We start from the raw sequence: 57,671 nt of genomic DNA, 5'->3' as shown, positions 1-57,671 counted from the left end.
CGTGTGCGTCGGTCTCCGGGGCGAGCGCGTCGAGACGGACCGCGGCCGCCGCCGCGTACACCGCGTCCGGCACCCCGTCCGGGATCAGCCCGTCCGCCTCGCGTTCCACCAGGCCCGTGTCCAGCGCCCCTGACTCCACCGCCGGATGGGCCAGCAGCCGGCGCAGGAAGCCGGCGTTGGTCGGGACGCCCAGGATCACCGTGTCCGCCAGGGCCGCCCGCAGCCGGCGCAGGGCCGTGGAGCGGTCCGGGCCGTACGCGATGACCTTCGACAGCATCGGGTCGTACAGGCTGCCGACCTCGGCGCCCTCGCTCAGCCCCGAGTCCGTCCGCACCCCGTCGCCCCGCGGCTCGCGCAGCGCGAGGACCGTGCCGCCGGACGGCAGGAAGCCGCGCGCCGGGTCCTCCGCGCAGATCCGGGCCTCGACGGCGTGCCCGGTGAGGGTGATGTCCCGCTGCTCGTACGGGAGTCGTTCCCCGGAGGCGACCCGCAGCTGCCACTCCACCAGGTCCAGTCCGGTGATCAGCTCGGTCACCGGGTGCTCGACCTGGAGGCGGGTGTTCATCTCCATGAAGCAGTACGCGGCGGGGTCGGCGCCCGGCACGATGAACTCCACCGTGCCCGCGCCCACGTACCCGCACGAGCGGGCCGCCTGCACGGCCGCCTCACCCATCGCGGCCCGGGTCGCCCCGTCGAGGAGGACGGACGGCGCCTCCTCGATGATCTTCTGGTGGCGGCGCTGGAGCGAGCACTCGCGCTCGCCGAGGTGCACCACATGGCCGTGGGCGTCCGCCAGGACCTGGATCTCGATGTGGCGCGGCCGGTCGATCCACCGCTCCACCAGCAGGGTGTCGTCGCCGAACGAGGCGGTGGCCTCGCGCCGGGCCGCGGCGATCTCGTCGGCGAGCAGCGTCTCGTCGCGGACCAGCCGCATGCCCTTGCCGCCACCGCCCGCCGACGGCTTCAGCAGCACCGGCATGCCGATCCGCCGTGCCGCGTCGACCAGTTGGGCGTCGGTGAGACCGCTGCCCGAGGAGCCGGGCACCACCGGGACCCCGGCCGCCGCGACCGTCTCCTTGGCGCGGATCTTGTCGCCCATCAGCGAGATCGCCGAGGCCGGGGGGCCGATGAAGACCAGGCCCGCGTCGGCGCACGCCGTCGCGAACCCGGCGTTCTCGGCGAGGAAGCCGTAGCCGGGGTGCACGGCCTGCGCGCCGGAGCGGCGCGCCGCCTCCAGCAGGGCGGGCACGCTCAGATAGCTCATCGAGGCGGGCGCGGGACCGATGCGTACCGCCGTGTCGGCCTCCCGCACATGCCGGGCACCGGCGTCCGCGTCGCTGAACACGGCGACCGAACGCACGCCCAGCTCCCGCAGGGTCCGGATGACCCGGACCGCGATCTCGCCGCGATTGGCGACCAGAACGGTGTCGAACATCGTCAACTTCCCCTCACATCCGGAAGACGCCGAAGCCGGGTTCACCCAGCGGGGCGTTGGCACAGGCGGTCAGGGCCAGACCCAGCACCTGGCGGGTCTCCAGCGGGTCGATCACACCGTCGTCCCAGAGCCGGGCGGTGGCGTAGTACGCGCTGCCCTGCTGCTCGTACTGGGCGCGGATCGGGTCCTTGAACGCCTCCTCGTCCTCGGCGGGCCACTCCTCGCCGCGCCCCTCCAACTGGTCGCGCTTGACCGTGGCCAGCACCGAGGCGGCCTGCTCACCGCCCATCACGGAGATCTTCGCGTTGGGCCACATCCACAGGAAGCGCGGTGAGTACGCCCGGCCGCACATCGAGTAGTTCCCCGCGCCGTACGAACCGCCGACCACCACCGTCAGCTTCGGCACCCGGGCGCAGGCCACCGCCGTCACCATCTTGGCGCCGTGCTTGGCGATGCCGCCCGCCTCGTAGTCCCGGCCGACCATGAAGCCGGAGATGTTCTGGAGGAAGACGAGCGGGATGCCGCGCTGGTCGCACAGCTCGATGAAGTGGGCGCCCTTCTGGGCGGACTCCGAGAACAGGATGCCGTTGTTGGCGACGATGCCCACCGGGTGGCCGTGGACACGGGCGAAGCCGGTGATCAGCGTCGTGCCGTACTCCGCCTTGAACTCGGCGAACCGTGATCCGTCGACGACCCGGGCGATCACCTCCCGCACGTCGTACGGCGTACGGGAGTCGACCGGAACCGCGCCGTACAGACCCGCCGGGTCCACCTTCGGCTCCTCGGCCGGGCGCACGGACCAGGGGAGCGGGCCGCGCTCCGGGAGCGTCGCGACGATGTCCCGGACGATGCGCAGCGCGTGCGCGTCGTCCTCCGCGAGGTGGTCGGTGACGCCCGACGTACGGGAGTGGACCTCGCCGCCGCCCAGCTCCTCCGCGGTGACGACCTCACCGGTCGCCGCCTTCACCAGCGGCGGGCCGCCCAGGAAGATCGTGCCCTGGTTCCGGACGATCACGGCCTCGTCGCTCATCGCCGGGACGTACGCCCCGCCCGCCGTGCACGAGCCGAGCACCGCCGCGATCTGCGCGATGCCCGCGCCGGACATCCGGGCCTGGTTGTAGAAGATCCGCCCGAAGTGCTCACGGTCGGGGAACACCTCGTCCTGCATCGGCAGGAACGCGCCGCCCGAGTCCACCAGGTAGAGGCACGGCAGCCGGTTCTCCAGCGCCACCTCCTGGGCCCGCAGATGCTTCTTCACGGTCATCGGGTAGTACGTGCCGCCCTTGACCGTGGCGTCATTGGCGACGATCACGCACTCCCGGCCGCTGACCCGGCCGATCCCGGCGATCACCCCGGCCGCCGGGGCCGCGCCCCCGTACAGCCCCTCGGCCGCCAGGGGGGCCAGCTCAAGGAACGGCGAGCCGGGGTCGAGAAGCGTGTCCACCCGCTCGCGGGGCAGCAGCTTGCCGCGTGCCACATGCCGGGCGCGGGCCTTCTCACCCCCGCCGAGCCGTGCCGTGGCGAGCCGCGTCCGCAGCTCGTCGGCGAGCGCGTGATGCGCCGCCTCGTTGGCCTGCCAGGCCGCCGAGGCGGGATCGGCCGCGCTCGTCAGCACCGGTGCCTGCTGCATCCTGTCGAGCCCCCTTGCCCGTAACGAGGCCCGTGATGAGCCGCGTGTATGACCTGCGTGTACGGCCTGCCGCACCGCCTGCGGCCCGTGTGCCGCACGGCGTACCGGACCGGTCCCGCACGCGGTGCGTGGCCGGTCCGTCACCGGGTGTTCCCGTCCCCGGTGGAACATCTGTTAATGAGCGTTAACGCCTGGTCCTCAGGTTAACGAGCGCTAACCTCCCTGTCTAGAATGAACTCTCATGAGCCCCCATGCCACCGCCCGTGTCGCGGCCCCCACCCGCCGCGAGCAGATCCTGAAGGAGGCCGCGCGGCTCTTCGCCGAGCGCGGGTTCCACGGTGTCGGCGTCGACGAGATAGGGGCCGCCGTCGGAATCAGCGGTCCCGGCCTGTACCGGCACTTCCCCGGCAAGGACGCGATGCTCGCGGAACTGCTCGTCGGGATCAGCGAGCGGCTGCTCGCGGGCGGCAGGCTGCGCGTCACGGAGGACGCGGCCTCCGGCGACGGTTCTCCGGATGCCCTGCTCGACGCCCTCATCGAGGGCCACATCGACTTCGCGCTCGACGACCGCCCGCTGATCACCCTCCACGACCGTGAGCTGGACCGGCTTCGCGACAGCGACCGCAAGCGGGTCCGCCGGCTCCAGCGGGAGTACGTCGAGCTGTGGGTGGAGGTGGTGCGCGAGCTGTACCCGGACCTCCCGGAGAGCGAGGCCCGCGCGACCGTCCACGCGGTGTTCGGGCTGCTGAACTCCACCCCGCACCTGGGGCGCCCAGGAGCCCTGCCGGGCCGTACGGCGACGGCGGCGCTGCTGCACCGGCTGGCCCGCGGCGCGTTCGCCGCCGCTTCGGCCGTGCCGAGGGGGTGACGCGAGGCGTCCGAGGAAGGTGCGCGCGGGCGCCGGAAGGGCGGGCGCGCCCCGGTGCCGCCTCGCGCCTGTCGCTTCCCCGGCGGATCACGGCCGGTCGGCGGCACAATGGGTCCATGCCGATACCCAGCCGCGCCGCCCTCGTCGACCACCTCGTCCGTACGCGCATCGCGGGAGACGTCGCCACCCCGCGCGACAACAACCTCTCCCACTACCGCAAGCTCGCCAACGGCGACCGCCACTACTGGCTGGGGCTCGAACTCGGCGACCGCTGGACCGACGAGCAGGACGTGCTCGCCGTGATGGCCGAACGCTGCGGGGTCGACGACGACCCCGGGCACCGGCACGGTCAGGACACCATCGACCCCGAGCTGACCGTCGACGCCCTGGAGCGGATGGCGGCCAGGCTGCGCGCGGCGGCGGAGGGGTCGCAGAGCGTGCTGTTCGCGACCGGCCACCCGGGCGGTCTGCTGGACGTGCACCGGTGGACGGCGGACGCGTTGCGGGCGGCCGGCTGCGAGATCGTACGGATTCCCGCGGGGCTCACGGCGGACGAGGGCATGGTCTTCCAGTTCGCGGACGTCGCGGTCCTGGAGCGCGGCGCGACCCTCTGGCACACCCATTCCCCGGCCCCGATGGCGGCGATCCTGGACGGTCTGGAGCGGGACGGCAGACCCATGCCGGACCTGGTCGTCGCGGACCACGGCTGGGCGGGCTGCGCGGGGCAGCGCGGCCTCGACTCGATCGGGTACGCGGACTGCAACGACCCGGCGCTCTTCCTCGGCGAGGCGGAGGGCACCCTCGTGGTCACCGTGCCGCTGGACGACCATGTCGCCGACCCCCGGTTCTACGAGCCGATGACGGCCTATCTGCTGGATGCGGCGGGCCTGCTCTGACGCGCGGGCGGGCCGGGCGTCGTCGTCCTCGGCCGGCCGCGTGGAGGGCCCCGGTCGGACGGCGGGCGAGCCGCCCACCGGGGTCCTCCACGCGGCCGGAAGGACCGCCGCCACGGGTCCCGGTCCGGAATTGGCGGAAAACCGGTCAGGTCCGGGCGGGACCGGCGCGTGGTGCCCGTCGGGCGGGGTGCGCGCCTTCCGGCCGACCGGGCGCACGACCGGGGCCGGTCGGCGTACGCCGGCTCCCGGCCGCGCGGCCGCACCGCTGGTCACACCGGTCCCACTGGCGTCCGGGGCACGTGGGCATGTGCCCATGACACACGTGCGTGCCCAGTGGCACAGTCGGGAGGGACGGCGCCCGGGGCCCGGCACGGGTGGTCGCGTTCCGCGCGGTGGCCGTGGCGGTGTCCGGAATCCGCTGTCGCGGGCACCGCGCGACCCCGTTCATCGGGTCCGCATGTGCCGAAGCCGGTGCAGTCATGTCCGCATATCGGGCGTTCTTCGCCCCACTTTTCCCTCGCGGGACCGGATCGCGCCATTCTCGTACGTCCTGACGACTTCGGCGGCGGCCTCTCCTACCCACCGTGTGCGCCGCGCTACCTGGTGCGATCATATGAATGAGGGGACTTTCACCCGTTGGGGAACCCTCCAATTCCGGACGACCGGGACGGCCGACCGGGTGGCCGTGGTGCAGACGGCGGGCGGGACGGTCTCCTAGCCTCCCGCCATGCGAATCACACACCTGAGACGGTTCGGTCTCACCGCGATCATCGCTCTCGCCCTCGCCATGCTCGGCATGGCGCAACCCGCCAGCGCCGACGACACCCCCGATCTGTCCTTCGCCGTGGCGCAGACCACCGCCACCCCGGGGTCCAGCGTCGACATCACGATGACGCTCACCAACAACCAGACGACGGACATCTGGTTCGTCTACCAGTCGCTCCAGCCGACCTGGCTGACCGCCCAGCGCACCGACGTGAAGTACAGCTTCACGTCCTGCACCTCCGAGGGCGTCACGTGTACCGGCACCGGTACCACCAGCCTCGGCGTCAACTACGCCATTCCGCTCGCCCCGGGGGCGAGCCGGACTGTCACACTCACGTATCAGATCGCCGCCGACTCCGGCTGCAACGCGGACATCGCGTTCTACTCGTACCTGTACTACGAGTACAACTATGGCCAGAGCGTGAAGGACGGCACCTTCAACGCGCCGAGCACCCGCGTGACCTGCGTGACTCCTCCCGCTCCGGAGGCCGTCCGCTCCTGACCTCGCCGATCGGCGGCCCGCTCCGAAGGGGGGCGGGCCGTGCGCGGTGGGCCTTCGCGGACCGCCCTCCGGATGCCGCTCCGGAGGAGTTGCCCCGCGGTCGTCGCGAAGTCGCCCACAATTATCTGTCATATTTCACAACAGTCACACGAAACGCGCACGACTGGATCATTATGTGAACTGTCAGTGCTCGGCGCCGACTTCCGTGAGGGAGCGGGCGTCGCGCTGGGGGGAGGGCCCGTGGGCCGGGAGATCCGGTCGGGCCCTACTGGGGAGGGAATCCACCGAATGAAACGCTCCATACGTACCAAACGCACCCTGCGTGCGACCGCGCTCAGTGCCGGAGTGCTGGCGCTCGCGCTGGCGTTACCGAACGCCCCCGCGCTCGCCGACGAACCGGCACCCGCGCCCCGCGTCGATCTGCGCGTCCTGATCCTCTCCGACGGCGGACCGGCCACCTCCGCCATCGCCGCCGAGCTGGACGGCGCGGGAACCCCGTACACGCTCGTCAACCTGCTCGACACCGGGCGGCCCGTCATCAACGCGGCCTTCCTGGCGGACACCGTCGACGGACGGCCGCGGGCCAAGTACCAGGCCGTCGTCCTGCCCAACGACAGCCCGTTCGGCTCCGGTTCGTACGAGATGACGGCACTCGCCGACTACGAGAAGACGTACGCGATCCCGCAGGTCGACGCCTACACCTACCCCCGGCCCCAGGCCGGACTCCAGACGCCCGTGCCCATCAGCGGCGGCTACAGCGGCACACTGGACGGCCTTCAGGCGCAGGTGACGACCGCCGGCAAGAGCGGCGCTTTCGGCTACCTCGACGGTGCGGTCCCCTTCGAGGACAACTCACCGACTGTCTCCGAGAGTTACGGCTACCTGGCCCGGCCCGCGGTCGGCGCCGACTACACCTCGTACGTCGACGCGCAGGTCCCCGGCACCACCACCCGCGGCTCCCTCGTCGGTGAGTACCGCCACGACAACCGCCGCGAACTGGTCGTCACCTTCGCGTACAGCCAGTACCAGCAGCAGTTCCGGCTGCTCGCCCGGGGCATCGTCGACTGGATGACCCAGGGAGTGCGCCTCGGCGCGTCCCGGAACTACTTCGCCGTCCACGTGGACGACGTGTTCGCGGCCGACGACCGCTGGGACTCCACGCTCAACTGCACCCCCGGTGACGTGGACTGCCAGCCCGGCCAGGGCACCTCCGACCCGATCAGGATGACGGTCGACGACGTCCGCAACGCGGCCACCTGGTCCGAGCAGCGGAACTTCAAGATCGACATGGCGTACAACGGCGGCGGCAGCGACGAGTACCGCGACGAGCACGACAACACCGACGCCACCGCCGACGAGTTCATCGCCAAGCGCGCCGACTTCCGCTGGCTGAACCACACGTACGACCACTCCTTCCTCGGCTGCGAGCAGGACGTCACCGTCGTCCCGTGGAAGTGCGCCACCAATCCCGACGGCAGCACCCGGTACGTCAGCCAGTCCTTCATCTCCCACCAGATCTCCGACAACCAGCAGTGGGGCGAGCAGGCCGGCCTCCCGCTGGAGGCGGACGAACTCGTCACCGGCGAGCACTCCGGGCTGAAGCTGTCGCCGCAGCAGCCGAACGACAACCCCAACCTCGCCCCCGCGCTCGCCGCGAACAACATCGCCTGGCTGGGCTCCGACATGTCACGCGACCCGAGCCAGCGCCCGGTCGGTCCCGCGCTCACCGTCGCCCGGTACCCGATCAACATCTTCTACAACGCGGGCCACGTCGCCGAGCAGGTCGACGAGTACAACTGGCTGTACACCAGCCGCGCCCAGGGCGGCAGCGGCATCTGCGAGGACCTGGCCAACACCACCTGCCTCGACGCCCCGCTGGACACGGCCACCGGCTACGACGACTACATCGTGCCGCTGGAGACCCGGATCGCGTTGAGCCATGTGCTCGCCAACGACCCGCGCCCGCACTTCATGCACCAGTCGAACCTCGCCGAGGACCGCATCGGCTACCCGGTGCTCGACGGAGTGCTCAACACGTACGAGGGCCTGTACGCCGCCAACACCCCGCTCGTGAACCTCCGGATGAAGGACATCGGCAAGGAACTGAGCAAGCGGGCCGTCTGGGACACCGCGGTCAAGAACGGCACCGCGAACGCCTACCGCATCGGCGACGCCGTGACCGTGAACGCCCCCACGGGCCTCGACGTCACCGCCACCATGCCCACGGGCAGCGTCCGCGACCTGCCGGCCGGTCCCACCGCCTTCGGCCAGCCGTACGCGGGAACCGTCTCCGGCTGGGCCACCCCGACCGCCGGCAGCGGCGGCATCACGCTGTCCCTGCCCCCCGCCCTCGCTCCCCTCGCCACCGCGCCCAGGGGCAGCACCGCACACGGCGCGGAACACGCGCCCGTGCGGATCGCCCCCCGCACGCCCGTCCCCGCCGCGCTGCTGCGGCCGATGGCCGTCGTCGGGCACTGAGCGACAGCACGTCCGTACATCCTCCCGGCAACCGGGTCCTGTCCGTCACGCGGCGGACAGGACCCTCACGCCCGCCGCACTCTTCCCGCCGTGGAGCGCATTCATGCCCCTGCGTCACCCCGCGCCGCGCGCCGACGCCGCGCGTGTCACCCTGCTCACCGAAGGTACGTACCCCCACAGCCATGGCGGAGTGAGCGTCTGGTGCGATCAACTCGTCGCCGGAATGCCGGACATCGAGTTCGACGTCATAGCCGTGACCGGAACCGGTCGTGAGAGCACCGTATGGGACCTGCCCGCCCAGGTCTCCCAGGTCACCTCGGTCCCCATGTGGGGACCGGCCCCCGACGGCTCCGCGCCGCGCGGCCGTCGGCTGCGCAGGCTCATGGCCGCGTACGAGAGTTTCCTCACCGCACTGCTCGACCCCGACGCCGAGGCCGGATTCGCCCCCGGGCTCTACGAGTTGGCCCGCGCCGCACAGGACGGTGTGCTCAGCCCCGCCCTGCGCGACGACCAGGCGGTACGCGTCCTGACCGCCGTCTGGAACCGGAAGGGGCTCCCCGTCCGCGAGGCCCGCCCCACCCTGTACGACGCCGTCACGGCCACCGGCCTCCTGGAACACGCGCTGCGGCCGTTCGCCGCGCGCCCGCCCGAACAGGGCGTGACCCACGCGGTCAGCGGCGGGGTCGCCGCTCTCCCCGGCCTGGCCGCGGCCGAGTTCCACGGAGTACCGCTGCTCCTCACCGAGCACGGCGTCTACCTCCGCGAGCGGTACCTCGGCTACCGGACCGCCCCGTACCGCTGGCCCGTCAAGGCCGTCCTGCTCGGCTTCTTCCGGCTGCTGGCCGAGGAGACGTACCGCAGGGCAGCGCTGATCACCCCCGGGAACCGCTACAACCGGCTCTGGGAGGAACAGGGCGGCGCCGATCCGAACCTCATCCGCACCGTCTACAACGGCGTCGACCCGGCCGCCTTCCCGCCCGCCGGACCCGAACCGGACCGGCCGACCCTCAGCTGGGCCGGGCGGGTCGACCCGATCAAGGACCTGGAGACGCTGATACGCGCGTTCGCGCAGGTCCGCGCCGAACGACCGGACGCGGCGCTGCGCATATTCGGCGGCACCCCGCGCGGTGGCGAGGCGTACCGCGAGCGGTGCGAGAAGCTGGCCGCCTCCCTCGGCCACGCCGACGCCGTCACCTTCGAGGGACGGGTGGACGACATCCGGGACGCCTACGCGGCGGGCAACGTGGTGATGCTCTCCAGCATCAGCGAGGGGTTCCCCTTCACCCTCATCGAGGCGATGTCGTGCGGACGCGCGACCGTCTCCACGGACGTCGGCGGGGTGAGCGAAGCGGTGGGCCCCACCGGCCTGGTGGTCCCGCCCCGCGACCCGGCCGCGATGGCGGCGGCCGCCCTGGAACTGCTGGCCGATCCGCCGCGCCGCGCCGCGATGGGCGAGGCGGCCCGGCTGCGGGTGATCGAGCAGTTCACCCTCCGGCAGACCGTGGACACCTTCCGGGCGATCTACCTCGAACTCTGCGCACGCGACGGCTCCCGCCCGGCCGCCACCGACCCGGCGGGACCGGTGCTGTCCGCACTGCCCGTACGCGTCCCCGCCAGGCAGCCGAGACTGGTCGGGGCCGCGGCCCCGTCCGGGCACCCGGCCGCCGCCGAACTCGGGGAGATGGCCGGATGAGCGGCCCGATGTCCCTGGAACCGGACGGCGGACGCGAGGACACCCTCGCCATGCGACTCGCCAAGCCCCCCAGGCCGCGGTGGGACCGGAGGCCCGCGCGCCCCGAGGTTCCGGCGCGCACCGCGGGACCGGCGTACCCGGAAGGCCCGGCACGCGGCGGCCCGGGGAGGGCGAACGGCCCCGGAACGGCGAACGCCCCGGGTACGGCGAACGGCAGAGGCACGGCGAACGGCCCGGGTACGGCGAACGGCGGAGGCACGGCGAACGGCCCGGGTACGCCAAGCGGCAGAAGCACGCCGGCCGGCGACCGCAGGACCGCCAAGGAGCGGGCGGCCGAACGGCTGCGCGACGACACCCTCGCCCTGAAGCTGGCGAAGCTCCCGGACCCGGCAGCCGGACGGGGCACCGCCAGGGGCGGGGGTGCGAACCCCCGCGGCGTACCCGCCAAGGAGATGACCCTCGCGCTGCGGCTGCCCCGCCTCCTGCGCCCCGCGCAGCGCTCGCGCACCGACGCGCCCGTGGACCGGCTGGCGGCCGAACTGGCCGAGCAGATCGGCCCCGCCGTGCACGCCTACGAAGTCGCGGCGGTCCTGGAGTCCGAGGGCCTGACCAGCGACGTCATCCAGGAGAAGTACGGCCACCCGGACCTGTTCTCGCTCGCCGCCGATCTCTACGACAGAGTGCCGCGCAGCTTCCCCGAACCGCCCCTGCCCCCCAACCCCTGGGCACCCGACCACATCCGGTGCGCCCTGCGCGGGGCGCTGTTCGCACTGCCCGCGCTCGCCTACCTGCTGATGCCGCAGATGTGGCACAGCGACCGGGACGCCCTGGCCCTGATCGCCGCCGGACTGTTCTCCTGGGCCTGGGGACAGGCCCTCGGCCACCGCACCTACCTGCGGCTCGCCACCGGACCGCGCGAGGCGGGCCGGACCATGCTCATCGGCGCCCCGGTCGGCGCCGCCCTGGCATCGGCGACCGGGCTGGCCGTCGCGGGACCCGGTTCCGCGGCCGTCTTCGCGGTCGGCCAGTCCTGCTACCTCGCGGCGGCGGGCGTCCTGCTGGTCCTCGGCAGGGAACGCCTCCTGCTGTGCACCCTCGTCCCGCTCGTCGTGGGCGTGGCACTGCTGCCCTGGTGGGAGCCCGGCCCGCCGCTGAGGATCGGCATCCCGCTGCTCACCCTCGTCTCGTCGGCGGTGGCCGCGGCCCATGTCGTACGGGAGAAGCTCAAGGCGCCGCCGGTGTCCGGCGATCCCGGCCCGCTCCTGCGCTCCGTCCCGTACGGGCTGTTCGGCCTGGCGGCCGGGCTGCTCGTGGCCTTCGCGGGACGAGAGGGCCACACCCTGGCGATCGTCGCCCTCACCCTCAGCATGGGTCCCGCCGAGTGGCTGCTGTACCGCTTCCGGGGCCTGTCCGTGTCCGCGCTGCGCGCGGCCGAGACCGTGCGCGGCTTCCAACTGCGGTCGGCGGCCGTGCTCGCGCTCTGTCTGGTGTGCTACCTGCTGCCGTTGGTCCCGGCGGCGCTGCTGACCGGCGCCGATCCCGTGGCGCTCACCGCGCTGGGAGCGACGCTGTGGACGGCGCTGCTGCTCCAGGCGTTCGGCATCGCCTGGCTCCCGGCCGGGATCTGTGTCACGGCCGCGGCGGGGGTCGCGCTCATTCGCCTGCTGGACGTACCGGAGGGGCCGCTCGCCCTGCGGCTGTACTGCGGCGGGGCGGCGATCGCGCTGGCCGTGTGCGCGCTGCGGCTGCTCGGCAGACCCACCGCCCACGCCTGACCGGCGCGGGCACCGACCCAGGTACCACGGCACGACGCCCCTGCCCCGACGGGACGGCACACACGACACGAACGGCACATACGTGACGCACGGCGCACACGGCGCATACGACGAACGCCACGGTACGGAGCACGACCGCACGGGGCACGACGGCCGACCGGGCCGCCCGCACCGCCGACACCGCGTCCCCGTACCGCTGTACCCCCGTACCCACCGAACCACCGAGCACCGGCCACGCAGCACCGACCACGCACCACCGGTCGCCCGGCACCGGCCACGCACGACGCACCACCTCAAGATCGAAGGGACACCCAGTTGACTTCCGTGACATCCGCACCGCTCGCAGCGGTCACCGGAGCCGAGGGCTTCATCGGCTCGCACCTCACCGAGGCCCTGGTGGCCTCCGGCCACCGCGTCCGCGCCATGGTCCAGTACAACTCCTTCTCCTCCTACGGCTGGCTGGAGTCCCTGGCCCCCGACGTCCTCGACCAGGTCGACGTCGTCCTCGGTGACGTCCGGGACCCGGGTTCCGTCCGGGCCCTGGCCGACGGCGCCGAGACCGTCTACCACCTGGCCGCGCTGATCGCGATCCCGTACTCGTACCAGGCCCCGCACAGTTACGTGGACACCAACGTCACCGGCACCCTCAACGTCCTGGAGGCGATCCGCGCCCTCGGTACGCCCCGGCTGGTGCACACCTCCACCAGCGAGACGTACGGCACGGCCCGGACCGTCCCCATCACCGAGGACCACCCGATCAACACCCAGTCCCCGTACGCCGCGTCCAAGGCGGGCGGGGACCGGCTCGCGGACAGCTACCACGCGAGCTTCGGCACCCCGGTGGTCACCCTGCGCCCCTTCAACACCTACGGTCCCCGCCAGTCGATGCGGGCCGTGATCCCCACCGTCATCGGCCAGGTCGCCGCCGGCTCGCGCACCATCACACTCGGCGATCTGCGCCCCACCCGTGACTTCACCTTCGTGACCGACACCGTCCGCGCCTTCCTCGCCGTGGGCACCGCGCCCGCCGATGCCGTCGTGGGCCGCACCTTCAACGCGGGCACCGGCGAGGAGATCTCGATCGGTGACCTCGTCCGGCTGATCGGCAAGGTCATGGACGCGGAACTGACCGTGACCGAGGACGAACAGCGCATCCGCCCAGCCGACTCCGAGGTCATGCGCCTCGTCGCGGACGCCACCCGGCTGCGCGAGGCCACCGGCTGGGCACCCGAGCACAACCTGGAGAGCGGCCTCGCCGCCACGGCCGCCTTCTTCCGCGACCCGGCCAACCTCGCCCGGTACAAGACCGGCGTCTACAACGTCTGATCCCGCACGACCGCACACGTACTGCGTCCGATCCCGCACAACCGCACACGCACCACCGCACCCGCACGAATCGGCAGCCGATCACGCCGTACGACAACCGTCGTGCGGCACCCCCGCCGCACGACGGACCGTCGTCCGGCACCAGCGCCGCCCGACGGACCACCATCGTGCGGCGCCCCCGGCGTCCGGCAGACCGCCGTACGCCGTCCGACAGTTCGGCAACGGTGGGGGACCGGGGCACGCCCGCCCGGTCCCCACCCCGACAGCCACAGGAGACAGGAAGCCACCATGCACGCAGTGATACTCGCCGGAGGCAAGGGCGTCCGGTTACGGCCCTACACCACCGCGCTCCCCAAGCCGCTCGTGCCGATCGGCGACCAGCACGCCATCCTGGAGATCGTGCTCCGCCAGCTCGCCGCCGGCGGATTCACGAGCTGCACCCTCGCCATCGGCCACCTCGGACACATCATCAGCGCGTACGTCGGCGACGGCTCGCGCTGGGGACTGACCATCGACTACGCGACGGAGGAGAGCCCGCTCGGCACGATCGGCCCGCTCCTCACGATGCGCGACCGGCTGCCGGACACCTTCCTGGTGATGAACGGCGACATCCTCACCGACCTCGACTACCACGACGTCCTGACCACCCACCGGGCCTCCGGCGCACCCCTGACGATCAGCACCTACGCCCGCGAGGTGAACATCGACTTCGGAGTCCTCACCACGGACGCCGGAAAGGTCGTCGCCTTCACCGAGAAGCCCAGCATCGACTACCGGGTGTCCATGGGGGTGTACGCCCTCAGCCGCAAGACCCTGGAGGGATACACCCCGGGCCTGCCGCTCGGCTTCGACGAACTCGTCCTCGACCTCCTCGGCAAGGGAGAGTTGCCGCACGCCTACGAATTCGACGGATACTGGCTCGACATCGGACGGCCCGACGACTACGACCGGGCCAACGCCGAATTCACCACCTACCGGTCCCTCCTGCTCAAGGGAGCCTGAACGCTCTATGCGCATCCTCGTCCTGGGTCACTCCGGATACCTGGGCGGACATGCCGCCGAACAGCTGCGCGCCCTGCCCGGTGCCCAACTGCTCGGCGGCGGCCGGTCCCCGGGCCCCGGCGACATCGAGGCCGACCTCGCCACGATCGGCCCCGGCCGGCTCGCCGAGAAGGTCGCCGCGTTCGCCCCGGACGCGGTCGTCAACTGCGCCGGGGCCGTCGGCGGTGACGCAGTGACACTCGCCGAGGTCAACGCCCGGGGGCCCGCGGTGCTCTGCGCGGCCCTGCGCGAGGCCGCCCCCCGTGCCCGGCTGGTCCACCTCGGCTCGGCCGCCGAGTACGGGCCGACCGGGCACGGGGAGAGGGTCACCGAACACGCCGCCACCCGCCCGGAGGGCCCCTACGGCGCCACCAAACTCGCGGGCACCGTCGCCGTCACCGCCTCCGGGCTCGACGCCGTCGTCCTGCGCGTGACCAACCCGGTCGGCCCCGGCGCCCCGGCCGCCGGACTGCCCGGCCGGCTCGCCGCGCAACTGCGCCGGGCGGGCACCGCACCGGACGCCGTCGTCCGGCTCGGCGACCTGTCCGCGTACCGCGACTTCGTCGACGCACGCGATGTGGCCCACGCGGTCGTCCTCGCCGTCACCGCACCGGGCCCACTGCCCGGCGTACTCAACATCAGCGGCGGAAAAGCCGTGCCCGTACGGGAGTTGGTTCACGGGCTCACCGACGTGGCCGGATTCCGGGGCAGGGTCGAGGAGGCCACCGGTGCGTCCGCCGGGTCCGTCCGCTCCGCCCAGGTGTCCTGGCAGTGCTCCGACCCGACCGCCGCCCGCGACGCGCTCGGCTGGGCCCCGGGGCACCGGCTGCGGGACTCGCTCACCGCACTGTGGGACGCCACGGCCCCCGAACGGACCGAGGACCAGAACCGGTGACGCTGCTCGTGCCCCTCTACGCCCACCCCGTCCTCGACCCCGACGGCTGGCAGGAACTCACCGGGGCCGCCGAACAGATCTACGGCGTGGTGCTCAACCCCGCCAGCGGCCCCGGTGAACTGCGCGACCCGTCGTTCGTGGCGGCGGCCCGCGCACTCCGCGAAGCGGGCACCCGGGTCCTCGGATACGTCGACCTCGACTACGGAAAACGGCCCGACGCCGAAGTGACGGACGACCTCGCCCGGCACCGCGAGCTGTACGACACCGACGGCTGCTTCTTCGACCGGGCACCCTCCGACACCGCGGGACTGCGCCACTGCCGCAGCCTGGTCCGGGTCGCGCGGCGCGGCGGAGCGACCACGGTCGTCCTCAACCCCGGCGTGCACCCGGCCCCCGGATACGCCCGTATCGCCGACCTGATCGTCACCTTCGAGGGACACTGGACGAGCTATCTGTCCGCCTTCGTCCGCCCGCGCTGGACCAGCCGGCACCCGCCCGAACGGTTCTGCCACCTCGTGTACGGGGTACCGCCCTCCCTCGCCCCTGTCGCCGTCCGTACCGCCCGGGAACGCGGGGCCGCCGTGTGCTGTCCGGTCCCGGGCGAACTGCCCAACCCCTGGGCGGCGCCGCCGTCCGCTCTCCTCGGGAAGACCTCATGACCCGGATTCGACGTTCCCCGTCCAGGCCCGCGGCCCGCGGCCTGCCGCTGGTGGCCTCCGCCGTGCTGCTCCCGCTGCTCCTGCTGACGGGCTGTTCGACGGACACCCAGCGGGCCGACGGGCAGATCTCGGCCCCGCCGCACGCCGGGACCCCGGCGGCCCCGCCCGCCCCGTCCCCGACCCCGTCCGGCGCCGGCTCCCCGCCCCCGGCCGCCTCCACCACCCCTCACACCCCCTCCGCCACCCCTTCCGCCCGCTCGTCCGCCTCCACGTCCCCGCCCGCGTCCCCGTCCTCGCCCGCCGCACGGGCCGGACGCTGGCAGCCCAGGCCCGGCACGGCCTGGCAGTGGCAGCTGAACACCCGGGTGGACCCGTCGGTCGACGTGCCCGTGTACGACATCGACGGATTCGAGAACACCGCCGCCGACGTCGCCCGGCTCCACCGGGACGGACGCAAGGTCATCTGCTACATCAACGTCGGCGCCTGGGAGAGCTTCCGGCCGGACAGCGGAGCGTTCCCGGCCTCGGTCCAGGGCGGCACCAACGGCTGGGAGGGCGAGCGCTGGCTCGACATCCGGCGCGTCGACGTGCTCGAACCCCTGATGGCGAAGCGTTTCGACATGTGCCGGGCCAAGGGCTTCGACGCGGTCGAACCCGATCTGGTCGAGGGCTACTCCAACGACACCGGATTCCCGCTCACGGCCGCGCACCAGCTCACGTACAACCGCATGATCGCCCGGCTCGCCCACGACCGGGGCATGTCCGTCGGCCTGAAGAACGACCTGCCGCAGATCCCCGCCCTGGTGGGCGTCTTCGACTTCGCCGTCAACGAGGAGTGCGCGGAGTACGACGAGTGCGACCGCTACCGGCCGTTCGTGAACGCGCGCAAGGCCGTCTTCCACGTCGAATACACCGTGCCCAACAAGGACTTCTGCGCCGAAAGCCGCAGACTGGGGCTCTCCTCGATGCGCAAGAACCTGAAGCTCGACACCTGGCGCAGCCCCTGCTGAACCCCGCCGGTCCCCGCCCCCGCCGGTCCCCGCCCCCGCCGGTCCCCGCCCCCACCCGGGGGCGGGCCACCGGCACGCGGAGTCAGCCCCGGGGGACCCGGATCACACCCTCCTGGATGACCGTGACGGCCAGCCGCCCGTCCGCCGTGTACATCCGGGCCTGGCCGAGTCCGCGCCCGCCGGACGCGGACGGCGACTCCTGGTCGTACAGCAGCCACTCGTCCGCCCGGAACGGCCGGTGGAACCACATCGCGTGGTCCAGGCTGGCGCCCACCACGTCACCGGACGCCCAGCCGCCGCGCCCGTGGGCGAGCAGCACCGAGTCGAGCAGCGTCATGTCGGAGACGTACGTGGCGAGACAGACGTGCAGCAGCGGTTCGTCGCCGGCCCCGTCCAGCTTGCCGTTCGTGCGGAACCACACCTGGGAGCGCGGCTCGCGCCGCTGCCCGACACTGGCGTACGGCGGGGCGTCGACGTACCGGAGATCGACCGCGGCCCGCGCCTCCGTCAGCCGCTCCATCACTCCCGGATCGCTGAACGAAGCGGCGTACTCCGGCAGCATCCGCTCGGCGGTCGGCAGGGACTCCGGGTCCGGGGCGTCCGGCATCCGCGCCTGGTGCTCAAGCCCCTCCTCGTGCACCTGGAAGGACGCCGAGAGGTGGAAGATCGGCTGACCGTGCTGGACGGCGACGACCCGGCGGGTGGTGAAGGAGCGGCCGTCCCGGATGCGGTCGACGGTGTAGATGATCGGCGCCCCCGGGTCCCCGGGGCGCAGGAAGTACGCGTGCAGGGAGTGGGCGGCACGGTCCGGCAGGACGGTACGGCCCGCGGCCACCAGGGCCTGGGCCGCGACCTGTCCGCCGAAGACGCGGGGCACGACCGAGGACCGGCTCGCGCCCCGGAAGATGTCCCGCTCGATCCGCTCCAGGTCGAGCAGATCGAGCAGGGATTCGAGTGCGGCGTTCATGGTGGGGGAGGGGACCGCCCTACAGGCCCATGGACTTGGCGATGATCATCTTCATGACCTCGCTGGTGCCGCCGTAGATGCGGTTGACCCGGTTGTCGGCGTAGAGACGGGCGATCGGGTACTCGTTCATGTAGCCGTAGCCGCCGTGCAGTTGGAGGCAGCGGTCGATGACACGGGCGGCGACCTCGGTGCAGAACAGCTTGGCGGACGCGGCCTCGGCCGGGGACAGCTCGCCCGCGTCGTGGGCCTCCAGGGCCCGGTCGGCGACGGCCTCGGCGGCGTCCACCTCGGCCTTGCAGGCGGCCAGTTCGAACTTGGTGTTCTGGAACGACGCGACGGACTGACCGAAGACGGTGCGGTCCTTCACGTACGCCTGGGCGAACCGGACGGCGGCGGCGGCCTGCGCGTACGCGCCGACGGCGATCCCCAGCCGCTCCTGCGGGAGGTTCTGCCCGAGGTAGTGGAAGCCCTTGTTCTCCTCGCCGAGCAGATCCCCGACCGGGACCTTGACGTCGGTGAAGGACAGCTCGGCGGTGTCGGAGGTCTTCAGTCCGAGCTTGTCGAGCTTGCGGCCGACGGCGTACCCCTCCGACCCGGCGTCGACGACGAACAGCGAGATGCCGTGCCGGCGGTCCTCGGCGGTGGGCGCGGCGGTACGCGCGCACACGATGACCCGGTCGGCGTGGACGCCACCGGTGATGAACGTCTTCGCGCCGTTGAGGACGTAGTGCGAACCGTCCTCGGAGAGCTTCGCGGTGGACTTCATCCCGGCCAGGTCGGACCCGGTGCCCGGCTCGGTCATGGCGATGGCGTACATCGACTTCCCGGTCACGAAGTCGGGCAGCCAGCGCTTCTTCTGCTCGTCGGTGGCGTACGCCTTCAGATACGGCAGGCAGAGCGCCACATGCACCCCGGAGCCGCCGAAGGAGACACCCGCGCGGGCCGTCTCCTCGGAGATGATCGCCTGGAACTTGAAGGACTCCTCGCCCGCACCGCCGAACTCCTCCGGCACCTCGATCCCGAAGAGCCCCAGCTCACCGAGGGTGAGGTAGAAGTCGCGCGGCGCCTGACCTGCCGCGTACCACTCGTCGTACACGGGGACGACCTCGGCCTCGATGAAGGCCCGGATGGTCTCCCGGAACGCCTCGTGGTCCTCGTTGTACACGGTACGGCGCACGGAGGTGCCTCCTTCGGTCGGCTGCGGCAGCTCGGCGGCCTTCGGCGAGCGTCCGATGTGGCTAAGCGCTTGCTCAGTTCATCGTAGAAGTTACCCGTGGGTCATGGAGCTGTCCAGGGTGAGTCGCGGCACGACGGGGCCCGCCGGGCGCGACCGGCCACCCGGCGAGCCCGTCGGCCGTGACGCTCGTCAGCGAGGACCGTCCCCTCCGTCCTCGGCCGTCCCGGAGGAATCCGAGGGAGCCGAGGGAGCCGAGGGAGCCGAGGGAGCCGTGGAATTCGAGGGAGGAGCGGGCGGCCACGGCACGTCCACGAGGAGGGGGAGGATCGACGCTTCCTCATGGTCGAGGTGTGCGTTCAGCTCCGTGGACATCCCCGCCAGCTCGGCGCGGAAACGCCGCGGGTCCGTGGCGCCGATGTCGGCCAGCAGGGCCACCAGCTCACCTTGGATGCGTGCGACCACGCGGTGTTCGTCGCGGAGCCGGTCGAAGACATCGGCCAGGTCGGGGTGGTGGCGGGCGATTCCGGGGAACAGGTGCGCGTCCTCGCTGATGTGGTGGAACTCCAGGGCCTGGCAGAACGCGAGGCAGCGCTGCCGGATCTGTAGTCCGAGGCCGGGGGCCGGTGGTTCGCCAGGACCCTGGTGGGCCGCGCGTGCGGCGAAGTAGGCGTCCACCTCGGCCCCCACCTGGCGCAACTGGCCACGCAGCCAGGTGTGCACCTCCATCAACTTGTCGGCGAGCGTGCGCACTTCGCGGGCAGCCTGCCAGCCGTCGGGTTCGGCGCGCTCCAGTACGACGACTGGCAGCACCCGCGTGGTCCGGGCCTGGTAGTCGCCGTATCCGGAAGCGGTCCGCACGGCGTGCGCGAAGAGCTCATCGCGCCGGGCCCCCTCGGCGGGGACGGCCAGGGCCTGGAAGGAGCGGGTGCCGACCTCCACCCGTACCACCGGGTGGGCGAGCAGATTGTGGTACCAGTCCGGGTGGTGAGGGGCGCCGAGGTTGGAGCCGACGATCAGCAGCGACTCGCCGCCCGGCCCTCCCCGCCCGGCTGATCCCCTTCAGAGGAGACCGGCCGGGCGGGGTCTGTCAGACGGAGAGCCCGAAGCGCGCCGGTCGGATACCGGCGGCTTCCAGCTCCTCGGTGGTGAACCGCAGCGGCTCCGTTCCGGGACGCTTGCTGTCACCCAGCGCCCATGCGTTCTCACCGATACGGGCGAGAGTCACGCAGGATTCGCCGTCGGGGTGCGTACTGCCGCCGCATGCCTTGGCGAACGCGGCCATGTCGATGTCGAGCGCGTAGAGATCGATGCCGTTCTGCATGGGTGTGCCTTCCTGGTGGTCGGGCGACGTAACCGCCCATTCGCCCGTGCCGGACAGAATCCATCAGCATCCCCGGTTTTTCCCGGTGAACAGAAGCCGAGGGAGAAACTGCCGCATCGAGCTTCCCGTGAAGACAGTATTGCGCACCCATCGGTGATGATTAATGGTCAGTCACGTTGATGCATGAAAGAGTGAGAGGCCGCACTCAAGAATTCGCTCGCATTTTCGCCCGTAAGGGCATGCGACCAGAAGAGCTCAAACAGGTTTTGGTGTTGCGTCACGTCCTTCGGGTCGCGCAGCGTGACCTCTCCCGAAAACAATTCGACCGTGACCAGTCGATCGTCATAGATGACGAAGATGTTCATGGGTGTGCCAGGTACGTGTGCTGTTTGTGGGATTACCCCGATCTCGACGTTCGGTCTTCTGTTGACCTCGGCCATGTGCGCGCACTGCGCCGCCATGACGTCGTTGCCGGCCCGCCGCCACATGACGGCCTGCTCGGTCATCAGGAACCAGAACGTACGAGACGTGTCATCCAGGATGGTCTGACGGCGCGTACGTGCCTCCACCGCCTTCTCCACGTCCCTCGTCGGTTCACCGGGAACGGTCGGGGACAGCGTCTCCGTGGCGTACTCGCGTACGTGCAGCAAGCCCGTCGGGACGGCAGGAAGAAAGTGGCGCACCACCCGGGACGAGGACTCCAGGGAGCCGAGTTCCAACTGTTTGCGGTACAGACCGACACGCGCGTAGGTACGCCAGGACGCATAGGAGACATTTGCTCTGCGTGCCATCCGGAGGATTTCGTCGGCGACTTCATCGGGCACCGCGAGTGCCTTGAGAATTCGGTCGACATCGATGACGGTCGGCAAAGCCCGACCGGTCTCGATACGGCTGATCTTCGTCTGACTCATGTTGCAGCGAAGCGCCAAGCGCTCACCACTGAGGCCGGAAGCGCGACGGAGACCCCGAAGGGCCTCCGCCAGACTCTTCCGTTCCCGTAGTTGGGTATCAGGGTCGATAGGCACTGAACGGTACGGCGCCTTCCAGGGCGAGATCCCGCCGGGCGAGATACTGTGCGATGTCCGGGGAGCGGATCAGTTCCCGGTCGATCTGGGTGCCGTCGGGCCGGTAGTTGAGATGCACCACGATCGATTCGTCGAACAGCCAGAAGTCCTGTGCGGGTATTCTTGAGTCCGGTCGATCCGTGACATCGGTGATCTGATAGTTCTCCCCCGCTGCCACATTTCCGGGAATGCACCACTCGAACAGATAGCGGCTGTAGGGGGTGAGGGGGCGGCGCACGATCTTTGCCCGGGTCATCGTCCGTCCGGCCGCGGCATGGTCACGGACGGTCCGGTGCCACGGCGCATTGAAACCCTCGGGCATCGGTGCGCCGGCCAGAAAGGAGCGGACCGTGTCCGCCTCCGCGGGCATGGTGTACGTCTGGTGGACCTCCAAGCGGAACGCGGAGTGCTTGAAGTCGTGGAAGTATGCCTGCCATTCCTCGCCGTCCAGGAGCACGCGATCAGAGCCATCCACGGGCACGGGCCGCCTCCTTCAGGATCTTCTCCGGAACCATTACCACGGACTCGCCGTCCGGAGTCGGGTGAATGACGTCATACCCCTGGATGGCCAACATGCCGGGCTCCGGCACGGCGTACACGGTCGGGCAGTCGCCGTTCCCGCACGTGTCCTCGTCACCCTTGCCGCACGGGCCGCCCGCGATCACACGTAACGCTTCCACCGAGGTCCCTCCCGGTTCGGTGTGTTCAGCAAGTTAAGGACCGCTGCTCCTGTCCGCAAGTAAGAACCGTTGTTCAGTCACGTAATCGCATGGACCGGCCGTCTCTGTGCGGATGTGCGCACGTCGGTGACGGCGCGCGAACGGCGGAGGACGACCGCGGATGGTCAGTCGGCGTGGGGTCTCCAGGACGGGGCGGCCCGGCGGGCGGAACGCGCGGCGAGAACTCCGATCGCCACTGCGGCCAGAGCGAAGCCGGCGGATGCTGTGGCAAGGACCGGCCAGGAGAACTTCCCCTCACGCAGGGAGATGACGAAGAACAGGGAGTGCCAGTCGGTGATGAGCGTAGCGGCGGCGGTCGCGATCAGTAGCGGCACCGTCAGGTACCACAGGGCGATCGCACGGAAGACCCGGTCGTTTCCGGTCAGCACGCTCAGGGGAGCCAGTCCTGCTCTGATACGGACGAACTCGGCGGCAGCGCTGATCAGTCCGGCGATCAGAAGCAGCGTCAGGCCCAGGCCGCCGAAGAAGAAGAGCCAGTTGTTCAGACTGTTCTTCTCCCGGGCTCCGATCACCCACGACTCACCCGGTGTGTCGACGTTGATGCCGGGATGTACCGCGTAGGCGGCTTTCTCGATCTGTGCCCGGTGGCCGGGCTCGTCGGCGGTCACGATGAGAGACCCGTCGGCGTGCGGGGTATCCAGATCCCCGCTGGTGGCCCGGACAGTGAGGTTGCCGTGGTAGGGGCGTCCCAGCTCCTCAAGCCGCGGGTCACGCGTGGTGATCCGCTGCGCCGACGTGGGGCACGGCAGGCGCAGCGCTGACAGGTCGCGGCAGGATGCCACCAGGTCGATGCGAGGGCGATCCCCTTCGGGATGGGCCGTTGCGGCCAGCAGGTGTGCGCCCTTGGGCAGGGAACGTGAGAGGTCCTTGACCGCGGTGGGGGGCAGGGTGCTGCTGTGGACGAGGTAGAGGGTGTCGCCTACGCGTCGGGTGAGCTCCTGGGCTGCGGCGGCGCTGTCCCCCAGACGGCTGTTCCAGACCTGGAGATGGCTGATGAGCCCGATACCGATGATGAAGACCACGGAGAGCCGTACCAGGACACCGGGGTGGGACGCGGTCCAGCGGCCGGCGATGAGACGCCCGGGGTTGCCTTTGCGGTAGCCACTGGCCGCGATGCGTCTACCGTTGGCGACGCTCACCATAGCGATCACCGACGGGAGCATGGCCCACATCAGGACGGTGCCGGAGAGGAAGATCCCGACATCGGCACCCTTGGGAGCGTACTGGCTCAGAGCGATCGCCAGAACACCGGCCACACACAGCGCGAGGCGCCATTTCGGCAGACGCGAGGAAGAGACACTCGGCCGGGTCGCGGTCCCGGAACGCTGTACCCGGTGCAGAAGGACCAGCAGCAGCAGCGTCAACACCAAAGACGCGAACAGGGCGGCGACGAGCTGGGGCCACATCTGTCGCATGTCGGCGGCGCTGATGACGTAACCGGTCAGAGGGAGCCGGACGTCGGTGGCCAGCAGCAGGGCCGCCGGGATGAGGCAGAGCAGGGTGCCGGACGCGGCGGGGACGAACCCCTCCCCGACGTTGATCAGCGCCCGGTGCGTCCATGAGGCGCCCAGGGCGTTGACGAGCCGGCTGCGGCGGTCGCGGGTCGCCGACCCTACACGGGTGGCGACCACGAGCAGCGCGAGAGCCGGGACGGCCATCAGGACGGCGATCGTCCCGGCGGTCTCCGGCAGCGTGCGGGGGTAGATCTCCTGGTTCATCGGGAACGTCTGGCCGAAGCCGGCGATGTACTGCCAGGACTGCGCGACGGGGTCGGCCGGCGCCTGGGCGGCGCGGACGTACACGATGCGTTCGGAAGGCGACCTCAGCCCCTGCGCCGTGATGGTTCCGCCGTATCGGCCGTAACGGTCAAGGCTGTCGTACTCTCGCGCGGCCTGTGCCAGCTCGTGAGAGAAGAAGGCCTCCCCCGGAGCGGGCCAACGTGACAGACCCGGTGGCGGTGCCGCGTCAGGGGTGAGGGGCTCGATGTAGATGACGCCGTGCGGTGTGGCACCGAAGGAGTCGTAGGCCTCCTTCCACAGCGCGGTGGCCCGCGTGGGGTCCTCGGCGATAATCGGTCCGCGGGCCTGTTCGCGCTGGGCGCGTCCGTCGAAGGTGGCACTCGCGGTGACAAGAGCCAGGGCTGTCAAGGCCAAGGCCGCTGCGGCCGCCATCAACGCCCAGAACCGCAGCCGTGTACCTGGAGTTGCGCGTGCTGCGGCCAGCCCGATCCTGAGGAGCTGGAGCCACAGTCGTCCTGGACGTCGCACCGGTGCGCGCGATGGAGTGTTCACGCGGGTGTCCCTTGATGAGCGGGGACGAGGACGCTGTTCTCGAGTTCGAAGGCACGAGAAGCACGGGCAGCGATCGCAGGGTCGTGCGTGACGACCAGGAGTGCGCAGCGACGTTCACGGCAGATCCGGAACAGTTGGTCGGCGACGTTCTCCCGCGCCTTGGGATCGAGCGCACCAGTGGGTTCGTCCGCCAGCAGCACAGGAGGCTGCGCGATCAGGGCACGGGCGACGGCGGTGCGTTGCCGTTCCCCACCGGAGAGCAGACCTGTGGGAGTACTTCCGTGGGGGACTTCGAGTTCGTCGAGGAGTTGAGCGGCGCTCGCGTAGGCATGGCGATGGTCGGAGCCGTCGAGGAGCATCGGCAGCGCTACGTTCTCCACGGGCGTCAATTCGGGCAGCAGCTCACCGAACTGGAAGACCACGCCGAGGTACTTACGGCGTGCTTTGGCCAGAGCGCCCGGAAGCAGGCCGGTAACCCGGTGGCCGCCTGCGGTGACGGTGCCGGAGTCGGGCTTGACCAGTCCCAGCACGCACATCAAGAGCGTGGACTTGCCCGAGCCGCTCGGCCCTGTGATGGCGACGGACTCTCCCGGAGCCACGGTGAGGTCGACGTTGTCGAGAAGGAGTCGGTCTTCAACCTGGTAGCTCAGGCTTTCCACCCGGAGGCCACCGTCCGGCGGCAGTGTGCGGGTCACAGTACGTCCGTATCTTTGAAGAGGGCAGGCTGGGGGAACTGGAATCGCCGGGCAAGCCTTGGTGCGGCTTGCCCGGCGAACGCTGGAATGACGAAATGGCGGCTCCGGGTTACGGTGCGACCCAGCCGGAGCAGTCGTCGGAGGCCCAGTCGTTGTCGTCGCAGGCCTTGAATTTGATGATCTTCGACCCGCCGGCCGAGGTCGCACGGGTCTTATAACCGCTCTGGTTCCACAGCGTACGAAGGGTACCGGCGCTGTCCTGCCGGTAGTACTCCGCCTTGCCCGGATCGCCGTCGTCGCTGCCGTCATAGACGGATATCCGGCCACTGTCGCCGTCCCACGGGCTCGTGGCGGTCACCCCGCCACCCGTGACGCTGAGCGCCACAGCGCTACTGGTCGGCAGGACGATACCGGCAGCCAGCATGATCCCGGCGATCGCCTTGATCCTACGCATATTCATTTCCCGCTCCTCGACTGAACGGTTCGGTTCTCATGCCGAACCTGCTCACCGACCGATCTTGGAGGTTCTTCATAATCCGCGCAGCAATTTCGTACACATGTGATCTATCGCACGCAGTGGAATGTTGAGTTCCGTTCAATTTCTTAGCGATAAATGCACGCAACGCTTTTTCGCGCCATATTTGAATGGCTCAAAATCCATTATGGCTGGAACGTGTGTGCATTTATTGGCCGGAAACGCGTGAGTTCACCCGTGAGAGCGGAGTCGGCGATGCGGCGCGCGATCCGGCGGTGCGGGGGGAGAGCCTGAGCGAGAGGTTTCGTCGGCCGAGCCGTGACGCGGCGGCCTGGAACCACGGCGCGTTGAAGCCCTTGCGTATCGGAGCGCCGACGGAAAGAGCGGATCGTCTCCGCCTCGACAGGCAGTGTGTGTGCCTACGGGCGGAGACGGAGTGCTTGAAGTGTGGAACGAGGCTCAGGACGGGAACGTGCCCGCCCGGAGATTCGTGACGAACGAGGTCCACGCGGCGGTCGGGAAGACGAGCGCGGGACCGTGGGGGTTCTTCGAGTCGCGGACGGGGATGCCGGAGGGGTGGCTGTCCCCCACCTCGACGCAGCTGCCACCGTCGCTGTTGCTGTATGACGACTTGCGCCAGCCGTGCATTGCTGCCGAGGTCTTGACGATGTGTTCAGTCATGATGCCCGTATTCCTTCGCAATTGTCCTCATGAAGGCGACGGACTCCTTGAGTGGAAGCGCGTCTCCCAAAGCCAAATCGTATGTGCCCTGGATGCGTTGAACCAGGCCAGGGGAGTCGTGCACCGTTCCCATGAACGCCCCTTCGCTGTATACGGCCGGGGGTTGGTCCTCGAACCACATGAGCGTCATCATGCCCAGGAGGAGAGGGTGCCCGCCCAGCCCAAAGGGAAGAACGTGAATGCGGACCCTCTCCCTTTCCACGAGGTGGATCATGGATGTGATCTGGTCGGCCATGACTGTCGACCCGCCGATCGGGCGGCGAAGCACGGCCTCGTCCAGCAGGACTGAAACTACTGGGGTCAACGGGTCGTCAAGGATTCGCGCTCGCTCGATTCGCGAGACAACGAGCCTGTCGCGCTCTTCGGTGCCCCGGGGAGGATACGCAATACGCAGCACTGCTTGCGCGTATGCCTCGGTCTGAAGGATTCCAGGCACATAGGACAGGGCGAACTCTCGGATGGTCGTCGCCTGTTGTTCGAGTTGACGTCCAGCCTCGAAGTAGTCAGCGACCGCCACGTCGTCCTGCGGCCGGAAGCGGCTGAGTACGTTCCCCGTGTTCAGTGCCTTGTCCAGCCTCCGTGCGTCGTCCTGCGACGGCACCCGGCGGCCCGCCTCGATGTGTGAGATGTGCGAACGCGTCATGATCGCCGCGTCGGCCAGGTCCTGCTGCGTCAGGCCCGCCGCCACGCGCTGTTCCCTGATCCATTCGCCATAGGTGCTACTCACAGTGAACTCCCCTGCGACTAATGCGATGTCACCAGCTAGTTGCTGGCGAGCCTAGCTCGCACTGTCTCACTCTGTGTGTGGATTGCTACCTACAGAGACCGAAAGAGGTGACTCGCATGATCAGCGAACAAATCGGTGCGGTGCGGCTGCTGCCGTGGGCCGGGCCGGACGGCAAGCCCTGCTACGTCATCGGGGGCGGGGACGGCTATGTGTCCCGGCTCGCGGACGAGATCGAGAGCGTGCAGCTCTCCATGTCGACCGAACTCCTCGGCCACGCGGCCGACATGCTCGACGACGACAGCGTGACGTGGGAACAGCTCCGCTTTCTGGTGGCGCGGATGAGGGAGTCGCTGCGGGATCTTCACCGGATCGCCGAGAGCCGGGGCGCCCGGCTCGAAGCGTCGGCGCTCTCAGAGGTGCCGTAGCGCGAACCACAACTCCGTACGTACGTCCATGTCGTCCAGGTCCATGTCCAGCAACCCGGCGCATCTGGCGATGCGTTGGCGGACCGTGTTGCGGTGGACGCCGAGTGCCACCGCCGTGCGGTCCCAGTTGCCGTGGAGGCTCAGCCAGCAGCGCAGGGTCTCCGGCAGGGGCGCGGTCAGCGGGGCGAGGAGGGTGCGGGCGCGGGCGGCGGCCTCGGCGGGGGGCACCAGGTCGGTCAGGGCCGTGGCGGGACGGTGGTGGACCAGGGGGGCGCGGGTCGCCCTCGCGTGGGCGAGGGCGCGGGCCGCCTGGGTGTCGGCGGTGCGCAGTTCGGTCATGGGGGTGGGGGAGGAGATGCCCAGTGTCCAGCCGGGGACTCGGGGCACCTCCGGGCGGCCGGGGAGCAGCAGGCGTACGGGTTCGGAGTCGGAGTTCGCGTCCAGCAGGGCCGGGCCCGACGCGTTGGTCAGGGCGGTGGTCAGCGCGGTGGTCAGGGTCTCGGTCGTGGCGGTGGGAGTTGTGGGGTGGGCGTGGGCGACCGTCCACTCCTGGGTTTCCGTCAGCAGGCCCGCCACCTCGGTCGGTGCCGCGCCCAGCAGCAGCCGTACGAGTGCGGCGTCGCGTCCCTCCGTCCCGGCGGTGCTCCGGTGGGGCGCGGCCGTGAGAAGTGAGAGCAGGACGGTCGCGACCGCGGTGATCGTGTGGTCGCCCGGGGTGCGTCGGGGCGTGGCGATCCCGAGGGCCGGTTCGTCACTGCCACCGCCGAGCGCGTACGCGGAGAGGTGTACGGCTCCGAGGGTGTCGGCCGCCGAGGCGGGGGCGCGGGCTGTCGTGGAGGAGACCAGCCGGGCGAGGCGCGCCAGTGCGGCGGCCACCTCCGGCGCCGGCTCGGGGCCCGCCGTGCGCAGTACCTCGCCGTCCGTCCCGTACAGCGCCGCGTGGCCGTCCAGTCGGGCCGCGAGCCGGTGCAGTACCGCCCGTACCGGGTCGGGGCGGGCCGCCGCCGTGGCCAATGCCTGCTGCGCCCGGGTCACCCGGCGCAGCTCGCGGTGGCGGGCCTCGGACATCAGCCGCCACACCGCCCGCGCGACCGCCGTGAACGGGGTCCGGGGCGGCACCTCCAGCAGCGGCAGCCCGTACCGTTCGCAGGCCGCCACCAGGTCCGGCGGCACCGCCTCGTGCACCGGGGCCACCCCGAAACCGAGTGCCACCGCGCCCGCCGCCACCAGCCGGGTCACGTAGGCGAACGGATCGCCGAGCTGCACGCCTGCCGTCAGGACCAGCTCGCCGCCGAGCAGATACGGGTACGGGTCGGCCATCTCCGACGCGTGCACCCACAGGATGTCCGCCGGGTCGGCGGGTTCCGTGAGGGAGCGCAGCCCCAAGTCCTCGTCGGCGAGGAGGGCGGCCAGAGGGACGGGCGGTGTCGGTGGGGTCGCGGGGGTGGAGTGGTTCGGCATGGACGGTCCATCCACTTCGGGTGGCTCTGATGGATGAAACGTACACTTCTGGCCGGTCGCGCGGGCGCCTAGCCTCGACCACACGTACCACTGTCCGAAGAGGTCCGAAGAGGTCCGAAGAGGTCCGAAGAGGTCCGAAGAGGTCCGAAGGCTTCGGGAGGCACCCGAGGCGTTCGGAGACGTCCGAAAGTATTCGGGAACGGGTATTCGGAAACGTCCGAGAGTGTTCGGAGACGTCCGGAGACCGTCCGTAGCACCCGGAAGGCACCCACATGAGCAGCAACGAGACTCCGCGCGGCCCCGTCGACTCCTCCCTCGTCCCCCGGTTCGCGGGCCCGGCGACGTTCGCCCGGCTGCCGAGGCTCGACGAGGTCGGCACGGCGGACGTCGCCGTCGTCGGCGTGCCCTTCGACTCCGGTGTCTCCTACCGCCCCGGCGCCCGGTTCGGCGGCAACGCGATCCGTGAGGCGTCGCGCCTGCTGCGCCCGTACAACCCGGCGCAGGACGCCTCGCCGTTCGCACTCGCCCAGGTCGCCGACGCCGGTGACATCGCGGCGAACCCGTTCAACATCAACGAGGCCGTCGACACGATCGAGGCCGCCGCCGACGATCTGCTGTCGACCGGCGCCCGGCTGATGACGCTCGGCGGGGACCACACCATCGCCCTGCCGTTGCTGCGTTCCGTCGCGAAGAAGCACGGCCCGGTCGCCCTGCTCCACTTCGACGCGCACCTCGACACCTGGGACACGTACTTCGGCGCGGAGTACACCCACGGCACGCCGTTCCGCCGGGCCGTCGAGGAGGGCATCCTCGACACCTCCGCCCTCTCCCACGTCGGCACGCGCGGACCGCTCTACGGCAAGCAGGACCTGACCGACGACGCCAAGATGGGCTTCGGCATCGTCACCTCCGCCGATGTGATGCGGCGCGGGGTCGATGAGATCGCCGACCAGCTGCGGCAGCGCATCGGGGACCGCCCGCTCTACATCTCCATCGACATCGACGTGCTCGACCCGGCGCACGCGCCCGGCACCGGCACGCCCGAGGCCGGTGGGCTCACCTCCCGGGAACTGCTGGAGATCGTCCGGGGACTGTCCTCCTGCAACCTGGTCTCGGCGGACCTCGTCGAGGTCGCGCCCGCGTACGACCACGCGGAGATCACCTCCGTCGCCGCCTCCCACACGGCGTACGAGCTGACGACGATCATGTCCCGGCAGATCGCGGCGGTCCGCGCCGGCTGAGCCGTGCGGGTACCCGGACCCGAACTCGTGTCCATTCCACGCATGGCATGCGTACAACTTTTCGGGTGCCTGGGAGTCAAGCTTTCGGGGATGCCGGGGGCGTCCCCGAAACACTTGGCTCAGGGGACGGGGAAACGTCATGAAAACACCCCATATACGCATGCGTCATGCGCGTGTGTCGCGCCGCACCCGGGGCGCGCTGGCCGTGGCCGTCGCCGCGGGTGTGCTCGCGCCACTGGCCGCGGGCGCCGCACCGGCCACGGCGGCGACCGCCACGGTCAGCTGCACCTCGGGCAGGGCGGGGCTCGCCGCCAAGCTGACGAAGGACATCACCGCCGCGCTCAAGGGGCGCAAGTCGACGACGGCCGTGGCGCTCTACGACCGCACGACGAAGACGACCTGCACCCTGCGCGCCACGCAGAAGTTCGACTCGGCGAGCGTCGTCAAGGCGACCGTGCTCGCCACGCTGCTCTGGGACGCGAAGAGGAGCAACCGTCTGCTGACCTCGCGCGAGACCGCTCTCACGACCGCCATGATCACGAAGTCCGACAACAACGCGACCACCGCCCTGTGGAAGCAGCTCGGGGTGACCAAGGTCAAGGCGTTCCTCAAGGCCGCGGGGATGACGCAGACCGTGCCCGGTTCCGGCGGTTACTGGGGACTGACCCAGATCACCGCGCAGGACCAGCAGCGGCTGCTCACTCTGCTGACCACGAAGAACGCCGTGCTGAGCGACAACGCGCGCAGCTACGAGCTGAAGCTGATGCGTGCCGTGGTTTCCTCGCAGCGCTGGGGCACCCCGGCGGGCGCCCCGGCCGGGCCGGCGATACAGGTGAAGAACGGCTGGCTGTCGCGCGCGAGCCACGGCTGGCGGGTGCACAGCATCGGCGCCTTCACGGGCAAGGGGAACGACTACGCGATCACCGTGCTCACCCAGGACAACAGGACGATGAACGACGGCATCAACACCATCCAGGCCGTGGCCCGCGCCGTGCACAAGGACCTGAAGCCGGCCGCGTCGAAGACCGCGTCGGTCTTCGTCCCGCCCGCCGTCGCGCAGGAGGCGGTGCCGCCGCTGCCCGAGGCGCCCGGTAGGACGCTGATCACGGCGCCCGAGCGCCCTTGAGTCCGGCGTCCGGGCGTCCCTGAGTCCGGCGTCGGGGTGCCCGCGGAGTCCGGCGCCGGAGTGTTCCTGAGTCCGGCGTCGGGGTGCCCGCGAGTCCGGCGCCGTGCCCTTACGGTCCGGCGTGCGTACGTCTCTCGGTCCGGCGCGCGAGTGTCCCTGAGTCAGGTGCGCGAGTGCCCCTGAGTCCGGCGCCGTGCCTCTACGGTCCGGCGTGCGTACGTCTCTCGGTCCGGCGCCCGAGCGCCCCTGATCCCCGCCCGCCGCACCCGCACTGCCGCCTCAGCCGCCCACGGCCCGAGCCTGTGGCGCCGAGACCTCCTCGTCGTCCGGCTCGGCATGGGCGGTGCCGGGTGCGGACCCGGCGTGGGGCCTCCGTGCCGCGGTGCCGGCGGCACCTGACTCCGTCTGCGCGGTGAAGGCGATACGAATCGCCTCACCGTCGATCTCCAGTGTGAAGACGGAGTCCATGGCCCGCGCCAACCGGGCGAGCAGCGGGACCGTGGGCATCGTGCCGCCCAGCTCCAGCTTGGAGACCTGCGGTTGTGTCATCTTCGCGCGCCGCGCCAGCTCGGTCTGCGCGATCCCCAGCGCGGTGCGACGGTCGTACACCGCCTGCCCGAGATCCCATGCCAGGTCGAGCTCCTGGCGGCGCCTTACGCGCTCCGCGCTTTCTGCGTTGTCCTCGCCCTCCGAGATGCTTTCGGCGACCTTCCGATCCCGGGCGAGCTTCCACTCCGCGTGACTGACCACGAGGCGCTTCCTTTCTAGACGTCGCGGGTGAATGTGTCATGTGCCGGCTTGTGCTCCGCCTCACAGGCGGTCTTCGCGCGTCTGGCGCGAGCGACCTCGGCATTCTCGCGCTGTCGCGTCTTACGGAAGACGGTCAGGAGCACGACCCGGCGCTCCGGGGCCAGCCAGTACGAAATTCGCACTGCTTCGCGGGCCCGTCCCATCTCGAATCTCAGCTCCCGCACGCCGTCGCCCAGATGCCGGGAGTGTGGCTCTCCGAGTGTCCTGGCGCTGCGGGCCAGGCGGTCGGCGGCATGCTCAGCCCGCTCGTAGTCGTGTTTCGGCAGATTGGTCAGCCACAGTCGGACCTCCGGCTCGATCTCGATGATGAAAGGCGCATCCATATGGGGCAACGTATATATCTCTCACTGTATGACGCCATGAAGTGGCTGTGAAGTCAGCAGAACGAGTGGACGCGCCCTCATACGTTGACGTCGCTCCCCGCGCGCCGGCCGTCACCCCATCCCGCGCCCCCACCCCCACAAGCGCCCTCTGCGCGCCGGAACGCCCCCAGGACCTAGGTCAGAAGACCGGTCTTTTGTTACAGCGGGATGAAATGCGCTGCCCAGCGCGTTGCTGCCTTGCGGCAGAACAGCTCGAACGGGGAGGCACCGGTGACGGACCAGGACCACGAGCAGGGGCTCGAACGGGAGACACCTGCGACCGGCCGGCCGCGCCAGGACCAGGGATGGGGCCGGCGGCTCGGCGGTTACGCCTGGCGTTACCGGCGCAACGTCCTCCTGGCGCTCGGCTCGTCGCTCGCCGGCATGGCGGTGATGGCCCTCGTACCGCTCATCACGAAGGTCATCATCGACGACGTGGTCGGCGACCACACCCGTTCCCTCGCCGTCTGGACCGGGCTCCTGATCGGCGCCGCCGTGCTCGTGTACGTCTCCACGTACATCCGCCGCTACTACGGCGGCCGGCTCGCCCTCGACGTGCAGCACGACCTCCGTACCGACATGTACGCCACGATCACCCGGCTCGACGGGAAGCGGCAGGACGAGCTGTCCACCGGGCAGGTCGTCGGGCGGGCCACCAGCGACCTCCAGCTGATCCAGGGGCTCCTCTTCATGCTCCCGATGACCATCGGGAACGTCCTGCTCTTCCTGCTGTCCCTGGTGATCATGGCGTGGCTCTCCCCGCTGCTGACCCTCGTCGCGCTCGCCGTCGCCCCCGCCCTCTGGTACATCGCGCGCCGCAGCCGCACCCGTCTCTTCCCCGCCACCTGGTACGCCCAGGGGCAGGCCGCCGCCGTCGCCGGGGTCGTCGACGGCGCCGTCTCCGGGGTGCGGGTCGTCAAGGGGTTCGGGCAGGAGGACCAGGAGACCGGCAAGCTCCGCGAGGTCAGCCGCAGGCTCTTCGCCGGACGGCTCCGCACGATCCGGCTGAACTCCCGCTACACCCCCGCCCTCCAGTCCGTCCCCGCGCTCGGCCAGGTCGCGATGCTCGCCCTCGGCGGCTGGCTCGCCACCCGGGGCGAGATCACCCTCGGCACCTTCGTCGCGTTCTCCACCTACCTCGCCCAGCTCGTCGGCCCGGTCCGGATGCTCGCCATGGTCCTCACCGTCGGACAGCAGGCACGGGCCGGTGTGGAGCGCGTCCTGGAGCTCATCGACACCGAGCCGACGATGACGGACGGTACGAAGGAACTGCCCGCCGACGCACCGGCGAGCGTCGAGTTCGACGACGTACGGTTCGGGTACGACGACGACCGGCCCGTCCTCGACGGGTTCTCGCTCACCATCGAGCCCGGTGAGACCGTCGCCCTCGTGGGCGCCTCCGGCAGCGGCAAGTCCACCGTCTCGCTCCTGCTGCCCCGCTTCTACGACGTGACGCGCGGCGCCGTCCTGGTCGGCGGCCACGACGTCCGCGAACTGACCCACGACTCGCTCCGGGCCCTCATCGGCCTCGTACCGGAGGACAGCTTCCTGTTCTCCGACACCGTCCGAGCCAACATCGCGTACGGAGTCCCCGACGCCACCCAGGAACAGATCGAGCGGGCCGCCCGCGCCGCGCAGGCCCACGGCTTCATCAGTGAACTCCCCGAGGGTTACGGCACCACGGTCGGCGAGCACGGACTGACCCTCTCCGGCGGCCAGCGCCAGCGCGTCGCCCTCGCCCGCGCCATCCTCGCCGACCCCCGGCTGCTCCTCCTCGACGACGCCACCTCCGCCGTCGACGCCCGCGTCGAGCACGAGATCCACGAAGCGCTGCGGCACGTCATGGAGGGCCGCACCACCCTCCTCATAGCCCACCGCCGTTCCACCCTCGGCCTCGCCGACCGGATCGCCGTCCTCGACGCGGGACGGCTCGCCGACATCGGTACGCACGAGGAGCTGGAGGCCCGCTCCGCCCTCTACCGGCGCCTGCTCACCGATCCGGACGAGCTGGGCGGCGCCTCGCCCGGCCACCGGCCGGCGACCGCAGGGCCGGCGGGCGTCGAGGACGACCGCGCGCTCCAGGAGGAGCTGGACGCCGAGTTCGACGCGGAACGGGGCATCACCCCCGAGCTGTGGATTCGCGACGAGAAACCGCTGTCCACCGGGGCCGCGGGCATGCCGGCCACCCCGGAACTCCTCGCCCAGGTCGAGGCGCTGCCCCCCGCCACCGACACCCCCGCCATCGACGAGGCCCGCGCGGTGCGCGCCGAGGACTCGTACGGACTGCGCAGGCTGCTGGGCGGCTTCGGGCTGCCGCTGCTGGTCAGCCTGGGCCTGGTGGCCGTGGACGCGGGCGCGGGCCTGCTGCTTCCCGTACTGATCCGGCACGGCATCGACCAGGGCGTCACGAAGATGGCACTCGGCGCCGTCTGGGCGGCGTCCGCGCTCGCGCTGGTCGTGGTGCTCGTGCAGTGGGTCGCCCAGATCGGCGAGACCCGGATGACGGGCCGGACCGGTGAGCGCGTCCTGTACTCACTGCGGCTGAAGATCTTCGCGCAGCTCCAGCGGCTCGGCCTCGACTACTACGAGCGCGAGCTGACCGGCCGCATCATGACCCGGATGACGACGGACGTGGACGCGCTGTCGACGTTCCTCCAGACCGGTCTGGTCACGGCGTTCGTCTCGGTCGTCACCTTCTTCGGCATCATGCTCGCGCTGCTGGTGCTCGACGTGCAGCTGGCGCTGGTCGTCTTCGCCACGCTTCCGCTGCTGGTCGTCGGCACGTTCTTCTTCCGCCGCCGGAGCGTCAAGGCGTACGAGCTGGCCCGTGAGCGCATCAGCGCCGTCAACGCCGACCTCCAGGAGTCCGTGTCCGGGCTGCGGATCGTGCAGGCGTTCCGGCGCGAGCGGGACGGCGCCGACCGGTTCGCCGCGCGCAGCGACCACTACCGGCAGGCCCGGGTGCGCGGCCAGTGGCTGATCTCGGTCTACTTCCCGTTCGTCCAGCTGCTGTCGTCCGTGGCCGCCGCCGCCGTGCTGATCGTCGGCGCGGGCCGGGTCGACAACGGCACGCTCACCACGGGCGCGCTGGTGGCGTACCTCCTCTACATCGACCTGTTCTTCGCGCCCGTGCAGCAGCTCTCGCAGGTCTTCGACGGCTATCAGCAGGCCACGGTCTCGCTGGGCCGCATCCAGGAACTCCTGCGGGAGCCGACCTCCACCGCCGACACCGATCGGCCGAAGGACGTCACGGTGCTGCGCGGGGAGATCGCGTTCGAGAACGTGTCGTTCGTGTACGGGGCCGGGGAGGACGCCGAAGAGGCGCTCAGCGACGTCGATCTGCGGATTCCGGCCGGCCAGACGGTCGCGTTCGTCGGCGAGACGGGCGCCGGGAAGTCGACCCTGGTCAAGCTGGTCGCCCGCTACTACGACCCGACGAGCGGGCGGATCACCGTCGACGGCACCGATCTGCGCGAGCTGGGCCTCACCGCGTACCGGCACCGGCTCGGCGTCGTGCCGCAGGAGGCGTACCTCTTCGCGGGGACGGTCCGTGACGCCATCGCGTACGGACGGCCCGAGGCCACCGACGCGGCGGTGGAGGCGGCGGCCCGCGCGGTCGGCGCCCACGACATGATCGCCACCCTGGACGGGGGCTATCTGTACGAGGTGGCCGAGCGGGGCCGGAATCTGTCGGCCGGTCAGCGCCAGCTCATCGCGCTGGCCCGCGCCGAGCTGGTCGATCCCGACATCCTGCTCCTGGACGAGGCGACCGCCGCGCTCGACCTCGCGTCGGAGGCCCTGGTCAACCAGGCCACCGACCGGCTCACCGGCAGGCGCACCACGCTGGTCGTGGCCCACCGGCTGACCACGGCCGCCCGCGCCGACCGGGTCGTGGTGATGGACCACGGCCGTGTCGTCGAGGACGGCACCCATGACGAACTGCTGCGCGGGGAAGGGCATTACGCCCTGTTGTGGCGGACCTTCATAGGGGAGGACGAGCCCGCCGGGGTGTGACCGGCGGGGTGTGAGAGCGCGGGCGGGCCCGGCGGCGGGAACCGGTCCGGCCGGGGAGCCCGGTCCGGGCGGCGAGGCCCGGTCCGGCGGCGGAGGGGTCCGGCCGCCGGAGTTCCGGGGCGTGCCCGTGCGGTCGGGGCGGCGTCAGCGGATGTACGAGATCTTCCCGGTCCGCAGATCCGACTGCACGGTCAGCTGGGTGTACGTGCGGTGCTCGCCGGTGCCCCAGGCGAGCCGGACGCGCGACCAGGTGTGCCCGGCGCCGCTGCTGCCCTGGGTGACCTGGTAGCCCGTCGGGACGTTCTGCGAGCGGAGCACGCCGTCGGCGTGGTGCCGGCTCTCCCAGTCGCGCAGCTCGGCGCGGAGCCGCGGCGTCAGGTAGAACGTCCGGAGCGCGGTGGCCAGTGCCCGGTCGTGGCCGCCGAGCGCGTCGATGTACGCGCCGTAGAAGTGGCCGACCTGCTGCACGGCCGGGGCGAGTGCGACGCTGTGCGCGGCCGGGGCCGTGGGCGCCTGCGGGGCGGCGGCGGTGGCCGGGAGCGCCGACACGGCGGTGAGCAGAGCGGAGACGAGCAGCGCGCGGCCCGCGGTGCGGGGACTGGGCGAACGAAGCATGGCGATTCCTAACTCTCGTACGGGTATGTCCTGTTGGAATCATGGTGTCCGTTTTCGTGACTGTGCGTGGGTACCGCGCCGAGCGCAACCTCCGGATGGCCCCGGGCGTCGTACGCATGTACGTGCATGTGCCAGCCAAGGGCGAGAGTGTTCGATGGGGTGAGCGTCAATGGTGGAACCGCCGAGGTCGCGGACGATCCGAACGACCTGGACGGCGTGCGTGGCCCGGACGGCGCGCGTGGCCGGAATGGCCCGCACGGCCCGGACGGCGTCGTGCGGTCGGCGGGGGGCGGTGCTGACGCGGTTCCTCGTCCTGCCCCTGGTCGCCGCTCTCGGACTGGTCCTCGCCGGCTTCGACACGCCCCACGCGCGTGCCGTGTCGGTCTGCGCCGGACGGCCCGCCAAGGTCGTGCCGTTCGCCACCGGGGAACTGCGCGTCTACAAGAGCCGCGCCTACGCCTGCGCCCTCGCCGTCGCCAGGAAACCGGGGGCGGCCCGCCCCATGACCGTACGGGTGCAGCCGCGCGGCGGACGCGCCGTCGTCGACAGCGGCACATTCACCTCCCAGGCGGGCCCGGTGACGGTCCATGCGCTGAATCGCTGCGTACGGGTGTCCGGCACGATAGCGGGGAAGTCGGCCGACACCGGCTGGATTCTCTGCTGACCGGGTCTGGCGGTGCGGGTGACACCCCGCTAGGTTCACGGCGACTGTCGTGAACCAAGTGGAGGGTGTATGCGCAAGGCGCTCAGGGGAATTCTGTCGCTCGCGGTGCTCATCGGCACGGTGGGTGCGACCGGAACCTCGGTCGGTGCGGCCACCGCCGCGGAACCGGCCACAACGCGGAGCAGCAACAGCGTCACCGGCAACGGCGGAAACGCCAGCAGTTCGGACATCAAGGACCGTATCCTGGCGATCCCGGGAATGAGCCTGATCGAGGAGAAGCCCTATACCGGATACCGATTCTTCGTCCTCGAATACACCCAGCCGATCGACCACCGGCACCCGGGCAAGGGGACGTTCAAGCAGCGCATCACCCTGCTGCACAAGGACACGTCCCGGCCGACGGTCTTCTACACCAGCGGTTACAACGTCTCCACCAATCCCAGCCGTTCGGAGCCCACCCGCATTGTCGACGGCAACCAGGTCTCCCTGGAGTACCGTTTCTTCACCCCGTCCCGGCCGTCCCCCGCGGACTGGTCCAAGCTCGACATCTGGCAGGCCGCCAGTGACCAGCACCGGGTCTTCACCGCGCTGAAGAAGATCTACGACAAGAAGTGGCTCACCACGGGCGGCTCCAAGGGCGGGATGACCGCCACCTACTTCGAGCGCTTCTACCCGCGTGACATGGACGGCGTCGTCGCCTACGTCGCGCCCAACGACGTGGTGAACGACGAGGACTCGGCGTACGACCGGTTCTTCAGGAACGTCGGCACCAAGGAGTGCCGCGACAAGCTGAACGGCGTGCAGCGCGAGGCACTGATCCGCCGCGCGCCGCTGGAGAAGAAGTACAAGGAGTACGCCGCCGCCAACGGCTACACCTTCAACACCGTCGGCTCGCTCGACAAGGCGTACGAGGCGGTCGTCCTCGACTACATCTGGGCGTTCTGGCAGTACAGCCTGCTGGCCGACTGCGACACCATCCCGGCCGACGCCCGGCACGCGTCCGACCAGGCGATCTGGGACTCGATCGACGCGATCTCCGGCTTCTCGGCCTACGCCGACCAGGGCCTGGAGACGTACACCCCGTACTACTACCAGGCCGGTACACAGCTCGGCTCGCCCGACATCAAGCAGCCGTGGCTCGGCAACCTCAGCAGGTACGGCTACCAGCCGCCGCGCACCTTCGTGCCGCGCTCGATCCCGATGCGGTTCCAGCCCGCGGTGATGAGGGACGTGGACAACTGGGTGAAGCACCACGCCGACCGGATGATGTACGTGTACGGGCAGAACGACCCGTGGGGCTCCGAGCGCTTCCGCCTCGGCTCGGGCGCCCGTGACAGCTATGTGTTCACCGCGCCCGGTGCCAACCACGGCGCCAACGTGGCCGGTCTGAACCCCGCCGACAACGCGAAGGCCACCGCGGCCATCCTGCGCTGGGCGGGCGTCGCCCCGGCCGCCGTGCAGGCCGACCCGACGAAGGCGAAGCCGCTCGCGACGTACGACGCGCGCCTCGACAAGCGGGACGTGACCGAGCACCGGCTGGGCGGTCCGCTGCGTCCGTGACGCGGCGGGACTCCCCGCGTTTCCTCCCGGCGGGCCGGGTACGCGCCTCTCGCGTGCCCGGCCCGCCTTTCGCTGTCCTCCCCTTCCCTCCGTCCGCTGCCTGCCTCCGGCCGTCCCTTCGCTCGGGCCGGCCTGCCCACTCCTGGACCGGGAATCCCGCCCGGCCGTTCGTCCGTCCGCGTTTTCCCGGCCTTCGCGGAGAGGCCGAAAAGCATTGTGATCAAATTCCCACGCCGATTTCTGGGTACTTTGGATGGGCGGGTCCGTGTGACACGGTACGCACTCCTCGGACTAGGAGCCCGGCATGGGAAAAGAGATCAAGCAGAGCGAATTCGAGGAGTCCGATTATTCGATCTTCCGCGAGCGTCTGACGGATTGCCTCACGGCTCTGGAAAAAGTGGTGGACAGTCCCGGCTTCGGTCGGTGCGAGACCACGGTGGGCGCGGAACTGGAAATGTTCCTGATGACGGACGACGGCCGCCCGACCGCGTTGAACGAACAAGTCAGGCGAACCGTGGCGGACGACCGGGTCGCTCTCGAAGTCGATCAATTCAACCTCGAAGTGAATCTCAGACCCGTCCCCCTGCGGGGCAGACCGTTCACCGCGATGCGGTCCGAGACCGAGGAGCTGCTGTCCGCCGTCGCCGCGGCGGCCGGCGCGCACGGAGCGGCGCCGGTGATGATCGGTACCCTGCCCACCCTCACCCGCTCGGATCTGGGCAGACCGTTCCTGACGGCCGACCGCCGCTTCCGCGTCCTCGACCACACCCTGACCCGGCTCCGGGCCACTCCGTACGCCCTCGTGCTGCCCGACGACGAGCACAGCACGCTCATCGCCGACTCCATCGCCGTACAGGGGGCCAACTGCTCGTGGCAGGTCCATCTGCTGGTGCGTCCCGACGAGTTCACCCGCGTGTACAACGCGGCCCAGCTCGCGATCGCCCCGGTGCTCGCCGCGGCGGGCAACTCGTCCCTGCCGATGGGGCGCGGGGGGTGGCAGGAGGCCCGTATCCCCATGTACGAACAGGGCTTCGGCGAGAGCGGCGCGGGGGACCCGGCCGGTTCGCGAGGCCGGGTCGCCTTCGGTGACGGCTGGCTGAAGGGAGGCGCGGTCCAGCTCTTCGCGGACGCGGTGCACCGGCACGAGGTCCTGCTGCCGGTGCTCTCCGAGCAGCACCCCGCCCACCCCCTGGCGCCCGGCGAGTTCCCCCGCCTGGACGAACTGTCCCTGCACCAGGGGACGGTGTGGACGTGGAACCGCCCGGTGTACGACCCGTCCGGCCATCTGCGCGTCGAGTTCCGCGCGTTGCCGAGCGGCCCCACTCCGGCCGACATGACCGCCAACTCCGCGTTCCTCCTCGGGCTGACCCTCCATCTGGCCGCGCGGCCGGAAGACCTGGACGCCGCACTGCCGTTCGAGGCGGTCCGGGAGAACTTCTACCGCGCGGCCCGACTGGGGCTCGGCGCCCAGCTGCACTGGCCCGGCGAAAGCAGGGCGTCGCCGGAACAGAGCCCGGCGCCGGACCTCATCCGCGCGTTGCTGCCCGCAGCCCTCGACGGGCTGGTCTCCGCCGGGGTCGACGTGGCGGAGGCCGAGGAGTCGCTGGGCGTGATCGAGGACCGGGTGTCCACCGGACAGACCGGTGCGGTGTGGCAGCGGCGCGCGCTGAACGCGTACGAAAGGCATGACGACCACGAGTCCGCGCTGCGCCGGCTGGTGCTCGCCTACTCGGAGCTGAGCGTGACACGCCGTCCGGTGCACACCTGGCCGGTACCGGCCCGGGAGAAGAACAGGTGACAGCAATGTCCGAGCAGCCCCCCGTCGCGACCGACCTGCAGATCGACTTCCCCTTCGACTACACCGCCCACGTCTCGGAAGGCCGGGGGATCGGCCGACTGCCCGACGACGCCGTGGGGACCGAGATCGCGGTCATCGGCGCGGGCGGCAGCGGGCTCACCGCCGCCTACGAACTGATGCGCGCGGGCTGTCGCCCCATCCTGTACGAGGCCGAGCGGGACGGGGAGGGGCCAGGAGGGCACCGGCTGGGTGGCCGCATGTTCTCCCGGCGGCTGGCGGAGACCGACAGCGCGGTGGTGGAACTGGGCTGCATGCGCTTCCCCGACACCGCACGGCTCCTGCGTCATTACACCGACACCTTCGGCCTGCGGTGGCTGCCGTTCCGGGAGAACTACGCGGCGGGCGTCACACCGCGCACCGTCCTGGAGGTCGACGGAAACCGGTACGAGACAGAACGGATCACCGACCTCTACCCGCTCAACGAGGAATTCCGCCAGGCACACCTGCGCTGGGAGGCCGCCCTGGAGCGCATCGGCCTTCCGCGACTGCTGCGCGGACTCGCGACACGCGACCGCGCGACGGTCGCGGAACTGTGGAGGACGCTCCTGCGGCGGTACACGGACTGGAGCTTCTACCGCTTTCTGCGCGCTCCGGAGGGGGCAGGACTCACCCAGGACCAGGCACGCCTGCTGGGTACGGCGGGAATCGGACCGGCCGCCTGGGACTGCTTCTTCGACGTGAGCTTCCTGGAGATCGTGCGGATGCTCCTGACCAGCCAGGGGGCCGATCTGTACTACCTCCAGGAAGGCGTCAGCGCGCTCGCCGAGCGGTTCTGGACCCACCGGGCCACCGGCCCCGACGGCGGGTCCACGAGCCTGGAGGAGATCAACGGCGGCGCGCCCCGGCCCGGCGTCACGGCGCTGGACGTCGAGGACGACCCGTCCCGCGGTGTGGTGGTGCACAGCGAGGACGGGCGCGCCCAGCGCTTCGCGGCGGCCGTCTTCACCCCCCAACTGCACCTGCTCGAAACCAATGTCGACCTGCGGTCCACCCGGGCCGGCGGTTCGCCCTTCGGCCCCCGGCTGTGGCGGGCGGTGCGGGGGCTGAGCTACTGGGAGTCGTCGAAGACCGCCCTGGTCACGCGGGAGCCGTTCTGGGAGGGCACCGGTCTGGACGGGGTCACCCTCACGGACCGGTTGCCCCGGGCCACGTACACCATGGACTACGGCGAACCGCGCGGGGACGGCGGAAGGCGGGGGGTGCTGGTGCTCAGCTTCACCTGGGCCCAGGACGCCATGAAGGTGGCCGCGTCCGACCTCGACGAACGTGTCGGGCTCTTCACCCGGGAACTGGGCCGGGTGCATCCGGACGTCGCCGACGAACTGGCGAGGCAGGCGGCGGACGCCGACGCCGCGACGATCTCCTGGGAGGCCCGGCGCAACTTCCGGGGGCTGTGCCGACTGGCCCGCCCCGGCGAATACCCCTACCAGTGGGACCTGTTCGCGCACTTCATGAAGGACTTTCCCGGACACCCCGTCGTACCGGGCGAACCGCCCAACGCGCTGTTCCTCGCCGGTGACGACACGGCCTGGTCGCCGGGCTGGCTCGACCACGCCCTCGCCTCGGGCATCAACGCGGCCTGGGGTGTGCTGCGGATGCTCGGCGGCCGGTCCGACCCCGGCAACCCCGGCCCCGGCGATCACTGGGGAGACCCCGACCTCACCCCCGCCGCCCACGAGGGAACGAGGGGTTGAGGGTGTCCCGCAATCCCCGGCCCGACAGCTCTCAGCCCCATGACCACCTGGCGAACGGCCCACCGCACCGAGAGGTGACGGCCACGGCGGACCGCCGCCCGCGCCCCGGCCCCGCGCCCGCCCACTGGAGGACACCATGCACCTCTCACCCTGTCGTGACATCTGGCTCTCGGCGGATCGCGTGTGGGACGGGGTCGCGGACGCGCCCGTCGACGGCGTCTCCGTGCGCGTGCGCGACGGGCGGGTGGCCGAGCTGGGCACCCCGCCCGGCGGGGCCGAGATCAAGGAACTGACCGGCTGTACGCTCCTCCCCGGATTCATCGACTGCCATGTGCACTGCCTCGACGAACGGCTGGACACCTCGTCCGCGGCCTACCAGGTGCTCAGCGCCCTGCCCGTGCTGCGCACCCTCCTGGCGGGCGGCTTCACCACCGTCCGCGACCTGGGCGGCGCTCAGCAGGCGCTCAACCCGGCGCTGCGGCGCGCGGTCGAAGAAGGGCTCACACTCGGCCCCCGCATGGTGGTGGCGCCGAACATCCTCTCGCCGCGCGCCGGGCACGCCGACAAGGCACCCGAACTCGCGGAACGGTACGGCGCGGAGGTCGGCACCCTGGCGGACGGTCCCGAGGAACTGCGCCGTGCCGTGCGCCGGCAGGCGCGTGCGGGCGCGGACTGGATCAAGTTCGCGGGCAGCGGAGGCTTCTCCTCACCGGTCGACGGGCCCTCCCAGACCGCGTACTCCCAGACGGAGATGGACACGCTGGTGGGTACGGCCACCGATCTCCAACTCCCTTGCGCCACCCACGCCTTCGACGACGAGTCCATCACTCGTGCCATCCGCGCGGGCGTGCGGAGCGTCGAACACGCCTGTCTGGCCTCACCGTCCGTCTACCGCCTGATGGAATCCACCGGCACCTTCCTGGTGCCCACCCAGTACGTGCAGACCTACTTCCTGGAGGGACTGGACGACGACGACGTCTGGCGCGGGCGCCCGCCCCGGATGCGGAGTACGTACCGTCAACACGCCGAGCGTCTGCGCGCGGGCCTGGCCCGGCCCGCCCGCTCCGACGTGAAGATCGCCTTCGGTACGGACGCGGGGATGTTCCCGCACGCCGACAACTGGCGGGAATTCCGCACCCTGGTCACCAACGGTCTGTCCCCGCTGCGTGCCCTGCGCGCGGCCACCGGTGTCGCCGCCGAACTGCTGGGCCGGCCCGATCTCGGCCGGATCGAGCCGGGGGCGACCGCGGACCTGGTCGCCCTGCGCGGCGATCCGTTCGAGGACATCGACGCCACCGGCCGGGTCGACTTCGTCATGCGGGAAGGACGCTCCGTGGTCCGCCCTTCCGCCACCGACTGACCACGACGGCCGGTGGCGGAACGGCGGTACGGAGCCGGCCGCCATCCGCCGCGCCCCGGGGCCGCACGGGGCGCGCCCCTGGCGACCGCGCCCGGGGGCGGCGGCCCCTCAGTACGACAGCCCGTGGCCCACGGGATACAGCACCCGCGTCGGGTCGTCCGCGCGCTGCACCGGGACCGGGAGCCTTCCCCGGGGACGGGCGTGACCCGCGATCACCCGGGCGGCGGCGCGGAGTTCGACATCGGTCCAGGAGTACGTGGCCAGACTCGCCGCGTACCCGGTCCCGGACAGCTGCGCGATGTCGTAGGGATTGCGGATCGCGACGGTGATCACCGGGACCCCGGTCGCGGCGAGCGCGCTGACGAGGGTCCGCTGCGATCCGCCCGCCGTGACGTTGTACGTCCCCACGACGACCGCGTCGCTGTCCCGCGCGGCGGCCACCGCGTCGGCGATCTTCGCCGGGGTGGGGGCGGTGCCGGTGGACAGCGCCGTCGCCGTGAAGCCCAGCTCGCCGAAGGCGGCGGCGAGGGTGGCGGTCGGCGGGCCCGTCGTACCGGAGGGGGAGGCCGGGTCGGCGCCGACGACCAGCAGCCTCCGGTGCGAGCGGCGCGACAGCGGCAGCAGCGCGCCGGGGTCGGCGAGCAGCGTGGTGGTGCGCTCGGCGATCCGGTCGGCGGCGGCGCGGTGCTCCGGGACACCGACCGTGCGGTCCACGCCCCGCCGGGTGACGAACGGGTCGTCGAACAGGCCGAGCCGGGTCTTCATCCGCAGAATGCGCAGAATCGATTCGTCGAGTCTGCGCTCGGTGAGTTCTCCGTTCTTGACGGCGTTCAGCACGGCGTGCCAGGCGAGGTCGAGGCTGGGCGGATTGAGCAGCTGGTCGACGCCCGCCTTCAGGGCCAGTACCGGTACGCGCTCGTCGCCGTACTTCGTCCGCACCCCCTCCATGCCCAGCGAGTCGGTGACCACCACGCCGTCGTACCCCAGCTCCTCGCGGAGGATGCCGGTCAGGATCGGGTGGGAGAGGGTCGCCGGGTCCTCCGCCGGATCGAGGGCGGGGACCACGATGTGCGCGGTCATGATCGAGTCGATGCCCGCGGCGACCGCCGCGCGGAACGGCGGCGCGTCCAGCCGGGACCACTGCTCGCGGGTGTGACGGATGTACGGCAGCTTGGAGTGGCTGTCGTCCGTGGTGTCGCCGTGGCCCGGGAAGTGCTTGGCCGTGGCCGCGATCCCGGCGCTCTGATACCCCTTCACCTGGGCGGCGGCCAGGGCGGCCACGGACTGTGGGTCGGAGCCGAAGGAGCGGACGCCGATCACCGGGTTGGCGGGGTTGACGTTGACGTCGGCGTCCGGGGCGTAGTTCTGCGTGATGCCGAGGGCGGCCAGTTCGGCGCCCGCGATCCGCCCGGCCAGCCGGGCGTCGGAGCGGGAGCCCCCCGCGCCGAGCGCCATCGCACCGGGCAGCAGGGTGGCGGGTTCGCCGACCCGCGCGACGATGCCGTGCTCCTGGTCGGTGGCGACGACGAGCGGCAGCGGGGTGGGGCCGGCGAGCCCGGCCCGCTGGATGCCGTTGGACAGCTCGGCGATCTGGTGCGGATCACGGGTGTTGTGCGCCCACGTGAAGTAGATGATCCCGCCGACGTGGTACTTCGCGATCATCTCGGCGGCGGTCCTGACCCCGATCTCGGCGAGGTTGGCGTCGATGTCGGCCTGGTCCGGGGCGGTGGCGGAGTGCCCGTACACCCGCATCACGAAGAGCTGGCCGACCTTCTCCTCCAGGCTCATCCGGGCGATGAGCCGTTCGAGGCGTCGGGTGGTCGAGGCGGGGACGAATGCGGTGGCGGACGCGCCCGGGGCGGCGACGGCGCCGGCGGCGACCGCGGCGGCGGTAGCGGTGAGAAGGGTGCGTCGTGAGGTGCGGTGGTGCACGTGAGCTCCTTCCGGCCGTACTCAGCGAGAGAGAGGGGTGGTGAAGGAAACTGCCAAGGAGTCACGGATATCCGGAAAGTAACTTCCAGTCAAGAGGACAGTCCGACAAGCACTCCGGTAGGGGAGAGGGTGGGGCGGGAGGGGTGGGGCGAGGGGTGCGGATGGGGTTCGCGCGTCACGCGAGGCCGAGCGCCGTACCGTGCGCCCGGAGCGCCGACACCGCCGCCGTGATCGCCGGACGCCGCGCGGCCCCCGTACGCCACAGCGCGTACAGCCGCCGTACCGGTACGGGATCGAGCCGCACCGCCACCACGCCCGGCGGCAGCGGTCCGCGCCCCAGCCGGGGGATCATCGCCACCCCCAGCCCGGCGGCGATCAGTGCCAGCTGGGTGTGGTTCTCCTCCGCCTGGTGCCGGATGTCCGGCTTGTAGCCCGAGGCGCGCAGGGTGCGGATGAGCCAGTCGTGGCAGACGGTCCCCGGCGGCTGGCAGATCCACCGCTCCTTCGCCAGTTCCTCGCGCCGCACCGCGTCCCGCGCGGTGAGCGCGTGCCCCTCGGGCACCAGCAGATCGCACCCGTCGTCACCGATCACCGCCTGCGCCACCCCTTCCGGGACGGGCAGCGGTGCGATGTCCCAGTCGTGCACCACCGCGAGATCGATCACCCCCTTGGCGACCAGATCGACCGAGAGGTGGGGGTCCACCTCCGTCATCCGGGTCTCCAGCGCCGGGTGTTCACGGTCCAGTTCCGCCAGGACTCCCGGAAGCAGCCCCCGTGCGGCGGACGCGAACGCGCCGATCGACAGCCGTCCCGTCGGCCGGCCTCTGCGTTCCTCCAGCGTCGTCTCGGCGTCCTCCACGATCGCCAGCAACCGCTGGGCGGCGGCGACCAGATGCAGCGCCTCCTCGGTGAGCGCGACCCCACGCCCCTGGCGCTCAAGGAGGACCGTGCGGGTCTCCCGCTCCAGCTTGGTGATCTGCTGCGACACCGCCGACGGCGTGTAGCCGAGCGCGGCGGCGGCGCCCGCGACGGACCCGTGGACGGAGACGGCGTGCAGAGCGCGCAGCCGGGCGAGATCGAGCACGGGGACCTCCGGAGGGCCTTCGGGTGGCTTGGGTGGCGTCACCCGGCGACGATGCTCGGCCCGGCCGCACGGCTCGACTCGACGGCGTCACCCGGCCCGACCGCATCGCTCGACTCGACGGCGTCACCCGGCCCGACCGCATCGCTCGACTCGACGGCGTCGCTCACTCGGTAGCGTTGCTCAATTCCACCATGCAGAAATCCGCGCTGGTGCTACAGGGTCCACGCGACCGATGCTCGGTCCATGCGCCCCCTCCACATCGCCCTGGCCGCGCTGGTCGCCGCCGTCTGGGGTGTGAACTTCGTCGTCATCGAGGTCGGTCTCGGCCACTTCCCGCCACTCCTCTTCTCCGCCCTGCGCTTCCTGGCCGCCGCGCTGCCCGCCGTCTTCTTCGTCGGCCGCCCGAAGGTCGCCTGGAAATGGCTCGTGGGCGTCGGGCTCGCGCTGGGCGTGGCCAAGTTCGGTCTGCTCTTCATCGGCATGGACCGGGGGATGCCGGCCGGACTCTCCTCGCTGGTGCTCCAGGTGCAGGCCGTCTTCACCACCCTGTTCGCGGCCCTGGTACTCGGCGAACGGCCGGGGAGGCTCCGGGTACTGGGCATGGGCGTCGCGCTCGCGGGCATCGGGGTGGCCGCCGTGGACGAGGGCGCGGGCGGACCCGTACTCGCCTTCGTCCTGGTCGTCGCCGCGGCGGCCTGCTGGGGCGTCTCGAACGTCCTGACCCGCAAGGCCGCCCCGCCCGACCCCCTCAACTTCATGGTGTGGGTCTCGACCGTGCCCGTACTCCCGCTGCTCGGCCTCTCCCTCCTCTTCGAGGGCTGGGACCGGGACGCCGAAGCGCTGGCGGCGCTGGACCGGAGCGGCGCCGGGATCATCCTGTACGTCGCCTGGATCACCACCGTCTTCGGCTTCGGGGCCTGGGGCTTCCTGCTGCGCCACTACCCGGCGTCGTCCGTGGCGCCCTTCACCCTGCTGGTGCCGGTGTTCGGGATGTCCTCGGCCGCGCTGCTGCTCGGTGAGTCGCCGACCCCGCTGCGCTGGTGCGCGGCGGCGCTGCTGGTCGGCGGGGTGGCGCTGACCTCGTGGGCCGGGGGCCGGGGGCGCGGGCCCGTCGGCAGCCACGGGCCGGTCGGCGGCCCGGGGTCCGTCGGTGCCCCGGGCCCGCGTCCTGCCGGCGCTCCTGCCTCCACCGCCCCTCTCGCCGCTCCTGCCACCCGCACCCCTCTTGCCCTTCCTGCCCCTCGCGCCCCTCGCGCCCCTCTTGTTCTCCCAACTGCCCCTACTGCTTCGGCGCGCCCAGCCGCAGCAGATGGTCCCGGCCCGCGCCCAGCAGTCCCGGCAGCTCCGCCGCCTCCGGGTACCACCGCTTCTCGTACTCCCAGCAGACCCAGCCGTCCGGCCCCAGCGTGTCCAGACACTCCCTGAGCGGCAGCACCCCGGCCCCCAGCGGCAGCGGGGCCGTGTCCTCGGCCGAGGCGATGTCCTTCACCCGTACGTATCCCAGATGCGGGGCCAGGACCGCATGGCTCGCCACCGGTTCCTCGCCCGCCAGCCAGGTCCGCATGACGTCCCACACCGCGCCGACCTGCCCGTGCCCGACCGTGCCGAGCACGCGGGCCGCGTCGGCTCCCGCGGGATGTGATCCATGGGTCTCCAGGAGGACGCGTACGCCCAGATCGGTGGCGTACGGGGCAGCCGCGCCGAGGCGGCGGGCGGCCGCCGCGTCCGCCTCGGCCAGGTCCCGCTCGTCGGCGCCCGGCAGGACCCGGACCTGGGTGGCACCCAAGTCGTGTGCCAGCTCGATCAGTTGGGCGAGTTCGGCGACGAACGGTTCGTCGTCGCCCTCGGCCGCCACCCGGGTGTTCCCGGCGACCGCGAGCACTTCGACCCCGCTCCTGCCGAACTCCTCGGCCACGGCGGCCCGTTCGGCCGGGCTGAGCCCGGGGTGCACGGGCTCCTCGGGATCGGCGCGCAGTTCCACCCCCTGGTAGCCGTGGCTCACCGCCAGCCGTGCCACGTCGGACATCGGCATCCCCGGCACTCCGAGGGTCGAGAAAGCGAGCTTCACGCGTGTTCCTTCCGTCGTCCCCGGGCCTCGGGGCCCCGGTCTGTGGCATCGGTCCTGTGGCCTCGGCCCCGGTGCGGACCGGACGTGTCCCCTCTACCCCGCATCGCCGCCACAATCCACCTGTATCCGGGCATCCACCCCCTGCCGGACCCGACACGAAGACGTGGGGCAATGGCTCCGGTCAAAGATCGGACTGCCTCGGGGCAAGAGATGGCCAAGCCGTGCAACCGTTCCCGGCCCCACCGTGTCGTAACTCTCGTCGGAAGCTTCCGGGGAGGAATCCGGGGGGATTCGGGAAGTTCCGGCAGGGGGAGAGCGAGGGGGGCCCGGTCGGTCGACCGGGCCCCGTTTCGTTGCCCCCGGTCCTGCACGTCCCGTCCGCGCACCTCCTCGGCCCTGCCCTCGGACCGTTCCCGGCGGCCGGTGCGGCGGACGGCTCTCCACAGGCCCGTACGAGTTTCCACAGACCGGTACGAGCGTGTCGTACCCCGGCGGTAGCGTCGGATCATGCTGAGTCTCGCGGTGGTCGAAGGAGTGCTGGAGCGGATCACCTACGCCAATGAGGAGAACGGGTACACCGTCGCCCGGGTCGACACCGGCCGGGGCGCCGGGGACCTCCTCACCGTGGTCGGTTCGCTGCTCGGCGCGCAGGTCGGCGAGTCGGTGCGGATGGAGGGCCGTTGGGGCTCCCACCCGCAGTTCGGCAAGCAGTTCACCGTGGAGAACTACACGACGATCCTCCCCGCCACCATCCAGGGCATCCGCCGCTATCTCGGCTCCGGCCTGATCAAGGGCATCGGCCCGGTGATGGCCGACCGGATCACCACCCACTTCGGGGTCGACACCCTCGACATCATCGAGACGGCGCCCGAACGCCTCGTGGAGGTCCCCGGCCTCGGCCCGAAGCGGACCAAGATGATCGCCGCGGCCTGGGAGGAGCAGAAGGCGATCAAGGAGGTCATGGTCTTCCTCCAGAGCGTCGGCGTCTCCACCTCCATCGCCGTCCGCATCTACAAGAAGTACGGGGACGCCTCGATCTCCGTCGTCAAGAACCAGCCCTACCGGCTGGCCGCCGACGTCTGGGGCATCGGCTTCCTCACTGCGGACCGCATCGCCCAGGCGGTGGGAATTCCGCACGACAGCCCCGAGCGGGTCAAGGCCGGACTCCAGTACGCGCTGTCGCAGTCCACCGACCAGGGCCACTGCTTCCTCCCCGAGGAGCGCCTGATCACCGACGCGGTGAAGCTGCTCCAGGTCGACACCGGCCTGGTCATCGAATGCCTCGCCGAACTGGCCGCCGACCCGGAGGGCGTCGTACGCGAGACGGTCCCCGGCCCGGACGACGAAGGGGCCCCCGTCACCGCCGTCTATCTGGTGCCCTTCCACCGCGCCGAGCTCTCCCTCGCCGGACAGGTGCGGCGGCTGCTGAGGGCGCCGGAGGACCGGATGCCCGACTTCCAGGACGTGGACTGGGACAAGGCGCTGGCCTGGCTCGCCCAGCGCACCGGGGCGAAGCTGGCCCCCGAGCAGGAGGCCGCTGTCCGGCTCGCGCTGAGCCGGAAGGTCGCGGTCCTCACCGGCGGCCCCGGCTGCGGCAAGTCGTTCACCGTCCGCTCCATCGTGGAGCTCGCGCGAGCCAAGAAGGCCAAGGTGGTGCTGGCCGCGCCCACCGGCCGGGCGGCGAAACGGCTGTCGGAGCTGACCGGGGCCGAGGCGTCCACCGTGCACCGGCTGCTGGAGCTGCGGCCGGGCGGTGACGCCGCGTACGACCGGGACCGGCCGCTCGACGCGGATCTGGTCGTCGTCGACGAGGCGTCGATGCTGGACCTGCTGCTCGCCAACAAGCTGGTGAAGGCGGTGGCACCCGGTGCCCATCTGCTGCTGGTGGGGGACGTCGACCAGCTGCCGTCGGTCGGCGCGGGGGAGGTGCTGCGTGATCTGCTCGCCGAGGGCGGCCCGGTCCCCGCCGTCCGGCTGACCCGCATCTTCCGGCAGGCCCAGCAGTCGGGCGTCGTCACCAACGCCCACCGGATCAACTCCGGGGTACCGCCCCTCACCGAGGGACTGGCCGACTTCTTCCTCTTCGTGGCGGAGGAGACCGAGGACGCCGGGGCGCTCGCGGTCGATGTCGCGGCCCGTCGGATTCCGGCGAAGTTCGGCCTGGACCCCCGTCGTGACGTGCAGGTCCTCGCCCCGATGCACCGGGGTCCGGCCGGTGCGGGCACGCTCAACGGACTGCTCCAGCAGGCCATCACCCCGGCCCGCCCGGAGCTGCCCGAGAAGCGGTTCGGCGGCCGGGTCTTCCGCGTCGGCGACAAGGTCACCCAGATCCGCAACAACTACGAGAAGGGCGAGAACGGAGTCTTCAACGGCACCGTCGGGGTGGTCACCTCGCTCGACCCGGACGAGCAGCGGCTGACGGTCCTGACCGACGAGGACGAGGAGATCCCGTACGACTTCGACGAGCTGGACGAGCTGTCCCACGCGTACGCCATGACCATCCACCGCTCCCAGGGCAGCGAGTATCCGGCGGTGGTCGTCCCGGTCACCACCAGCGCCTGGATGATGCTCCAGCGCAACCTCCTCTACACGGCCGTGACCAGGGCGAAGAAGCTCGTGGTGCTGGTCGGTTCGCGCAGGGCGATAGCCCAGGCGGTGCGTACGGTTTCCGCCGGGAGACGCTGTACGGCGCTGGATCACCGGCTGCGGGGAGAATCCGAAGGAGGAAGCACCGAAAAATGATCGATCAAATCGGTGGGAAACATCACGCAGGTCTTCCGGAACCGGAGGCAAGGGGGCAGGATGAGTAAGTTGGCGGCACTCAGTGCCGCCAGTAGGTCCAATGGACGACCCCGAGTGCACTCTCCTGCGCCAAATGGGGGAGGGTGGAACCAGTCAGGGCACCTCGAAGAAGAGGCACTACGTCGGTGAGGGATGACGTGAGCGACAACTCTGTAGTACTGCGGTACGGCGATGACGAGTACACCTACCCGGTGATCGACAGCACCGTCGGAGACAAGGGCTTCGATATCGGGAAGCTCCGGGCCAACACCGGACTGGTGACGCTCGACAGCGGGTACGGCAACACCGCAGCCTATAAATCCGCCATCACCTACCTCGACGGTGAGCAGGGCATCCTGCGCTACCGCGGTTACCCCATCGAGCAGCTGGCGGAGCAGTCGACCTTCCTTGAGGTCGCGTACACGCTGATCAACGGTGAGCTTCCCAAGGTCGACGAGCTGTCGGCCTTCAAGAACGAGATCACCCAGCACACGCTGCTGCACGAGGACGTCAAGCGGTTCTTCGACGGCTTCCCGCGCGACGCCCACCCGATGGCCATGCTCTCGTCGGTCGTCAGCGCGCTGTCCACGTTCTACCAGGACAGCCACAACCCGTTCGACGAGGAGCAGCGTCACCTCTCCACGATCCGGCTGCTGGCCAAGCTGCCGACGATCGCGGCGTACGCGTACAAGAAGTCGATCGGGCACCCCTTCGTCTACCCGAGCAACGACCTCGGGTACGTCGAGAACTTCCTGCGGATGACCTTCTCGGTCCCCGCCCAGGAGTACGTCCCGGACCCGGTCGTCGTCTCGGCGCTGGAGAAGCTGCTCATCCTGCACGCGGACCACGAGCAGAACTGTTCGACGTCCACGGTCCGTCTGGTCGGTTCCTCGCAGGCGAACATGTTCGCCTCGATCTCCGCCGGCATCTCGGCGCTCTGGGGCCCCCTGCACGGCGGCGCCAACCAGTCGGTGCTGGAGATGCTGGAAGGCATCCAGGCCAACGGCGGCGATGTCGACTCCTTCATCCGCAAGGTGAAGAACAAGGAGGACGGCGTCCGCCTGATGGGCTTCGGGCACCGCGTCTACAAGAGCTTCGACCCCCGGGCGAAGATCATCAAGGCGGCGGCGCACGATGTCCTCTCGGCGCTCGGCAAGTCCGACGAACTGCTGGACATCGCGCTGAAGCTGGAGGAGCACGCGCTCTCCGACGACTACTTCGTCTCGCGCAACCTCTACCCCAACGTGGATTTCTACACCGGTCTGATCTACCGGGCCATGGGCTTCCCGACCGAGATGTTCACCGTGCTCTTCGCGATCGGCCGGCTTCCGGGCTGGATCGCCCAGTGGCACGAGATGATCAAGGAGCCGGGATCGCGCATCGGCCGCCCGCGCCAGATCTACACGGGCGAGGTCCTGCGCGACTTCGTTCCGGTCGAGAGCCGCTGAGACACCGGTCCGGCCCGATCCGCGGGAAGCCCCGGTCCGGGGGAGCGCCCACCGTTCCCGTGGCACGAGTCGGTCCCGTGGTCGACGCAGTAGTAGTACGAGGCAGGGCCCGTGGGCGACCACGCGAGCCTGTGACCGCTCTCGTACGACAACAGAACAGCAACGCCGTACGTCCGCCGCACCGTCCGACCGTGCGACTGCCTTCGCCCCGCGTACCGCGCCTCGTCGAGAGCGCGGTGTGCCGGGGCGATTCGGCGTTCCGGGGTGTGTGTACGGGATGTGGGGGCGGGCTTGGCGGGCTTGCGGGGCGGGCCCGCTCAGCGAGAAGCGCCCCGCCGCCGATCCCCCCACGGGTCGACGGACGGGGCGCTCCCCATGTCCCGGAGCGGATTCCCCCCACGGGATCCGGCCGGGCGTCTTTCGGGAGCCGAAGCTCCTTGGCGCTGTGCGCTGTACCTCTTGGTGCGTTTTCTTCTTCTTTTGTGCGGTCTGCCGGGGTACGTACGCACGGGTGGGCCGCTCATAGCTCCCCGGTGCACGTGCCCCGGCCAACGCTTGCCAGAAGCGTCCCCCAAGACACTTCGATGGACGTCCCCCAAGACATCCTTGGCATCGCACTCTTAGACTCGCGAACTCGCCGGATGGTTACCCCGAAAACAGTGTGATCTAAGTCTCTTTGTGGAAGTTGCGTGAAGGGTTGCGAAGTGGAGGGCGACGGCTCTCCCGGCGGAGGTGCCAGGGCCATGGCGGCGACCGGAATCATGGGGGTCACCTGGCGGAGGACCCCGGTCGGCGGGGTCGCCGCGAAGGGTCCTGGGGCTTGATCCAGGTGGTGCCGGGGGGTCGGTGAGTGCCGCCGGGACGGGTGGGGTGCGCCGGTCGCCACCTCGGGATCTCCATGTGTGGGTCACCCTGTGTGCGGCCTCGGAGGTGCGTTCTCCCTGTGTGTGGGGTGCGGTGGTGCGGTATCTCCCTGTGGTCCCTGTGCGCGGTTTAGGGGGCGGGGGCTTCTCCGGTGTGCGGCTTCCGGGAAGCGGCCGGGCCGGGTCCCGCCGGAGTCGGTCGGCGGGGCCCGGCCCGATGGGGTCGGCGTGGTGTTGCGAGGGTGTGGCCGGGGTGGCTGGATTGCTGGGGTGGCGTGGGTGTGGAGCGTCGGGTGGGTCAGATCTGGCCGGTGAGCTCGTAACCCGCCTCGTCGACGGCGGCCCGTACGGCTGTTTCGTCCAGCGGTGCCCGGGAGGCGACGGTGACCTGGCCGGTCGCGGCGTCGGCCCGTACCGAGGTGACGCCCTCGATGCCGGAGATCTCCTCGGAGACCGCGCCCTCGCAGTGGCCGCAGGTCATTCCTGACACCTGGTAGACGGTGGTGACGCCGCCGACCTGGACGTCGGCCGCGCCGTCGTGGCAGGAACCGGTGGGTGAGCAGCAGGAGCCGGTGGACTGGGGGGTCTGGGGCTGGGTCTCGGTCTCGGCGGCCATGACGTTCTCCTCTTCGACAGGTGCGTTGGTGGCGGGCGGTGTGACGGGATGCCGTCGGAGTGGTCCGAGGGAAGCCCGAGGCGCCCGAACACACTCGACACTATACCCCTAGGGGGTACCAGTCATCGAGGTGCGCGGTGACGCGCCCTACTTCGGCGCCGGGCAGGGGTCGGAGCCCGTCACCGGTTCCAGATAGCGGAACATGACGGTCTTCAACTCCGCGATGTACGCCTCCCGTTCAGCTCCCTCGTGGGCGAGGATCAGATCGAGACCGGACTTGAAGAGGATGAAGATCATGTGGGCCATGCGGTTGATCTGCGCAGGCGGGATGTCCGGGAGGTAGTCGCCGAGGATCATCTCGACCCGCTCCAGCATCGTGGTGTGGATGGCGTCGTGCCCCTGGGTGAGCAGGCCGGGCACGTCGGGGCCGTGCATGAGGACCGTGAACGCCGGATTTTCGCAGTTGAAGGCGATCAGCGGGTCCAGGGTGGCGTCGAGCATCTGGTCGAGGGGAAGGGCGAGGTGGACCGGCAGGAGCGCGTTCCCGTAGCTCTCGCGCCAGCGGCCGAGCAGGTCGCCGCCCAGCTCGACGGCGATGGCCTCCTTGTTCGGGAAGAACTGGTAGAGCGTGCCGGGTGAGACGCCGGCCTCGCGGGCGATGGCGTTGGTGCTGGCCGCGTTGTATCCGCTGGCGCAGAAGACGTCGGCGGCCGCCTTGAGGAGCTGGGCGACGCGGGCCTCGCCCCGGGCCTGACGGCGGCGCGGGCGGGCGGGGGTCTCGTCCGGGCCGGTGGCGCCGTCCTGGGTTCCGCCTCCGGTCCCGTCCCTTGCTTCACCTCTGCTCCCGCCCCTGTCCCTGGCCGCTTTCCCGGTCCTGTCCCGGGCTGCACCCCTGGTCTCTCTCCTGGTCGCGCCCATGACCTCGTCCCCGGCCTCCGTCCTGTTCTCGTCCCCGGTGCTGTCTTCGGTCCCGCCCCTGTTCCCGGCCCCGGTCCTGCTCCCGGTCCCGCCCCTGTTCTCGCCCTTGGCCTCCGGCACGGTGATCCCCAGCTTTCCTGACGCGGTTGACAAACGCGAGCGGTCACTCGCATTCTTGGCAAACGCGAGTGATGGCTCGTGTTTGCCAGTTTACGTGGCAATGAGTGACCCCATGCTGCCTTGTGCTGCCCGGGTCCAGGGGAGGGGTTACCGCACCATGCCCGAAGTCAAGAGTCCGGCGAGCGTCGGAGGCTGGACCCGGTTCGTCACCGCGCGGCCACGGCTCGCGCTGCTGGCGGCGCTGGTCATCACGGTCCTCGCGGTGTTCGCGGGCAGTGGGGTCGCCGACCGGATGGGCAGCGGCGGCTGGGAGGACCCGGACGCCGAGTCGACCTACACCACCCAGGTGCTGGAGCGCGAGTTCCCCGCGTCCCAGCCGAATCTGCTGTTGCTGGTCGACACCAAAACCGCCTCGGTCGACGATCCGGCGGTCGCGGCGGAGGCCGCCCGGCTCACCGAGCGGCTGACGGCCGAGAAGGGCATCACGGGCGTCGGCTCCTACTGGCGGACCAGGGCACCCGCGCTTCGCTCCGAGGACGGTCACCAGGCGGTGATCGCGGCCCGCATCGAGGGGCACGACAAGGAGCTGGGCGAGACCCTGGACCGGGTGGCGCCCCGGTACCGGGGCGCGCACGGACCGGTGACCGTCTCGATCGGAGGGCCCGTCGCCGTCCGGCACGAGATGCAGACGATCATCCAGGACGATCTGCTGCGGGCCGAGATGATCGCCATGCCGGTGACGCTGGTGCTGCTGGTCATGGTCTTCGGCAGCGCGATCGCCGCCCTGCTGCCGCTCGGGGTGGGCATCGTCGCGATCCTGGGGACCAACGCGGTGCTGCGCGGGATCACCGAGTTCACGGACGTCTCCGTCTTCGCCCAGAACCTCACCACGGCGCTCGGTCTCGGCCTCGCCATCGACTACGCGCTGTTCATCGTCCGCCGGTTCCGCGAAGAGCTTGCGGCCGGGGCGGACCCCAGGTCGGCCATCGGAATCACCCTGCGCACGGCGGGGCGGACCGTGCTCTTCTCCGCGTTGACCGTGGCGGTGTCGCTGGCCGCGATGATGGTCTTCCCGCAGTACTTCCTGCGGTCCTTCGCCTACGCCGGGATCGCCGTCGTGGCCCTGGCGGCCGCCGCCGCACTGATCCTGCTGCCGGCCGCGCTGATGCTGCTCGGCCCCCGGGTCGACGCGCTGGATCTGCGCCGCCTGCTGCGACGGCGGCGTGACGCCACGAAGCCCGACGGCCCGAACGCCGGACCGGGCCGAGGATGGGGGAGGCTCGCGGCACTGGTGATGCGCAGGGCTCCGGTCTTCGCGGTCGCCACCACGGTCGGGCTCGTGCTGCTCGGGCTGCCGTTCGCCGGGGTCAATTTCGGCACCGCGGACGATCGCCAACTCCCCGCGTCGGCCGAGTCCCACGTCGTCCAGCAGCAGATCCGTGACGGCTTCCCCGGCAGTCCCGGCGGCGGCCTCACGGTC

45 protein-coding genes and 3 pseudogenes (2 of these 48 only partly in view) are annotated in these 57,671 nt (G+C 70.8%); 24 read left to right on the top strand and 24 right to left on the bottom strand.

The genetic code is table 11. The features are described 5' to 3' along the window. Together PZB75_RS09105 and PZB75_RS09100 are read right to left on the bottom strand one after the other, a co-directional pair. Positions 1-1,435, bottom strand: the 5' portion of a protein-coding gene (locus tag PZB75_RS09105) for a biotin carboxylase N-terminal domain-containing protein (RefSeq protein ID WP_275534787.1). It extends 518 nt beyond the left edge of the window; the window shows 1,435 of its 1,953 coding nt (coding positions 1-1,435); it begins with the start codon at positions 1,433-1,435; its stop codon lies off the left edge, out of view. Positions 1,436-1,448: 13 nt separating this feature from the next. Beyond that, positions 1,449-3,065: a carboxyl transferase domain-containing protein gene (locus PZB75_RS09100; protein WP_275534786.1), complete on the bottom strand. Its 1,617-nt coding sequence runs from the start codon at positions 3,063-3,065 to the stop codon at positions 1,449-1,451. A 241-nt stretch (positions 3,066-3,306) separates the two neighbouring features. On the opposite strand from PZB75_RS09100, the gene PZB75_RS09095 reads away from it, so the two are divergent. From PZB75_RS09095 to PZB75_RS09045, 11 genes are all read left to right on the top strand, one after another. Then, positions 3,307-3,933 carry a TetR/AcrR family transcriptional regulator gene (locus tag PZB75_RS09095; protein WP_275534785.1) on the top strand — a complete coding sequence of 209 codons (627 nt, stop codon included), beginning with the start codon at positions 3,307-3,309 and terminating at the stop codon, positions 3,931-3,933. Positions 3,934-4,049: 116 nt separating this feature from the next. Then, positions 4,050-4,829 (top strand): phosphatase, encoded by a 780-nt coding sequence (locus PZB75_RS09090; protein WP_275534784.1) that lies wholly within the window; start codon positions 4,050-4,052, stop codon positions 4,827-4,829. Between the two features lie 727 nt (positions 4,830-5,556). After that, positions 5,557-6,096 (top strand): hypothetical protein, encoded by a 540-nt coding sequence (locus PZB75_RS09085; RefSeq protein ID WP_275534783.1) that lies wholly within the window; start codon positions 5,557-5,559, stop codon positions 6,094-6,096. Between the two features lie 288 nt (positions 6,097-6,384). Beyond that, positions 6,385-8,574, top strand: a complete 2,190-nt coding sequence (locus PZB75_RS09080; protein ID WP_275534782.1) for a hypothetical protein — start codon at positions 6,385-6,387, stop codon at positions 8,572-8,574. A gap of 103 nt (positions 8,575-8,677) precedes the next feature. Beyond that, positions 8,678-10,267 carry a GT4 family glycosyltransferase PelF gene (pelF, locus tag PZB75_RS09075; RefSeq protein ID WP_275534781.1) on the top strand — a complete coding sequence of 530 codons (1,590 nt, stop codon included), beginning with the start codon at positions 8,678-8,680 and terminating at the stop codon, positions 10,265-10,267. Between the two features lie 452 nt (positions 10,268-10,719). Next, the gene (locus PZB75_RS09070; RefSeq protein WP_275538647.1) at positions 10,720-12,042 is read left to right on the top strand and encodes a hypothetical protein; all 1,323 of its coding nucleotides are present in this window, start codon (positions 10,720-10,722) and stop codon (positions 12,040-12,042) included. A gap of 324 nt (positions 12,043-12,366) precedes the next feature. Beyond that, positions 12,367-13,368, top strand: a complete 1,002-nt coding sequence (locus PZB75_RS09065; protein ID WP_275538646.1) for a GDP-mannose 4,6-dehydratase — start codon at positions 12,367-12,369, stop codon at positions 13,366-13,368. Between the two features lie 288 nt (positions 13,369-13,656). Beyond that, the gene (locus PZB75_RS09060; RefSeq protein WP_275534780.1) at positions 13,657-14,370 is read left to right on the top strand and encodes a sugar phosphate nucleotidyltransferase; all 714 of its coding nucleotides are present in this window, start codon (positions 13,657-13,659) and stop codon (positions 14,368-14,370) included. A 7-nt stretch (positions 14,371-14,377) separates the two neighbouring features. Next, positions 14,378-15,304 (top strand): NAD-dependent epimerase/dehydratase family protein, encoded by a 927-nt coding sequence (locus PZB75_RS09055; RefSeq protein ID WP_275534779.1) that lies wholly within the window; start codon positions 14,378-14,380, stop codon positions 15,302-15,304. Beyond that, positions 15,301-15,963, top strand: coding sequence for a spherulation-specific family 4 protein (locus tag PZB75_RS09050; protein ID WP_275534778.1), 663 nt, complete (start codon positions 15,301-15,303; stop codon positions 15,961-15,963). Before PZB75_RS09055 ends, PZB75_RS09050 begins: the two co-directional genes overlap by 4 nt. Beyond that, a complete protein-coding gene (locus PZB75_RS09045) occupies positions 15,960-16,973 on the top strand; it encodes an endo alpha-1,4 polygalactosaminidase (RefSeq protein ID WP_275534777.1) in 1,014 nt (337 codons plus the stop codon). Before PZB75_RS09050 ends, PZB75_RS09045 begins: the two co-directional genes overlap by 4 nt. Before the next feature lie 82 nt (positions 16,974-17,055). Here PZB75_RS09045 and PZB75_RS09040 read toward each other — a convergent pair whose 3' ends face one another. The 12 genes and pseudogenes from PZB75_RS09040 to PZB75_RS08985 form a co-directional block, all read right to left on the bottom strand. Next, positions 17,056-17,940, bottom strand: coding sequence for an acyl-CoA thioesterase II (locus PZB75_RS09040; protein ID WP_275534776.1), 885 nt, complete (start codon positions 17,938-17,940; stop codon positions 17,056-17,058). 19 nt (positions 17,941-17,959) lie between these two features. Beyond that, positions 17,960-19,117 (bottom strand): acyl-CoA dehydrogenase family protein, encoded by a 1,158-nt coding sequence (locus PZB75_RS09035; RefSeq protein ID WP_275534775.1) that lies wholly within the window; start codon positions 19,115-19,117, stop codon positions 17,960-17,962. 189 nt (positions 19,118-19,306) lie between these two features. Next, positions 19,307-20,146: pseudogene (locus PZB75_RS09030) on the bottom strand (nitroreductase/quinone reductase family protein); the annotation flags it as partial. A 58-nt stretch (positions 20,147-20,204) separates the two neighbouring features. Beyond that, a complete protein-coding gene (locus PZB75_RS09025) occupies positions 20,205-20,438 on the bottom strand; it encodes a DUF397 domain-containing protein (RefSeq protein ID WP_275534774.1) in 234 nt (77 codons plus the stop codon). A gap of 167 nt (positions 20,439-20,605) precedes the next feature. Continuing rightward, positions 20,606-21,463 (bottom strand): helix-turn-helix transcriptional regulator, encoded by an 858-nt coding sequence (locus tag PZB75_RS09020; protein ID WP_275534773.1) that lies wholly within the window; start codon positions 21,461-21,463, stop codon positions 20,606-20,608. Further along, positions 21,447-21,977 carry a DUF6879 family protein gene (locus tag PZB75_RS09015; protein WP_343286221.1) on the bottom strand — a complete coding sequence of 177 codons (531 nt, stop codon included), beginning with the start codon at positions 21,975-21,977 and terminating at the stop codon, positions 21,447-21,449. The genes PZB75_RS09020 and PZB75_RS09015 overlap by 17 nt, the downstream gene beginning before the upstream one ends. Next, positions 21,964-22,182, bottom strand: a complete 219-nt coding sequence (locus tag PZB75_RS09010) for a hypothetical protein (protein ID WP_275534771.1) — start codon at positions 22,180-22,182, stop codon at positions 21,964-21,966. Before PZB75_RS09010 ends, PZB75_RS09015 begins: the two co-directional genes overlap by 14 nt. A gap of 164 nt (positions 22,183-22,346) precedes the next feature. Continuing rightward, positions 22,347-24,395, bottom strand: coding sequence for a permease (locus tag PZB75_RS09005; protein WP_275534770.1), 2,049 nt, complete (start codon positions 24,393-24,395; stop codon positions 22,347-22,349). A 134-nt stretch (positions 24,396-24,529) separates the two neighbouring features. Further along, positions 24,530-25,228, bottom strand: coding sequence for an ABC transporter ATP-binding protein (locus PZB75_RS09000; protein WP_275534769.1), 699 nt, complete (start codon positions 25,226-25,228; stop codon positions 24,530-24,532). A 109-nt stretch (positions 25,229-25,337) separates the two neighbouring features. Next, positions 25,338-25,688: a hypothetical protein gene (locus PZB75_RS08995; protein WP_275534768.1), complete on the bottom strand. Its 351-nt coding sequence runs from the start codon at positions 25,686-25,688 to the stop codon at positions 25,338-25,340. 474 nt (positions 25,689-26,162) lie between these two features. Beyond that, entirely contained in the window at positions 26,163-26,384 is a 222-nt protein-coding gene (locus tag PZB75_RS08990) for a DUF397 domain-containing protein (protein WP_275534767.1), read from the bottom strand. Continuing rightward, positions 26,377-27,171 (bottom strand): helix-turn-helix transcriptional regulator, encoded by a 795-nt coding sequence (locus PZB75_RS08985; RefSeq protein WP_275534766.1) that lies wholly within the window; start codon positions 27,169-27,171, stop codon positions 26,377-26,379. The genes PZB75_RS08990 and PZB75_RS08985 overlap by 8 nt, the downstream gene beginning before the upstream one ends. A gap of 116 nt (positions 27,172-27,287) precedes the next feature. Between PZB75_RS08985 and PZB75_RS08980 the strand changes: the two genes are divergently transcribed. After that, positions 27,288-27,596 (top strand): hypothetical protein, encoded by a 309-nt coding sequence (locus PZB75_RS08980; protein ID WP_275534765.1) that lies wholly within the window; start codon positions 27,288-27,290, stop codon positions 27,594-27,596. Here PZB75_RS08980 and PZB75_RS08975 read toward each other — a convergent pair. Then, positions 27,582-29,057: a PucR family transcriptional regulator gene (locus PZB75_RS08975; RefSeq protein ID WP_275534764.1), complete on the bottom strand. Its 1,476-nt coding sequence runs from the start codon at positions 29,055-29,057 to the stop codon at positions 27,582-27,584. The genes PZB75_RS08980 and PZB75_RS08975 overlap by 15 nt on opposite strands. A gap of 272 nt (positions 29,058-29,329) precedes the next feature. On the opposite strand from PZB75_RS08975, the gene speB reads away from it, so the two are divergent. Together speB and PZB75_RS08965 are read left to right on the top strand one after the other, a co-directional pair. After that, on the top strand, positions 29,330-30,298 hold the full coding sequence (gene speB, locus PZB75_RS08970; RefSeq protein WP_275534763.1) for an agmatinase: 969 nt from the start codon (positions 29,330-29,332) through the stop codon (positions 30,296-30,298). 160 nt (positions 30,299-30,458) lie between these two features. After that, on the top strand, positions 30,459-31,424 hold the full coding sequence (locus PZB75_RS08965; protein ID WP_275534762.1) for a serine hydrolase: 966 nt from the start codon (positions 30,459-30,461) through the stop codon (positions 31,422-31,424). Positions 31,425-31,703: 279 nt separating this feature from the next. Here the strand turns inward: PZB75_RS08965 and PZB75_RS08960 are convergent, their stop codons facing one another. Both PZB75_RS08960 and PZB75_RS08955 read right to left on the bottom strand, forming a co-directional pair. Next, positions 31,704-32,174, bottom strand: a complete 471-nt coding sequence (locus tag PZB75_RS08960) for a helix-turn-helix transcriptional regulator (protein ID WP_275534761.1) — start codon at positions 32,172-32,174, stop codon at positions 31,704-31,706. A gap of 14 nt (positions 32,175-32,188) precedes the next feature. Continuing rightward, positions 32,189-32,557, bottom strand: coding sequence for a type II toxin-antitoxin system RelE/ParE family toxin (locus PZB75_RS08955; protein WP_275534760.1), 369 nt, complete (start codon positions 32,555-32,557; stop codon positions 32,189-32,191). A 270-nt stretch (positions 32,558-32,827) separates the two neighbouring features. Between PZB75_RS08955 and PZB75_RS08950 the strand changes: the two genes are divergently transcribed. Next, positions 32,828-36,610 (top strand): ABC transporter ATP-binding protein, encoded by a 3,783-nt coding sequence (locus PZB75_RS08950; RefSeq protein WP_275534759.1) that lies wholly within the window; start codon positions 32,828-32,830, stop codon positions 36,608-36,610. Positions 36,611-36,754: 144 nt separating this feature from the next. Here PZB75_RS08950 and PZB75_RS08945 read toward each other — a convergent pair whose 3' ends face one another. Next, complete coding sequence (locus PZB75_RS08945; RefSeq protein ID WP_275534758.1) at positions 36,755-37,225, bottom strand: hypothetical protein; 471 nt, start codon at positions 37,223-37,225, stop codon at positions 36,755-36,757. Positions 37,226-37,472: 247 nt separating this feature from the next. Between PZB75_RS08945 and PZB75_RS08940 the strand changes: the two genes are divergently transcribed. From PZB75_RS08940 to PZB75_RS08920, 5 genes are all read left to right on the top strand, one after another. Beyond that, the gene (locus tag PZB75_RS08940) at positions 37,473-37,889 is read left to right on the top strand and encodes a hypothetical protein (protein WP_275538645.1); all 417 of its coding nucleotides are present in this window, start codon (positions 37,473-37,475) and stop codon (positions 37,887-37,889) included. A gap of 69 nt (positions 37,890-37,958) precedes the next feature. Further along, complete coding sequence (locus PZB75_RS08935; RefSeq protein WP_275534757.1) at positions 37,959-39,449, top strand: S28 family serine protease; 1,491 nt, start codon at positions 37,959-37,961, stop codon at positions 39,447-39,449. 304 nt (positions 39,450-39,753) lie between these two features. Next, on the top strand, positions 39,754-41,247 hold the full coding sequence (locus PZB75_RS08930) for a glutamate--cysteine ligase (protein ID WP_275534756.1): 1,494 nt from the start codon (positions 39,754-39,756) through the stop codon (positions 41,245-41,247). 5 nt (positions 41,248-41,252) lie between these two features. Beyond that, complete coding sequence (locus PZB75_RS08925) at positions 41,253-43,001, top strand: NAD(P)/FAD-dependent oxidoreductase (protein ID WP_275534755.1); 1,749 nt, start codon at positions 41,253-41,255, stop codon at positions 42,999-43,001. Between the two features lie 136 nt (positions 43,002-43,137). Then, entirely contained in the window at positions 43,138-44,361 is a 1,224-nt protein-coding gene (locus PZB75_RS08920) for an amidohydrolase family protein (RefSeq protein WP_275534754.1), read from the top strand. 108 nt (positions 44,362-44,469) lie between these two features. On the opposite strand, the gene PZB75_RS08915 is transcribed toward PZB75_RS08920, so the two are convergent. The 3 genes from PZB75_RS08915 to PZB75_RS08905 all read right to left on the bottom strand — a co-directional run bounded on the left by PZB75_RS08915 (position 44,470) and on the right by PZB75_RS08905 (position 47,544). After that, entirely contained in the window at positions 44,470-46,293 is a 1,824-nt protein-coding gene (locus tag PZB75_RS08915; RefSeq protein ID WP_275534753.1) for a glycoside hydrolase family 3 protein, read from the bottom strand. A gap of 175 nt (positions 46,294-46,468) precedes the next feature. Beyond that, positions 46,469-47,377 carry a LysR family transcriptional regulator gene (locus tag PZB75_RS08910; RefSeq protein ID WP_275538644.1) on the bottom strand — a complete coding sequence of 303 codons (909 nt, stop codon included), beginning with the start codon at positions 47,375-47,377 and terminating at the stop codon, positions 46,469-46,471. A 38-nt stretch (positions 47,378-47,415) separates the two neighbouring features. Beyond that, positions 47,416-47,544 (bottom strand): hypothetical protein, encoded by a 129-nt coding sequence (locus PZB75_RS08905; RefSeq protein ID WP_275534752.1) that lies wholly within the window; start codon positions 47,542-47,544, stop codon positions 47,416-47,418. 76 nt (positions 47,545-47,620) lie between these two features. Here PZB75_RS08905 and PZB75_RS08900 point away from each other — a divergent pair. Then, a pseudogene (locus PZB75_RS08900) lies at positions 47,621-48,460 on the top strand (EamA family transporter); the annotation flags it as partial. A gap of 196 nt (positions 48,461-48,656) precedes the next feature. Here PZB75_RS08900 and PZB75_RS08895 read toward each other — a convergent pair. Further along, positions 48,657-49,445 (bottom strand): sugar phosphate isomerase/epimerase family protein, encoded by a 789-nt coding sequence (locus PZB75_RS08895; RefSeq protein ID WP_275534751.1) that lies wholly within the window; start codon positions 49,443-49,445, stop codon positions 48,657-48,659. 507 nt (positions 49,446-49,952) lie between these two features. Here PZB75_RS08895 and PZB75_RS08890 point away from each other — a divergent pair. Further along, complete coding sequence (locus PZB75_RS08890) at positions 49,953-52,187, top strand: ATP-dependent RecD-like DNA helicase (RefSeq protein WP_275534750.1); 2,235 nt, start codon at positions 49,953-49,955, stop codon at positions 52,185-52,187. Between the two features lie 197 nt (positions 52,188-52,384). Beyond that, positions 52,385-53,674, top strand: a complete 1,290-nt coding sequence (locus tag PZB75_RS08885) for a citrate synthase (RefSeq protein ID WP_275534749.1) — start codon at positions 52,385-52,387, stop codon at positions 53,672-53,674. Positions 53,675-54,835: 1,161 nt separating this feature from the next. On the opposite strand, the gene PZB75_RS08880 is transcribed toward PZB75_RS08885, so the two are convergent. Together PZB75_RS08880 and PZB75_RS08875 are read right to left on the bottom strand one after the other, a co-directional pair. Then, the gene (locus tag PZB75_RS08880; protein WP_275534748.1) at positions 54,836-55,153 is read right to left on the bottom strand and encodes a heavy-metal-associated domain-containing protein; all 318 of its coding nucleotides are present in this window, start codon (positions 55,151-55,153) and stop codon (positions 54,836-54,838) included. Positions 55,154-55,300: 147 nt separating this feature from the next. Continuing rightward, positions 55,301-55,924, bottom strand: a pseudogene (locus PZB75_RS08875) (TetR/AcrR family transcriptional regulator); the annotation flags it as partial. Positions 55,925-56,348: 424 nt separating this feature from the next. On the opposite strand from PZB75_RS08875, the gene PZB75_RS08870 reads away from it, so the two are divergent. Further along, positions 56,349-57,671: the 5' portion of an MMPL family transporter gene (locus tag PZB75_RS08870; protein ID WP_275534747.1), read on the top strand. The gene runs 1,065 nt beyond the window's last position; 1,323 of the gene's 2,388 nt are visible here — the first part of the coding sequence; it begins with the start codon at positions 56,349-56,351; the stop codon falls past the right edge of the window.

The sequence above is a fragment of the Streptomyces sp. AM 4-1-1 genome (assembly GCF_029167625.1).
Lineage (GTDB): Bacteria > Actinomycetota > Actinomycetes > Streptomycetales > Streptomycetaceae > Streptomyces.
The sequence above is the reverse complement of the archived record's forward strand: the minus strand, read 5'-3'. Positions and strand labels throughout refer to the sequence as shown.

Coding starts and splice junctions, on each gene's coding strand:
- PZB75_RS08955 (WP_275534760.1), bottom strand. CDS start 32,557: ATGGATGCGCCTTTCATCATCGAGATCGAGCCGGAGGTCCGACTGTGG.
- PZB75_RS08995 (WP_275534768.1), bottom strand. CDS start 25,688: ATGAATATGCGTAGGATCAAGGCGATCGCCGGGATCATGCTGGCTGCC.
- speB (WP_275534763.1), top strand. CDS start 29,330: ATGAGCAGCAACGAGACTCCGCGCGGCCCCGTCGACTCCTCCCTCGTC.
- PZB75_RS08925 (WP_275534755.1), top strand. CDS start 41,253: ATGTCCGAGCAGCCCCCCGTCGCGACCGACCTGCAGATCGACTTCCCC.
- pelF (WP_275534781.1), top strand. CDS start 8,678: ATGCCCCTGCGTCACCCCGCGCCGCGCGCCGACGCCGCGCGTGTCACC.
- PZB75_RS09100 (WP_275534786.1), bottom strand. CDS start 3,065: ATGCAGCAGGCACCGGTGCTGACGAGCGCGGCCGATCCCGCCTCGGCG.
- PZB75_RS09070 (WP_275538647.1), top strand. CDS start 10,720: ATGACCCTCGCGCTGCGGCTGCCCCGCCTCCTGCGCCCCGCGCAGCGC.
- PZB75_RS08980 (WP_275534765.1), top strand. CDS start 27,288: ATGATCAGCGAACAAATCGGTGCGGTGCGGCTGCTGCCGTGGGCCGGG.
- PZB75_RS08920 (WP_275534754.1), top strand. CDS start 43,138: ATGCACCTCTCACCCTGTCGTGACATCTGGCTCTCGGCGGATCGCGTG.
- PZB75_RS09085 (WP_275534783.1), top strand. CDS start 5,557: ATGCGAATCACACACCTGAGACGGTTCGGTCTCACCGCGATCATCGCT.
- PZB75_RS08890 (WP_275534750.1), top strand. CDS start 49,953: ATGCTGAGTCTCGCGGTGGTCGAAGGAGTGCTGGAGCGGATCACCTAC.
- PZB75_RS08940 (WP_275538645.1), top strand. CDS start 37,473: ATGGCCCGCACGGCCCGGACGGCGTCGTGCGGTCGGCGGGGGGCGGTG.
- PZB75_RS08965 (WP_275534762.1), top strand. CDS start 30,459: ATGCGTCATGCGCGTGTGTCGCGCCGCACCCGGGGCGCGCTGGCCGTG.
- PZB75_RS08880 (WP_275534748.1), bottom strand. CDS start 55,153: ATGGCCGCCGAGACCGAGACCCAGCCCCAGACCCCCCAGTCCACCGGC.
- PZB75_RS09040 (WP_275534776.1), bottom strand. CDS start 17,940: ATGAACGCCGCACTCGAATCCCTGCTCGATCTGCTCGACCTGGAGCGG.
- PZB75_RS09095 (WP_275534785.1), top strand. CDS start 3,307: ATGAGCCCCCATGCCACCGCCCGTGTCGCGGCCCCCACCCGCCGCGAG.
- PZB75_RS09060 (WP_275534780.1), top strand. CDS start 13,657: ATGCACGCAGTGATACTCGCCGGAGGCAAGGGCGTCCGGTTACGGCCC.
- PZB75_RS08930 (WP_275534756.1), top strand. CDS start 39,754: ATGGGAAAAGAGATCAAGCAGAGCGAATTCGAGGAGTCCGATTATTCG.
- PZB75_RS08945 (WP_275534758.1), bottom strand. CDS start 37,225: ATGCTTCGTTCGCCCAGTCCCCGCACCGCGGGCCGCGCGCTGCTCGTC.
- PZB75_RS09080 (WP_275534782.1), top strand. CDS start 6,385: ATGAAACGCTCCATACGTACCAAACGCACCCTGCGTGCGACCGCGCTC.
- PZB75_RS09090 (WP_275534784.1), top strand. CDS start 4,050: ATGCCGATACCCAGCCGCGCCGCCCTCGTCGACCACCTCGTCCGTACG.
- PZB75_RS09055 (WP_275534779.1), top strand. CDS start 14,378: ATGCGCATCCTCGTCCTGGGTCACTCCGGATACCTGGGCGGACATGCC.
- PZB75_RS08990 (WP_275534767.1), bottom strand. CDS start 26,384: ATGACTGAACACATCGTCAAGACCTCGGCAGCAATGCACGGCTGGCGC.
- PZB75_RS09025 (WP_275534774.1), bottom strand. CDS start 20,438: ATGCAGAACGGCATCGATCTCTACGCGCTCGACATCGACATGGCCGCG.
- PZB75_RS09045 (WP_275534777.1), top strand. CDS start 15,960: ATGACCCGGATTCGACGTTCCCCGTCCAGGCCCGCGGCCCGCGGCCTG.
- PZB75_RS08975 (WP_275534764.1), bottom strand. CDS start 29,057: ATGCCGAACCACTCCACCCCCGCGACCCCACCGACACCGCCCGTCCCT.
- PZB75_RS08935 (WP_275534757.1), top strand. CDS start 37,959: ATGCGCAAGGCGCTCAGGGGAATTCTGTCGCTCGCGGTGCTCATCGGC.